Annotated in this window: 34 protein-coding genes; 15 read left to right on the top strand and 19 right to left on the bottom strand. The window is 63.3% G+C overall.

The annotated features are described in order from the left end of the window. Nucleotides 1-165: 165 nt before the first annotated feature. Nucleotides 166-1,893: a hypothetical protein gene (locus tag IVA95_RS06105; RefSeq protein WP_247509697.1), complete on the bottom strand. Its 1,728-nt coding sequence runs from the start codon at nt 1,891-1,893 to the stop codon at nt 166-168. A gap of 371 nt (nt 1,894-2,264) precedes the next feature. On the opposite strand from IVA95_RS06105, the gene IVA95_RS06100 reads away from it, so the two are divergent. After that, the gene (locus IVA95_RS06100) at nt 2,265-3,104 is read left to right on the top strand and encodes a caspase family protein (protein WP_247509696.1); all 840 of its coding nucleotides are present in this window, start codon (nt 2,265-2,267) and stop codon (nt 3,102-3,104) included. 376 nt (nt 3,105-3,480) lie between these two features. Here IVA95_RS06100 and IVA95_RS06095 read toward each other — a convergent pair whose 3' ends face one another. From IVA95_RS06095 to IVA95_RS06085, 3 genes are all read right to left on the bottom strand, one after another. Continuing rightward, a complete protein-coding gene (locus tag IVA95_RS06095) occupies nt 3,481-4,383 on the bottom strand; it encodes an efflux RND transporter periplasmic adaptor subunit (protein WP_213252664.1) in 903 nt (300 codons plus the stop codon). Nucleotides 4,384-4,454: 71 nt separating this feature from the next. Further along, nucleotides 4,455-5,327 (bottom strand): alpha/beta fold hydrolase, encoded by an 873-nt coding sequence (locus tag IVA95_RS06090; RefSeq protein ID WP_247509695.1) that lies wholly within the window; start codon nt 5,325-5,327, stop codon nt 4,455-4,457. 207 nt (nt 5,328-5,534) lie between these two features. Beyond that, entirely contained in the window at nt 5,535-6,425 is an 891-nt protein-coding gene (locus IVA95_RS06085) for a class I SAM-dependent methyltransferase (RefSeq protein WP_247509694.1), read from the bottom strand. A gap of 276 nt (nt 6,426-6,701) precedes the next feature. On the opposite strand from IVA95_RS06085, the gene IVA95_RS06080 reads away from it, so the two are divergent. The 3 genes from IVA95_RS06080 to IVA95_RS06070 all read left to right on the top strand — a co-directional run bounded on the left by IVA95_RS06080 (nt 6,702) and on the right by IVA95_RS06070 (nt 9,115). Beyond that, nucleotides 6,702-8,282, top strand: a complete 1,581-nt coding sequence (locus IVA95_RS06080) for a winged helix-turn-helix domain-containing protein (RefSeq protein WP_247509693.1) — start codon at nt 6,702-6,704, stop codon at nt 8,280-8,282. A 123-nt stretch (nt 8,283-8,405) separates the two neighbouring features. Continuing rightward, nucleotides 8,406-8,633: a tautomerase family protein gene (locus IVA95_RS06075; RefSeq protein ID WP_247509692.1), complete on the top strand. Its 228-nt coding sequence runs from the start codon at nt 8,406-8,408 to the stop codon at nt 8,631-8,633. Nucleotides 8,634-8,848: 215 nt separating this feature from the next. After that, the gene (locus tag IVA95_RS06070) at nt 8,849-9,115 is read left to right on the top strand and encodes a keratin (RefSeq protein WP_247509691.1); all 267 of its coding nucleotides are present in this window, start codon (nt 8,849-8,851) and stop codon (nt 9,113-9,115) included. A gap of 338 nt (nt 9,116-9,453) precedes the next feature. Here the strand turns inward: IVA95_RS06070 and IVA95_RS06065 are convergent, their stop codons facing one another. Together IVA95_RS06065 and IVA95_RS06060 are read right to left on the bottom strand one after the other, a co-directional pair. Next, nucleotides 9,454-11,901 carry an adenylate/guanylate cyclase domain-containing protein gene (locus IVA95_RS06065; protein WP_247509690.1) on the bottom strand — a complete coding sequence of 816 codons (2,448 nt, stop codon included), beginning with the start codon at nt 11,899-11,901 and terminating at the stop codon, nt 9,454-9,456. A 242-nt stretch (nt 11,902-12,143) separates the two neighbouring features. Continuing rightward, a complete protein-coding gene (locus tag IVA95_RS06060) occupies nt 12,144-14,207 on the bottom strand; it encodes an AsmA family protein (RefSeq protein ID WP_247509689.1) in 2,064 nt (687 codons plus the stop codon). Nucleotides 14,208-14,423: 216 nt separating this feature from the next. Between IVA95_RS06060 and IVA95_RS06055 the strand changes: the two genes are divergently transcribed. After that, nucleotides 14,424-15,098, top strand: a complete 675-nt coding sequence (locus IVA95_RS06055; protein ID WP_247509688.1) for a Crp/Fnr family transcriptional regulator — start codon at nt 14,424-14,426, stop codon at nt 15,096-15,098. A 293-nt stretch (nt 15,099-15,391) separates the two neighbouring features. Here IVA95_RS06055 and IVA95_RS06050 read toward each other — a convergent pair whose 3' ends face one another. The 5 genes from IVA95_RS06050 to IVA95_RS06030 all read right to left on the bottom strand — a co-directional run bounded on the left by IVA95_RS06050 (nt 15,392) and on the right by IVA95_RS06030 (nt 22,253). After that, entirely contained in the window at nt 15,392-15,679 is a 288-nt protein-coding gene (locus tag IVA95_RS06050; protein WP_247509687.1) for a hypothetical protein, read from the bottom strand. A gap of 63 nt (nt 15,680-15,742) precedes the next feature. Continuing rightward, nucleotides 15,743-18,892, bottom strand: coding sequence for an efflux RND transporter permease subunit (locus IVA95_RS06045; RefSeq protein WP_247509686.1), 3,150 nt, complete (start codon nt 18,890-18,892; stop codon nt 15,743-15,745). Then, complete coding sequence (locus IVA95_RS06040; protein WP_247509685.1) at nt 18,892-19,815, bottom strand: efflux RND transporter periplasmic adaptor subunit; 924 nt, start codon at nt 19,813-19,815, stop codon at nt 18,892-18,894. Before IVA95_RS06040 ends, IVA95_RS06045 begins: the two co-directional genes overlap by 1 nt. 145 nt (nt 19,816-19,960) lie before the next feature. Further along, nucleotides 19,961-20,635, bottom strand: coding sequence for an OmpA family protein (locus IVA95_RS06035; RefSeq protein ID WP_247509684.1), 675 nt, complete (start codon nt 20,633-20,635; stop codon nt 19,961-19,963). Nucleotides 20,636-20,783: 148 nt separating this feature from the next. Continuing rightward, on the bottom strand, nt 20,784-22,253 hold the full coding sequence (locus IVA95_RS06030) for a caspase family protein (protein WP_247509683.1): 1,470 nt from the start codon (nt 22,251-22,253) through the stop codon (nt 20,784-20,786). A 515-nt stretch (nt 22,254-22,768) separates the two neighbouring features. Here IVA95_RS06030 and IVA95_RS06025 point away from each other — a divergent pair. From IVA95_RS06025 to IVA95_RS06015, 3 genes are read left to right on the top strand one after another with little or no spacing between them, the layout of a single operon-like run. Further along, complete coding sequence (locus IVA95_RS06025; protein WP_247509682.1) at nt 22,769-23,575, top strand: N-acyl homoserine lactonase family protein; 807 nt, start codon at nt 22,769-22,771, stop codon at nt 23,573-23,575. A gap of 12 nt (nt 23,576-23,587) precedes the next feature. Further along, the gene (locus IVA95_RS06020; protein ID WP_247509681.1) at nt 23,588-24,469 is read left to right on the top strand and encodes an NAD(P)-dependent oxidoreductase; all 882 of its coding nucleotides are present in this window, start codon (nt 23,588-23,590) and stop codon (nt 24,467-24,469) included. Between the two features lie 12 nt (nt 24,470-24,481). Then, nucleotides 24,482-24,826 carry a RidA family protein gene (locus IVA95_RS06015; RefSeq protein ID WP_247509680.1) on the top strand — a complete coding sequence of 115 codons (345 nt, stop codon included), beginning with the start codon at nt 24,482-24,484 and terminating at the stop codon, nt 24,824-24,826. A 24-nt stretch (nt 24,827-24,850) separates the two neighbouring features. On the opposite strand, the gene IVA95_RS06010 is transcribed toward IVA95_RS06015, so the two are convergent. Beyond that, nucleotides 24,851-25,366: a MarR family transcriptional regulator gene (locus IVA95_RS06010; protein WP_213252646.1), complete on the bottom strand. Its 516-nt coding sequence runs from the start codon at nt 25,364-25,366 to the stop codon at nt 24,851-24,853. A 136-nt stretch (nt 25,367-25,502) separates the two neighbouring features. Between IVA95_RS06010 and IVA95_RS06005 the strand changes: the two genes are divergently transcribed. The 5 genes from IVA95_RS06005 to fahA all read left to right on the top strand — a co-directional run bounded on the left by IVA95_RS06005 (nt 25,503) and on the right by fahA (nt 31,174). Further along, on the top strand, nt 25,503-27,116 hold the full coding sequence (locus IVA95_RS06005) for an FAD-dependent oxidoreductase (RefSeq protein WP_247509679.1): 1,614 nt from the start codon (nt 25,503-25,505) through the stop codon (nt 27,114-27,116). Nucleotides 27,117-27,125: 9 nt separating this feature from the next. Further along, nucleotides 27,126-27,356, top strand: coding sequence for a DUF2783 domain-containing protein (locus IVA95_RS06000; protein WP_247509678.1), 231 nt, complete (start codon nt 27,126-27,128; stop codon nt 27,354-27,356). A gap of 33 nt (nt 27,357-27,389) precedes the next feature. Next, on the top strand, nt 27,390-28,346 hold the full coding sequence (locus tag IVA95_RS05995) for an MBL fold metallo-hydrolase (protein ID WP_247509677.1): 957 nt from the start codon (nt 27,390-27,392) through the stop codon (nt 28,344-28,346). A 2-nt stretch (nt 28,347-28,348) separates the two neighbouring features. Continuing rightward, nucleotides 28,349-29,695, top strand: a complete 1,347-nt coding sequence (hmgA, locus tag IVA95_RS05990) for a homogentisate 1,2-dioxygenase (RefSeq protein ID WP_247509675.1) — start codon at nt 28,349-28,351, stop codon at nt 29,693-29,695. A gap of 207 nt (nt 29,696-29,902) precedes the next feature. After that, nucleotides 29,903-31,174: a fumarylacetoacetase gene (fahA, locus tag IVA95_RS05985; RefSeq protein ID WP_247509674.1), complete on the top strand. Its 1,272-nt coding sequence runs from the start codon at nt 29,903-29,905 to the stop codon at nt 31,172-31,174. Nucleotides 31,175-31,299: 125 nt separating this feature from the next. Here the strand turns inward: fahA and IVA95_RS05980 are convergent, their stop codons facing one another. Together IVA95_RS05980 and IVA95_RS05975 are read right to left on the bottom strand one after the other, a co-directional pair. Then, nucleotides 31,300-31,611 carry a DUF1272 domain-containing protein gene (locus IVA95_RS05980; protein WP_213252635.1) on the bottom strand — a complete coding sequence of 104 codons (312 nt, stop codon included), beginning with the start codon at nt 31,609-31,611 and terminating at the stop codon, nt 31,300-31,302. A gap of 213 nt (nt 31,612-31,824) precedes the next feature. Next, nucleotides 31,825-32,292 carry an Lrp/AsnC family transcriptional regulator gene (locus tag IVA95_RS05975; RefSeq protein WP_247509672.1) on the bottom strand — a complete coding sequence of 156 codons (468 nt, stop codon included), beginning with the start codon at nt 32,290-32,292 and terminating at the stop codon, nt 31,825-31,827. Between the two features lie 122 nt (nt 32,293-32,414). On the opposite strand from IVA95_RS05975, the gene hppD reads away from it, so the two are divergent. After that, nucleotides 32,415-33,533 carry a 4-hydroxyphenylpyruvate dioxygenase gene (hppD, locus tag IVA95_RS05970; protein ID WP_247509670.1) on the top strand — a complete coding sequence of 373 codons (1,119 nt, stop codon included), beginning with the start codon at nt 32,415-32,417 and terminating at the stop codon, nt 33,531-33,533. A 268-nt stretch (nt 33,534-33,801) separates the two neighbouring features. Here the strand turns inward: hppD and IVA95_RS05965 are convergent, their stop codons facing one another. The 4 genes from IVA95_RS05965 to IVA95_RS05950 form a co-directional block, all read right to left on the bottom strand. Beyond that, nucleotides 33,802-34,914 (bottom strand): CaiB/BaiF CoA-transferase family protein, encoded by a 1,113-nt coding sequence (locus IVA95_RS05965; RefSeq protein ID WP_247509669.1) that lies wholly within the window; start codon nt 34,912-34,914, stop codon nt 33,802-33,804. Nucleotides 34,915-35,071: 157 nt separating this feature from the next. Beyond that, complete coding sequence (locus tag IVA95_RS05960; RefSeq protein WP_247509668.1) at nt 35,072-35,872, bottom strand: xanthine dehydrogenase family protein subunit M; 801 nt, start codon at nt 35,870-35,872, stop codon at nt 35,072-35,074. A gap of 13 nt (nt 35,873-35,885) precedes the next feature. Further along, nucleotides 35,886-38,231 (bottom strand): xanthine dehydrogenase family protein molybdopterin-binding subunit, encoded by a 2,346-nt coding sequence (locus IVA95_RS05955; protein WP_247509667.1) that lies wholly within the window; start codon nt 38,229-38,231, stop codon nt 35,886-35,888. An 80-nt stretch (nt 38,232-38,311) separates the two neighbouring features. Further along, nucleotides 38,312-38,797, bottom strand: coding sequence for a (2Fe-2S)-binding protein (locus IVA95_RS05950; RefSeq protein ID WP_161850695.1), 486 nt, complete (start codon nt 38,795-38,797; stop codon nt 38,312-38,314). A 514-nt stretch (nt 38,798-39,311) separates the two neighbouring features. Between IVA95_RS05950 and IVA95_RS05945 the strand changes: the two genes are divergently transcribed. Further along, complete coding sequence (locus IVA95_RS05945) at nt 39,312-41,282, top strand: HAMP domain-containing methyl-accepting chemotaxis protein (RefSeq protein WP_247509699.1); 1,971 nt, start codon at nt 39,312-39,314, stop codon at nt 41,280-41,282. Between the two features lie 181 nt (nt 41,283-41,463). On the opposite strand, the gene IVA95_RS05940 is transcribed toward IVA95_RS05945, so the two are convergent. Further along, on the bottom strand, nt 41,464-41,814 hold the full coding sequence (locus IVA95_RS05940) for a DUF3175 domain-containing protein (RefSeq protein ID WP_247509698.1): 351 nt from the start codon (nt 41,812-41,814) through the stop codon (nt 41,464-41,466). Nucleotides 41,815-42,272 lie beyond the last annotated feature (458 nt).

Raw genomic sequence — 42,272 nt, 5'->3', positions numbered from 1 at the left:
CCTCAGTGCCGATCCCGTACAGAAGCAAGTGCCCGGCAGGTGGACAGCGCAAAAAGGGATTGACTAACTAAGGCCCGTTACAGAAGCCCGGATGGAGCGAAGCGCAATCCGGGAAACTGCATCCGCTTGCGAGACTGTCCCGGATTTCGCTTCGCTCCATCCGGGCTACGTTGTTTGCATCGCCCTCCGCGCCAACGCCAAGCCCATCAACACGAATGCCGACGTCACTTCCGGCCCGCCGACGAGAATCCGCGTCGGCGTCTTCATCTTGTTCCACTCGTACGCCCGGTACGGCCCGTGCCTGCCGCCTTCGCCGAGACTTGCGACGAGGACGTGCAGCGCCGGCGCGAATGTCGAAACGTCTGCGCCGAGATGCGCCAGCGCCATCAGCGCCAGCGCGGCGTCGAACGGGTTCATCTCGCGCGCGATCAATTCACCCTCGACATAGGCCAGCACCCTCTCGCGGATCAACGCGAACGTGCCGTCCGGATCGATCGCCTGCCGCGCGGCCTCCGGCAATGCCATGAACACAGCATGGCAGCGGCCGAAATAGGCGGAGTAGAGCTCCGGCAGGTAATAGATGTGCGAGCGCGGACTTTTGAACGCGCCGCTTTCCGCCAGCCGCCGCTGGAAGCCGATGATGCGATGCACCGTCTCCAGACGCTGCGGTGTCTCCAGAATCTTCCAGCGCGAAAGATTACGGAAACTGACTTCGAGAATATCGAGGTTGAGCGTTGGGTCGAGATCGTTGCCGTAGGGGCGGTCGCCATTGAGATTGTCGATCCAGGTGACGACGCCGCCCTCGTAGTCGATATTGTCGTTGAGCGGCACAGTGACGCGGGGCTCGTTGGCGCCCTCGCGCACCTGGTAGCCGCGATAGAAGTCGAGCAGCGGCTGGTCGAGGATCGGATCGGTGCAGCCGGCTTGTGTGGCGGCCGAGAACGAGCACGCCGTGGTGTCGCAGTCCGGCACGTAGATGCCGAAACCCAAATCCTGCTTGATCTGCGAGAAGAATTTTGAAAAGCGCGGATGCGGCAACGGCGCCAAGGCCGTGATCACGTTCACGGTGGTGCCGTCATGCGAGGGCACTTCCTCGGCTGAGGTCTTCAGGCAAAAATCCACCATCTCGGCAATCGCCCGCCGCGACGCTGCGGCCTCATCGGCGGAAGCCAGCCCGGTCTCGACGTAGCTGAGCAGCGCCTCGGTGAAGAAGGCGTCGTAATAGGCCGAGCGGTGGCGGATCTGCATCGGCTCCCACATCGGCTCGGCAATCCCGGTCCAGGGTGGGTTGATCAGCGCACGCGCCGGCGAATGCGCGATGAAGATGCGCGCCAGGCTGAACAGAAGCGTCGAGTTCTTGTAGCCGCGCGAGTTCAGCCCGGTCAGCGCCATCAGCATTTCGCGCCCGCCCATGTCGGCATCGCCGATCAGGTTGAAGGCGGCATAGGTAGGGACGAAGCCGTTTTTGGCGAACGAGCGTAAGAGATGCGCGCCGCAGCGGCGGATCACCCGGTCGATCTCGCTTCGATCGGGCGGGCGGCCCGGTGCCGCCACCGGCCCGGGGGCGGGGTGGCGGACATTAATATCGACCATCAGCTCGGCGATCGGGGCGCCGACCGCGGCCCAGTCCGGCTCGGCATCGTCGCGCGCCCTTCGCAGCGCCTCCTGCAAGGCGCCTAGCCGCTTCTGGTCGCGCAAGGCCGGGTGCCCGGTCCGCCGCAGCAGCGGCCGCAGCGCCGGGTTGCCCAGCGCGGTGCGGTAGAACTTGCCGAGATGGGGGTCGCCGCCGCGGTATTTCAGCAGCACGGGGTCGCAGACATCGTAGAGCGACGGGCCGTCTTTCCGCGCGGTCAGCGCCCGAAATGCGGCGCCGGCGATGGTAGAAAAGCCCATGCAGTTTCTTTCCGCCGGAACGGTGAAGGGAGGGCCGCGTTGAGCATGGCAAATAGCTCAAACGGCCACCGCCGGCCGGATCGGGCCTGCAAGCCCTTGAAAACTATACAAATCAGCAAAAATTACAAATGTGATGCAGATCACTTAACTGGCGTTAACGCCCCGCCATAGTCGCCGGCAATTGGTTCCATGCGTGGATTCAGGTTGTTCAGGAGGGCCCGACAGGCTAAAAGACCGTTGTTGCGGTGCCGCAAATTGCGCGCAATTAGACGGCACACACCCGGCAACCCCATCAAACCTGAACGGTCCTCACGCGACTAACTGGCGCGATCTTGCTCGGCGCTTTGGACAAACTTGGGAATGGAAACGCGATGAACCTTGGTCAGCTCTGCATTTCCCGCCGCACCGTTACCATTGCGGTGGCGTTTGTCGGCCTGGTGTCGCTGGCGATCGGCGCCCATGCCGCGCTGAACAAGCGTTCGCTCGACGCCGCCAAGGCGATCGGCACCGAGCAGACCGGCTCGATCGGCACGTCAGCCAACCGCGTCGCGCTGGTGATCGGCAACGGCCATTATCCGGATGCGGCAGCGCCATTGTCCCAGCCGATCAACGACGCCCGCGGCCTCACCGCCGCGCTGCGCGCCAAGGGTTTTGACGTCGACGTGGTCGAAGACGCCACCAAGGACGACATGGCCCGCGCCGTCGCCCGCCTGAAAGACAAGATCAAGCCGGATACGGTCGCGATGCTGTTCTTCGGCGGCTACGGCGTCCAGGTCGGCCGCGAGAGCTTTATGATTCCGGTCGACGCCGCGATCTGGAGGGAAGCCGACGTCCGCCGCGACGGCGTCTCGATCGAGCAGGTTTTGGACGCGATGACCGAGAAGGGCGCCAAGGCCAAGCTCGTCGTCGTCGACGCCTCCCGCCGCAATCCCTATGAGCGCCGCTTCCGCTCCTATTCGCATGGGCTGGCCCCGATCTCCACGCCGGAGAACGCGCTGATCCTGACCTCCGCCACGCCGGGCAAGGTCGCCGACGACGGCAAGGGCCAGTACAGCGTGCTGGTCACCGAGCTGCTCAACAATCTGGACTCGCAGTCCGGCGCCGCAACCGCCTTCAACAAGACCCGCATCTCCATCTCCCGCGCCTCCGACGGCGAGCAGGTGCCGCAGGTGTCGTCGTCCTTGCTGGAAGACGTCCGCCTCGGCGGGTAGGGCGAATTCTCCATCCCCGTCGCCCCTGCGAAACGCAGGAAAGCGCCGCCGCACCGGCGCTGCTCCCCCTCTCCCGCTTGCGGGGGAGGGCCGGGGTGGGGGTGTCTCCGCATCGGTGCTGGTAACTACTTTGCGGTGATCACGTGACTCGCAGCGCGCATCCATCGCCGCTTGCTCGCTGCGCCTGCGGGAGAGGCATAGGCCGCCTTCGCTGGCCGTCCTAAGCTACGCCAAAGCGTAGATGCGATCCCGGGTGAGGGGGACTCTCCGCGCACTCACATCGGTCTGAATTCGCGGAGGCACCCCCACCCCAACCCTCCCCCGCAAGCGGGAGAGGGAGTGCACCGCCGTCGCGGCGCCATCAAAATTGATCCGCCTACTTCGCGTCCGCGCTCGCCGTCACCGCCCGCACCGGATCGCCCTCGCGCAGCAGCGCGCCGGCCCGCGCCACCACGATGTCGCCTTCCTGCAGGCCGGAGGTGATCTCGACCTGGCCGGCCGACATCAGCCCGGTTTCCACCCGCCGCGTTTCGACGCGGGCGCGCCGCACCACCTGCACCACGGTGCCGGCGGAGCCATAGAGGATCGCGGTCAGCGGCACCGCGACGCCGCAGCTCTGCCCGGTCCTGATCTGCGCGCGGCCACTTGAATTGACGAGCAGCCGCCGGTTGGTGGTCACGCCGACGAACACCTGCGCGAGCTGGCTGTTCGGCTCCACCGTGGTCGACAGCCGCCGCACCCGCCCGTCGACCTCGCCGGCTCCGATCACCTTGATCCGCGCGGTCTGGTTCACCTGGAGTTTGGCGATATCGCGCGTCGGCACCATGCCGACTAGATCGAACTCGCCGCGCGCGATGATCGAAAACAGCGCTTCGCCCTTGGCCGACGCCATCGCGCCGACGGATGCCGTCGTGGCCGAGATCACGCCCGCCACCGGCGCCTGCACCGTAATCTGCCCGCCTTCCGGCAAAGTCAGCCGCGCCAGAACCTGCCCCGCGGTGACGCTGTCGCCCGCATCCACCATCACCTCGGCCACCTTCAGCCCCATCCGCTCGGGCCGCACCTGCGTCTCCTCGCGCGCAATGATGGTGCCCGAGACTTCGACGATGTTAGCGAAACAGGATTTCGCGGCCTTGAGCACGGTGACCGCGGCGCCTTTGGGCGCGGCAGGGTCAGGGTCGTCGGCGGCGAGGGTGGGCAAGGTGGAAAGGCAGATCAAGCCTGCGGCAATCAGGGAGGCCAGCGTCAGTGAAAGGCCGCGCGCGCGGAAGATGGTCATCTGCATTTCGTTCCCGGTTTCGGCCTTAACCGATACCAGAAGGCCGGCGGGAGAGCCAAGCGCCAAGAATGTCACCCCTCCGCCCGGCTGGCGGCCTCCGCCGGCGCCGTTTCGAGCGCCAGCGGAACGCCGGCCAGTTCGTCCGCGCGGGCGATATGCCTCGCGATCGCGGGATTGACTGATGACGCGTGCGTCAGCGGGAGCATATGGCCGGCGGCCGGCAAATGCCGGATCTCGGCGCAGTCCATGATCGCGCCGAGCCGCTGCACGATGCGTTGGGTGAGGTAGGGCGACAGCCCTCCCGAAAACAGCAGCGTCGGGACGCGAAGCGAGGCCGCCGCGGTGGCGACATTCGCTTCGGCGAACGCCGCCGTGAAATCGAACGCAAGCTTGTCGGCGTGCTCGATCATGCGCAGGCGCGCGCTGGCCGGCAGCGGATCCTGCGGACCGGAGCCGTTCCAGAATTCGATGAACATGTCGATCGCTTCCAGCGCCGATCCATTCCAGAGATCCTCGGAAACGTCACGGGCGACCTGCGCGAAACGCGCGTGCAGCCGCCGGTCCGCGTCGCTCTCGCACAGCAGTGTCGGCAGCACCGGCTCGATCAGCGTCAGGCTGCGCAGGCGATGCGCGAACGGGGAGCAGGTCGCGATCTTGAACGCAATCGCGCCGCCGTAGGAATGACCGACGAGATGGATGGGGCCGTCCGCGTCGTGGAGTTGACCGCTCAGGCATCGAACTTCCTCCGCAAGCGTCAGCGGCAGATCCGCCGCGCAGCAGCTATTGGTGCCATAGCCCGCGATGTCAGGGGCGAAGAACGGATGCTCGCGCCCGAGTTCATCGGCGAGCGTCTTCCATTGGCGGCCTGACCCTAGCGAGCAGTGCAGCGCCACGACGCAAGCCTTTTCGCGATATGCGCGCGAGATTTCAATCACATTGGTCATCGAAATAATCCTGATTTTTATGTGGGGGCGCCACCAGCGGAGCCACGCCAATGGCTCCGCTGAGATATTGTTGGAGGAGCATGATCCGAAAAAGTGGACACCGGTTTTCCCTCGCGACAAACGAGGAACGCGTTTGCGCGAAGATCATGCTCAAATCAAAGAGTCAGAGCGGGATGACGGTTCGAAGAAGCGTCATCACGCTCGGCTTCACTGCTTGGTGATGACGACTTCGAGATACTCGCTGGGCACTACCATCGTGCCGTCGCCGGAGCGGTTCATGCGAACGATCAGGGCATGCAGGTCGTTATGCAGCTCTTCCTGTTTCGCCGGCTCGAGGGCTGCGAACGCTTTCAGCACCGGGCCGTAATACGTCTTGAACACGTCGAGGAAGTGCGCCGGCGAGCGATAGCGAAACTTGAACAGGCGCGATTCCGCTCTGATCGAGCGTGCCTCGGCGTCGAACATTTCGGTCAGTCGCGCGCGCGTTCCCCACAGTGCCGGCGATTTGGCCCCAGCGGGCGGCGGCAGATATTTGCCGAGCGTCCTGAAGACCTGTCCGATAAAACCGTCCGGCGTCCAGTTCGCCAGGCCGATCCGGCCCTTGGGCTTGCAGACCCGCATCAGCTCGGCGGCCGCGCGGTCCTGGTTCGGCGTGAACATGACGCCGAAGGTGGAGAGCACCGTGTCAAAACTATTATCATCGAACGGCAGGTTTTCCGCGTCGGCTTCCCTGAATTCGATTGGCATGCCTTCCGCCGCCGCGCGCGCCTGGCCGCGTTCCAGCAACGCCGGCACGTAGTCGGTCGAGGTGACGTCGCACCACCGCCGTGCCGCGGCGAGGCTCGCCATACCATTGCCGGCGGCGACGTCGAGCACCTTTGAGCCGGCCTTGAGATCAAGCGCCTCGCAGAGCTCTTCGCCGACGATTTGCAGCGTCGCGCCGACAATGGCGTAATTGCCTGATGACCATGCGGCCTGTTGACGCGCCTTGAGGGCTGCGAGATCGGGGGCGGGTGGGGCGGAATTGGCTTGGGCAGATTCGGCTTGGGCAGAATCGGCTTGAGTCTGGGTCGCTGCAGTCGCTGTCTGTCCGGCCATCGGGGTTCCTTTTGGGATCATGCGGCCACGGAAGGGGGCCGCGATGAACCGAACATGGCCCTGTCAGGACCTAAAGACTGTGATGCGGGACTGATTTTGCCTTGAGGCCACCCTGATTTTTCAGTGAGATTTCTAAATCTGTGAGATTTCACACACTTTCCCGCCGGAAAATTCGGTCTACCTCAGACCGCATGCGGGACGAAGTGACGGGACGAAGTGACCGGAAATTACCTGCCGGTCTGAGGTGACTTATGATGATTTAACCGGGATGAAGCCGTGCAATTTCATTTTTCCAACCATGTGCTTGACGTCGACCTTCGCGAGCTGACCCGCGGCGGCGAGAGCGTGCCGGTCGAACCGCAGGTGTTCGACCTCTTGGTTCACCTGATCGAAAATCGCGACCACGTCGTCACCAAGGACGATCTGATCGAGAAGGTGTGGGACGGGCGCATCGTCTCCGAATCCACGCTGACGAGCCGGATTAACGCCGCGCGCAGGGCGGTCGGCGACAGCGGCAAGGATCAAATCATGATCCGCACGCTCGCTCGAAAAGGTTTTCGCTTCGTCGGCGACGTGCAGCCGAAAGCCGCGAACGGCCGCGAAGCGCGTGCCGGTGCGCCCCAGCCGCTCGATCTCACCGGCGAACCGCTGCACTCGCGGCTCCCGGCGCTCGATCGTACCGCAATTGCAGTGCTGCCGTTTGCCAATCTCTCTGGCGAGCCGGGGCAGGAATATTTTTCCGAAGGCATCAGCGAGGACATCATCACCGCGCTGTCGAAGCTGCGCTGGTTCTATGTGATCGCGCGGAATTCCTCGTTCAGCTACCGGGGAAAATCCGTCCATCACCAACAGATCGGCGAGGAGCTCGGCGTCGGCTATGTCGTCGAAGGCAGCGTGCGCAAGGACGGCGACCATGTGCGCATCACGGCCCAGCTCGTCGACGTGGCGAGCGGCAGTCACCTCTGGGCGGAGCGCTACGACCGCAATCTCGCCGACGTATTCGCCGTGCAGGACGAAATCACGCAGGCCGTCGTCGCGGCGATCGAGCCGCAACTCTACGCTGCCGAGGATTTCCGGGCCCGGCGCAAGACGCCTGACAACATGGATGCATGGGATCTGGTGATGCGGGCGCTATCGCATTACTGGCGCGTGACGCGACAGGACAATCTAGTCGCGCAGGCGCTCTTGGAAAAGGCGATCAGTGTCGATCCCGGTTACGGCCAGGCGCTCAGCCTGCTGGCTGCCTGCCATACGTTCGGCGCCCATATGGGCTGGCAGGAAATGTCCAGGGCCGTACCAACAGCGGAGCGCGCGGCGCTGGCGGCGATCCGGGCCGATAGCGAGGACGCGTGGGCGCATTATGCGCTGGCCAGCGTCTATCTGTTCAACCGGCGCTTCGATGACTGCATCGCCGAATTCGAGCTGGCGCTGCGGCTCAATCCGAATTTTTCGCCCGCGCGCGGCATCTATGGTGTTGCGCTGTCCTATCGCGGGCGCTGGGAGGAGGGCGACCGCGCCGCGCGCGAGGCGCTGAAACTCTCACCCCGCGATCCCTTTGCCGCGATCTATTGCGGCGTCGCCGCCTATTGCCAGTATGTCGGTAAAAATTACGCGGAGGCGATCCACCTGTCCCGTGAAGCGCTGCGGCAGCGCGCCGACTTCGTCGGCGCCCACCGCGTGCTGACGGCCTCCCTCGGCATGGCCGGCGGCACTGATGCCGCCAAAGCCGCCCTGGAGGGCCTCCGCCGCGCCCAGCCCAACATCTCGCTCGCCTGGCTGGCCAGCGGACTGCCGTTCGAGCACGAGGCGGACAAGGCGCATTACCTGGAAGGGTTTCAGCGCGCCGGTCTGCAATAGCTTCGCGGCGATATCTCAAGAGAGTCTGGACGGTAAATCACAGCCGTCTGGAAGTCTTGTCCGACTGTCACAGGCATGTTGACGCTGCCTCGCTGCCGCGAGGCAAGCATCAAGGAGAATTGCATGCCATTGATAGAGGTTCACGTCATCGAGAACGTGTTCAATTCCGAGCAGAAGAGCCAGATGATCAGAAAGCTCACGGACGCCATGGTGTCGATCGAAGGCGAGAACATGCGCGGCGTTACCTGGGTCAAGATTTCCGAAGTCGCGAGCGGCGATTGGGGCGTCGGCGGTCAGCCGCTGACCACCGAAGCCGTCAAGGATCTCGCGGCCGGACGAAAGGTGGTCTGACGAGCTTCGTCTGGCATCGCCGGCGGACTGGCCTTGCCGGCGGTGCGGCTCATCGTTTCCTCATTTTGGATCCTTGATCCAGCCGGGTCCGGTGCTCGTCGCGCCTTTAGGCGTACGCGCCGAAGCCTGCTGACACCATGCTGGCAGCAGGCCTTCGATAAGAAGGATGCCCGGCAAGCTCACCGGGTTCCGGCTACTGTTTGAAAGAAATAGCCATGACTATGCTGACCACCATTCCGACCTCCGCCACCAGGCCATTTGCCTGGCGCACTGCGGTTTGGCTGGCGCGCCTGCGCCGTCTCGTCAATCGTTTCCTCGCAGCGGTCATTGCGCGCCACGAACGGCACGCCATGCGAGAGGCCCTGCGCAAGCTCGACGATCGCCATCTCGAGGATCTCGGCATGTACCGCACGCAGATCGACAGCAATCTCGAAGAATTGGCGCAGACCCGCGCGCGAATGCAGCAGCCTGGTTGGCACTGACAGGCGGGTGCGTCGTTGTCGCTTGCCGCTGCTGCAGCAACGAGGTGCGTGCGGAGCCGAGCAAGTTTCTCAGAGGCGTGTGGTCCGGGCACCCGTGGCTGGTGTCAAGCTGCTGGAGATTTGTCGAGCCCAACCGGGCCTCGATGAGTCGCCAATCCGTCCTCGGGCGCAGCGGCGCTGCGGGAAGTTTTGGTGCGTCTAACTCGTCATGCCCCGCGAAGGCGGGGCATCCAGTACGCCGCGGCTTCTCGGTTCAAGCACAGGCGCCTCTGGAATACTGGATCGCCCGGTCAAGCCGGGCGACGACAGCGGAGAAGGTTGCCCACCCTACAAATCGCTTACGACATCTTCTTCCGTCGCGCCGCGGCTGCATCGACGACATTATCCACCGACTCGCGCCAGGCGGTGATCTCCGCGGCCAGGATCGGGTGGTTGAAGCCCTTCAAATTCAAATCGTCGATCGGCCGGCCTTCGACCCATGGCTCGACCATGCCGTAGACGCGCCTGGACACCACGATCTGGTTGGCCTTGGCTTCGTCGCAGAGGCGCGAAGCAAGGTTGGTGACGCTGCCGATCGCAGCGTATTCCAGGCGCTGCTCAAAACCGATCTGGCCGAGCGTGGCGTAGCCGAGCGCGATGCCGATGCCGAAGCCGAGATTGTGGCCGCGGTTGCGCCACTTCTCGGTCAGGGCGCCGATGGTGTCGCGCATCTCGATAGCCATGCGAACGGCGCGCGCGGTATGGTCCTCGAACTGGATCGGCGCGTTGAACAGGATCATCACGCCGTCGCCGGCATAGCGGTCGAGCGTGCCCTCATATTTGAAGATCAGTTCGCCGAGGGCTGCGTGATATTCGCGCAGCACGTTCATCGCCTCTTCCGGCTCGGTGGTCTCGGTGAACGCGGTGAAGCCGCGCAAATCGCAGAACACCACCGTCACTTCGCGGCGATGGCTGTCGAGCAGGCCCTCATGACCGTCGGAGGAGGCGATCAGTTGCGCCACCTGCGGCGCCAGGAAACGCTCCAGTCGCCGGATGCGCTCGATCTCGCCGAGCTGCGTCTCCACCCGCTCCTCCAGCGAGCGATTCCAGTCGCGGAGCTGGTCCGTCTGCTCCTGGAGCTTGCTCGCCTGCTCGCGCACGATGTCGTTGGCGGCGAGCAGCTCGCGGCTCTTGTGGTCTACTTCGGAAAACAGCCGCGCATTGCGCATCGCCAGCACCGCCTGGTGCGCAAAGGTCTTCATCAGGCCGATCAGATTGGCGGAGAATTCACCCTCGTTCCGCCGCAGCACCACCAGCGATCCCAAAATGCCGGTCTGGTCGACCAAGGGCACCACCAGCACCGAGTGGAAGCCGGCCTCAACAGCGACATCGCGCAGGGCGTGTTCGGGCATCGCGCTGAGCTTTGGGATCGCGATCGGTTCGCCGCTGGTCGCGGCCTCGCCGAGCGGCGAATGGTCGGCGTCGATGGCGCGATGGCGCCCCTCGGCCGCCTTGTCGATGCCGATCGCTTCGGTCAGCGAGAACTGGTGATTGCCGGCGTCGTAGCCGTAGATCAAGACCGCGTCGGCGTGCGTAATCTCGAGCGCGCGCGCGGCGACCGTCGGCAGCACCGCGTTGAGGTCGAGCGAAGAGGCGACCGCGCGGCCGACCTCCTCGAGCACCTTGAGCTCGTTGATCGATTGCGCCAGATCCCGCGTCCGCTCGTTGACCTTGGCTTCGAGGTTCGAATAGGTCTCGGCGAGCTGCCCGGCCATGCCGTTGAACTGGTGGGCGAGCTCCTCCAGTTCGTCCGACGTCTTCACCTCGATGCGGTGGCCGAAATCGCCGGCGCCGAGCCGCCGCGCGCCGGCCTGCAGCGCCGTGATCGGCACCAGCAGGCGCCGCGCCATGATGGTGCCGGCGATGATCGCGACAATGAGGCCGAGCGCGATCAAAAGCGCGATCCGCACCAGTTGATCGCGGATCGGCGTCAGCGCCTGCGCCGTCGGCTGTTCGAAGAACACGCGCCAGCCGAGTTTCGGCACCAGGCTCGAGGTCGTCAGCACGGCATCACCATTGGCATCGGTGCCCGACGCCGGCGCGACGCCGCCGGGCTTGCTGACGGCTAAGACCTGCGGCAGCGCCGACAGATTCTTGCCGACTTCGGGCCCGTTGGAGGAAGTCGCCAGCACGTCGCCTTTGGAATCGGTGACATAGGCATACGCCACCTTGCCGACCTGGGCGTCGATCAAAAACTCCGAGAGAAAATCGAGGTCGACTTCGGCCACCGTGATGCTGCCGTCGGCATGCGACAACGCGATCGACATGAACGGCTGCTGGTCGCGCAGATAGGCCGGCGCAAAGCTGGTGCCACGCGAGACGGTTTCGGTAAAGCGGACGTCGCGGGAGAAATCGGCATTGCTGCCGAGCGTAACGGTCTGTCGCGTCAGGCGGAGCTGTTCGCGGCCATTGCTGTTCAGCAGCGAGAGCTGGCTGACCTGCGGCACCTGCCGCAGCAATTGGGTGTAGTCGGCGCGACGCAGATCCAGCGTGTTGGAGGAGGCGCGCGTCACCCAGGAGATCTGCCGCTCCAGCTCGGAGACCGATTGCGCGATCCGCTTGGCGGTTGCCTCCGCCTTATCAGACATGCCGTCGTGGAGCGAGCTCTTGATGCCACGATAGGTGATCCAGATTTCCATCGCGCCGTTGACGGCCAGCACGAACACGACGAGCCCGACCAGCGCGACGACGTATTTGGCGAACAGCCCCTCGCGCAGAAACCTGACTCTGTCGTTGCCCTCGCTCATCCGGACCCTCGCGCGCCACGCCTTGAAAAACGCATGCGCATCCGTTCGTCGCTTGCTGCGGGGCCGGCCGCAATTGACGCCCCGGAGCCTGTTTAGCACGGATTCAGAGGGCCGGCGGGCCGTCGGCCAGCATGGTTAGCCCCGATTTTAGGCAGGAAACGGCGGGATTCGTCGTCGCGACCGGGCGTGCCCAACCTCGCCCCGCTCTTCGCGGGGAGAGGTCGGCGCGAAGCGCCGCCGCCTCACCGATTGAACAACTGCCGCAACACCTCGTTCATCGGCTGGCTATCCTGCTGCGCGGTTGTATCGCTCGGCGCCGCAGGAGGGGCCGGCTCGGCCGGTGCGGCTTGCGTCGGCGTCTCGGCGGGCGAGGTCGGCGTCAGGCTCCGTTGACCGCCCGGACGCGCGCCGCCTTGGGGCTGATTCTGGCCCAATCCACCCAAGCCCTGAATGAGATTGCCGATGGTCTCACCAAGCTGGCCGCCGAGCGGATCATTCGGCCGGCCGCCCGTCTGGCCGGTGCCGGGCGCGACACCTTGTCCATCGGCCGCACCCTGTTGTCCGCCGCCGAGCAGGTTGCCGATCGCAGCCCCCAGCCCGGCGCCGTTCGCGCCGAACAGGCCCTTGCCCATTTCCTTCAGCTTGGCATAGGCGGCGTCAGGATTATCGAGGATGCCCTGCATCTCCGGATAAATCCGTGGGCTCCCCCACGGGCCCTCGATCATCACGGGAATGCCCAGCCCGACCGGATCGCCGACGCGGCCCTGACCTTCGGTGGTCATCACGAGTTTCGGCTCGACACGGAAGCCGATCTGTTTGGTGCCGAGATCGATGGTGCCGACGCCGGTCATCTTCACCAGCGGGCCGACGAGGTTGAGGTCCGTGGTCTGCGCCTGCCCCTTGTCGATCTTGAACGATGCCGAAAGCTGGCTGAGGTCGGTCGCCTTCTCATCGCTCTCCTGCCATCCCGACAGTGTGCTCGCCGTCAGCGAGCGGATCATTTGCGCGACGTTGAGCCCCTTGATGGCGCCGTCCTGGAACACGACGAAGGCGGTGCCCGCCATGTTCGACATGATCGCGCGCTGGCTGGTGCCGGAGGAGCGCACGCTGATCTTCGCCTGCATCTTGCCGTCGAGCCTGTCGAAATCGGCAAGGCCATGCAGCAGCGGCAGCGCGCGCACGCCGGTGAGATCGGCGCGCATCGCATAAGTGGGATTGGCAGTGGAGACGTCGACGGTCAGGTCGCCATTGGCATTGCCGTCATAGGCGCCGAGGTTGGAAACCTGCGCCTTCAAGACGCCGCTTGTGAGCGTGGCGTCGATCGCGGCGGGGGTGAAGCGCGCGTCGCCGATCTTGAGTTCGGCCGCGGAAATGCGCGCCTGCAGGTCGACATAATTGAGGCCGTTGACGTCGATCGTCGCGTTGCTCCAGGGCTGCGCCGGGGAAGAATCGGTGCTGCGCGACATCGCGACCGTGAGCTTCTGGAAATCGAGGTCGAGCTTCACGAGCGGCTTGCTCGACAGATCGACCGAGGCCCAGCCGTTGAAAGCGCCGTCGCCGAGCGCGCCGGTAACGCCGTTGATCATCACGACCGAGCCGTTGAGCCGGGCTTCGGCCTTAGCTATGAGCTGCGCGTGCAACAGGCCGGGCGCGTCGATCTTGATCTCGGCCGGAATATTCTGCCGCTCGACCGGGGCTGCGGGCAGCGCCGCCTTGGCCTCGACTTTCAGGGGATGGCCGCCGCTGCGCGCACTGCCGGTCAGCGTGACCTTGCGGTCAGCGTCAATGGTGATGTCGGCGTTGACGGTCTCGATCCTGTTCTCGACCCGGTCGCGCAAATTGGAGAAAACGATGGTGCCGCCGGTGACGCTGATATGCTCGATCGAAAAGGCGTCCGCCGTCTTGCCGCCAGCGGGCTTCGAGGGAGGATTGGCTTCCCTCACGCGCTCGCGCTTCAGCGGCAGGTTCACAACCGGGCGGATGATAACGAGGTCGGTGATCTGCGGCCGGCCGGCCCACAGGCTCGCCAGCGTCACGTCCGCCTCGATGCTCGAGGCGGTGAAACGATGGTTGATGTCGCGATCCCTGGGATCCTGAAGCGTGACGTCGTTCAGCCGAACGTTGAGCTGTGGCCACAGGCCGATCTTGACGCCGCCATTGATGGCGAGCTTGTAGCCGGTCTCGCGCTCGATCCGCTCCTGGATCTCAGCCTTCAGGAAGCCCGAGGGGATGCCGATCACCAGCAGCAGCGCGATGACGACGATCACGGCGGCAATGGCGGCGCCGGCAATTTTCAGTGCTCTCATATCGACATTCCAAACCGCGCAAACGGCTCTTATTTCGGGGGCTCGACACGCCGTCGCAACCGGTCGGGCGAGCTTATCCCGGAAAGGGATAGCGCCCAAAGCAGCCAAAAATATTCCGGGGTACTGCAAAGTTATGTGACTTATGACACACTTGCCGGCAGGGGAATCCTGCTAACGGCGTTCGTGGGCGGTGGAGCCGATCTGGAAGGCAATACAATGACCAAACAGGCCGAATTTGCGGTCATTTTGAAAATGAACCCGATGTTTGCGGATTTGGGCGCCGACGAATTGCAGCGGATCTCCGGCCTTTGCCACACCCAGCAGCTCGGCATCGGCGAAATGTTGTTCCAGAAAGGCGATCCCGGCGACGCCCTGTACGGCGTCCGCCGCGGCCAGATCCGGATTGAAACCGGCGCCTCCGACGGCAGCCGCCTGACGCTGAACTTCATGGGCCCCGGCGATCTCTTTGGCGAGGTCGCCGTGCTCGACGGCCAGAGCCGCACCGCAGACGCTACCGCCGGCGAGCCGTCGGAACTGTTCGTGCTGCGGCGCGAGGATTTCCTCGCCTTCCTGGAGCGCGAGCCCAAGGTTGCGATCAAGATCATCATGCTCTTGTGCCAGCGCATCCGCTGGCAGAGCGAACGGATGGAAGAATCCGTGCTGCAGCCGCTGCCGGTCCGGCTGGCGCGGAGGCTCTGTGCGCTCTCGGACGACTTCGGTTCCGAAGTTCACATCTCGCAGGAGCAGCTCGGCGTGTTCGTCGGCGCCGCCCGCGAAAGCGTCAACCGGCAACTGCAGCTCTGGCGTAAGGACGGCATCTTGGACCTGCAGCGCGGGCGCATCCTGCTGCAGAACATGACCAAGCTGACGGCGGTGGCGCGGAACGAGTAGGAAGCTTCCGCGAGCGCTATACGCGCGCTTCGCGACCATGCCAGATTCTCGTGACTAGTATGTCGGGCGCCCCCGGGAGTGCGACGTGGCTACAATGTAGCCCGACGCGCCGAAGCGGATCACGATCTGACGAATTTCGGGATCTTCCGTCGGCATCCCCAGCGCTGGAAAATCCTGCAATTTCTCGATTGCCGCCCAGATCAGCGCCTATGCACGTTTTGCTGCGTCAGGGCTCGCATCATCGAGAAAGGCACGAAGTCGTTCGATATCCTGTACGGCATCGTGCGAAAGGATCATCCGACCTTGTGCGGTTGCGGACGGGGCAGCTCATCCTCGGAGCCCCAGCTCGCCACCCAAGCTTTGACTTCATTGAGCGGCACGGCGAGATGCGTCTGTCGAAAATCGTCATAGCGACGGCGATCCTCGCCGATATCGGGGCCGGAGAGATCTATCACCGAATCGAGCAGAGCAACGGCTTCGGCAAGCACGGCGGCCACGTCCTGGCCGTGCTCCTTCGCCATTTCGCGAAGACGCGCGTCGGTATCGGCGTCGATCTCGAGTGTACGGCTGACCAGGTTCATAAGCGGAATTTAACACCTAAAGGTCGACTGTCGAGTCCTCGAACAACGGGAAATCTGCCTCTCCTACTCCGCCGCGGGCGACATCGCCGGCGGGCCCTTTGCGGGCGGCTCTTTGTGATGGTCCGGTCCGTGGCCGGCATCCTCCGTCTCGGCGCTGGAGACGATCAGCTTCTTGCCGAGGCGCCAGCACAGCGCGCCGAAATCGTCCATCACCATGAACATCGCGGGCACGAACACCAGCGACAGGATAGTGGAGAAGATCAGGCCGCCGATCACGGCGAGTGCCATAGGCGAGCGGAATTCACCGCCGGCGCCGAACGCCAGCGCTGACGGCATCATGCCCGCCGCCATCGCAATCGTCGTCATCACGATCGGGCGCGCGCGCTTCATGCCGGCGTCAATCATGGCGTCTTCGCGCTTCTTGCCCTCCCGGATCGCCGTAGTCGCGAATTCGACCAGCATGATGGCGTTCTTGGTGACGATGCCCATCAGCATCAGGATGCCGATCCACACCGGCGTGGTGAGCTGCTTGCCGGTCAGCAGCAATGCCGCGATCGCGCCACCGATCGAGAGCGGCAGCGAGAACAGGATGGTGATCGGTTGCAGGAAGGTGCCGAACAACAGCACCAGCACCGCGTAGACCATCATCAGGCCGGCAGTGATGGCGGTGGCAAAGCCTTCCGACAATTCGTTGAGGCTTTCGGCGTCGCCCGACGGACTTACCTTGACGCCCTTCGGCAGGCTCTTCATGACCGGAAGATCGTAGATCAACTTGGTGGCGTCGCCGAGCGCCGCAGTGCCGACGAGGTCGGCTGCGACGGTCGCCTGTCGTTCGCGGTCATAGCGGTTGATGCTGGTCGGGCCCTGATCGAGCTGGATGTCGGCGACGACAGACAGCGGCACGCCGCCGCGTTCGCCGCGCTGGCCGAGCGGCACCCGCAACTGCTGCAGCATCTGCAGGTCGCTGCGCGCACTGTCCTCGAGCTGGACCCGGATCGGCACCTGACGGTCGCCGGCGTCGAATTTTGCCAGTGCCGGACCGACATCGCCAATAGTGGCGACACGAATCGTCTGCGATAGGCTCTCCGTCGAGACGCCAAGACGTGCCGCCAGTTCGGCGCGAGGCCGGATGCGAAGCTCGGGGCGATCGAGCGCGGTTTCTGAGATCACGTTGGCGATGATCGGGATCCGCTTCATCTGCGTCGCCAGCTCGCTGGCGACGTTGTTGACAATGTTGCTGTCGGTGCCGGTCACAACAAGAGAAATCGCGCGCAGGCCGTTTTCGTCGAGGAACCAGAAACGGATATCGGGAACGTTTTCCAGCTCCTGGCCGATCTCGAGTTCGAGCTGCCGCTGCGTAATCTTGCGATCGGCCTTCGGCGTGTAGTTGATGATCAGCGCGGCGCGCCGGACTTCCTGCGTCCCCGGCGGCACCCGGCCGCCATCGACGAAGATGCTCTTCACCTCGGGACGCTTGCGCAGACGGGCGACGATTTCTTCCGTCACCTTCTCGGTATATGCAAGCTGCGAACCCGGCGGCAGCTCCATCGCCAGCAGCGAGCGCGCGGTGTCCTGCGCGGGCAGGAAGCCCTGCGGCAACAGCGTGATGCTCCAGATCGAAGCGGCGAAGACGCCGAAGCCGATCAAAACCGTGATGAAGTAGTGCCGCACCGACCAAGTCACGAGTTTGGTGTAGGTCTGCAGGATGCGCCCGGGCGGCGGATCCTCATGCGGGTGGTCCTTGAGGAAGTAGGCGGCGAGCACCGGCGTGACGAAGCGCGCGGCGAGCAGCGAGAAGAACACCTGCACCGACACGGTGATGCCGAACTGCTTGAAGAACTGCCCGGCGATACCGGACATGAAGCTGGCGGGCGCAAAGATCGCGATGATGGTCAGCGAGATCGCGATCACGGCGAGGCCGATTTCGTCGGCGGCCTCCAGCGCAGCACGATAGGGCGACTTGCCCATCCGCATATGGCGCACGATGTTCTCGATCTCGACGATGGCATCGTCGACCAGAATACCCGTCGACAGCGTGATGGCGAGGAAGGAGACCAGATTCAGCGAGAAGCCGAGCAGGTCCATCGCCCAAAACGCCGGGAAGATCGACAGCGGCAGCGAGATCGCGGCGATGATGGTGGCTCTGATATCGCGCAGGAACAGCAGCACGACGATGACAGCGAGGATCGCGCCCTCAAACAAGGTCGAGATTGCCGCATCGTAATTGCCCTTGGTGAAGTTGACCGAGGTGTCGATCAATTTAAGGTCGACGTCGGGATGGGCGACCTTCAGCGCATCGATGCGCTTCTGCACGGCCTCAGCCACCACCACGTCGCTGGCGCCCTTGGAGCGCTTGATGCCGAGCGCCACCACCGGTTCGCCGTTGAAGCGGGCAAAGGTCCGGCGATCGGCAATGGTGTCGGTGACGGTGCCGAGGTCGTCGAGCCGGACTTCGCCGCCGCCGAACAGCGGGATCATCGTGCCGGCGAGATCGTTCAGCGTCTTGGCGCCCGCCAGCGTGCGGATCGCCTGGTCGTTCTTGCCGATTTCGGCGCGGCCGCCGGCGAGGTCGACATTGCTGCCGCGAAGGATCTGGCTGACATTGACCGCGGTGAGCCCCGCCGCCTGCAGCCTATCGGGATCGAGTGAAACGAGGATTTCGCGCTCGACACCGCCGATGCGCTCGACCTGCGCAACGCCGCGCACGCCCTGCAGCGCGCGCTTGACGACATCGTCGACGAAGTAGGAAAGCTGCTCCGGCGTCTTGCCCGGCGAGATCGCGGCATAGGTGACGATCGGCAGGCCGATCACGTCGACGCGCTGGATCAGCGGCTCGTTGACGTTCTGCGGCAGGTTGGAGCGTACACGGGTGACGGCATCCTTGACGTCGTTGAGCGCGCGATCGGTGTTGGTCTCGAGCGCGAACTGGATCGTCGTCACCGACAGGCCGTCGGTAATCGAGGACGAAATATGCCGCACGCCCTCGACGCCGGAGACGCCGTCCTCGATGGTCTTGGTGACCTGCGATTCCAGCTCGGCGGGAGCGGCGCCGAATTGCGCGACCGCGACCGAGATCACTGGGATGTCGGCGCTCGGCAACCGCGTCACCGCGAGCTTGGTGAAGCTGACCCAGCCCAGCACCAGGAGAATGATTGAAAAGACGATCGAAGGAAGCGGGTTCCGGATCGACCAAGCCGAGATGTTCAAAGCCATTAGCGTGCCCGCGTGCGCTCGAGTTCGTCGGCGAACATGGTCTTGACCTGGTCGCCGTCATGTAGCGAGGTGCCAGCGTCGGCCACGACGATTTCGCCCACGTCGAGGCCTTCAAGAATTTCAGTGGAGGTTTCGGAGGTCAGGCCGACGCGTACTTTTCGTGTTTCGATGGTATTGCCCTTGACCACCTGCAGGGTTAGGCGGTCGATGGCGGTGCGCGGGACGGCGACGCCGCAGGAGCGCTTGGCGTCGATATTGGCGCGGGCAAACATGCCGACTTTCAGCGACGGATTGTTGTTCAGCGAGATCCGGACCTTGCCGAGCTGGGTGTTGCGGTCGATCTGTGGCGAGATCTGGCGGACCTTGCCGACGACGTCGGGCGCATCGTCACGACTGATGCGTACCGTCGCACCTGGATTGAGCTTGAGCAGGTGAACGCTCGGCACTTCGGCTTCGAGCTCGATTTCATTGTTCACGGAGATACGGAACATCGGGCCCGCCTGCGGCGAAGCCGGCGCGCCGACCGCCGTCCTGACTTCGGTGACGAGGCCGGCAGCCGGAGCGCGCAGCGAGATCGGCCCTTGTCGGCCCCCCGGCGCACCCGGCAATTGCGGCGGCGCGGTAAGGCGCGCCAGCTCCTGATTTTCGGTAACCGTATCGCCTTCCTTGACGAACAGATCGGTGACTCTGGAGCCTTCCTGATCGACGCCGATCTGGGCCTCGCGGCGCGGCACGATGAAGCCGGTGACGCGCACCATATCGGAAAAGCAGGCATTGGTGGATTTGGTCACGATCACCAGCGCCTGGCCCGGCGTTTCCTTTTCTTCCGCGCGCGGACGGTGCTCGAACCAGTAATAGCCCACGGCGAGAGCAGCAACGAAGCCCACTCCGAGCGCAGGTTTGAGGTATTCGGAGAATTTCATCGCCGGATCAATCCAGACTGGAAGTCAAATCAAAAAGGGAGCATCTGGCCGGCCGAAGACAAGCCATGGCGCCCAAAACGAATACGTCCCGCACTTGTGCTGCGGGACGTATTGTAGCCGGAAACTATTGGTCGGCGCCACGCCCTTACTTGGATGCGTTCGCCGTGGCCTTGTTTTCCATGTTGACGACCTGAACGCGGCGGTTCACTTCCGCCATCGGCTGGCTCGGATCCTTGAGCTTGCTCTTGCCGTATCCGACGGTGACGAGATCGGTGCCGTTGATGCCGTATTTGTCGACGAGATAGCGCTTGATCGCGTCGGCGCGGCGCTCGGACAGATCCTGGTTGTAGGCTTCGCCGCCGGCCGCGTCGGTGTGGCCCGCGACCACGAACGTCGAGCCCTTCAGATCATTGTTAGTGAGCGCGCGGCCGAGCGCCTGAACCGACGGCAGCGACTTCGCGCTGATGTCGGCCGAGTTGTAGTCGAAATTGATCTCCAGATCGATCTTCGGCTTGTCCTTGACGATGGCCGCGATTTCTTCGCGCTCGGCGGTCGAGAGTGAGCGCGTGGAGCGGCCGCGGATCTTCTGGACGAACTTGCTTTCGGCAGCGGCCGCGGTTGGATCGACGGTCTGTTGCGGGCCGACCGAAAGGCCGCGGGTGAGCGGCTTCTTCTCCGGCGCCAGAGCGCGGACGATCTGATCTTCGGTAACGTTCCTCTCCTGCGCGAGGGCAGTTCCCGCACTTAAGCCGATTGCTGCGCCGAGCGCCGCAACCGAGACGATTGCGGTAAGGATTTTCGTTGCTGAGAAATTTGCCATTGCCAGTCCCCTCCTGCGGGCTTCCCCACGCGTTTCCAAGGTCATCCAAATGAGCTGCCGGACCTTGGTTTGCGGCCGGCTGCTTTTCTTTAGTCTGGGCGCCCGCCGCAGGGTTCGAGGCGCCGCCAGCCTTCTACCTAAAAAATCGTTACTGCACCCCGTAATCGGCGAATTCCTTGACGATATTGGGGTCCATCGCCTTCGCATTGTTAATGTCGAGATCGCCTTCCGAAATCGAGCCGTTGCGCTTCTTGGCAAGACCGCGGCCGTACAGCGACGACGTCAATCTCGGGTTGATCTTGAGGGCGGCATCGAAATCAGCAATTGCATTCTTGTTCTGGCCGCTTTTCAGGTTGACGAGGCCGCGGCTATCGAGCGCGTCGACGAAATTCGGCCGCAGCCGCAACGCCTCGTTGCAATCCTTCAGTGCTGCCTGCAGGTCCCCGATCACCGTGCGTGCCCAGCAGCGGTTATTGTAAGCTTCCACATCCTTCGGATTGAGCCGCAGCGAATTGTTGAAGTCCTTGATGGCGAGCTCGTAGGCGCCCTTGCTCGCATAGACCTGTCCGCGCCGGTACAGCGCGGCGGCGTCATCCGGATTGTCGTTGAGCCTGGTGGTCAGGTTCTTGATGGTCGGGTCGTCGGCCAGTGCAACCGCAGTCGGGCTGGGGCTCTCTGACGGCTTGGCCGGCGGCGGAGGCGGAGGAATCGCGGCTTCAACCGGCTTTGGCGGCGCCGGTGGCGGAGCAGGCGCGGCCACCTGGGGCGCGGCAGGGGCGGGAGCAGGGGGAGGAGCGGGTGCAGGCGCGGGAGTAGTGGGCGCTGCGGCCACCGGAGCTGGCGGCGGGCTCGCCGGCCGCGGACCGCCACTGGGAATAAAGGAGAAATCCTCCGCCAGCGACGACGAGATCCACGGCACCTGCTCCTGGCGCGAGGCGCGGGTGACGCCGACGCGGGTGCGGTTCAGCGTTTCCTCCGCCATCAAATCGGGGGTGCGGATTTCCTTCAGCAGCTCTTTCACAAACAGGCTGCGGTCGCTGCCATTGTCGGAAACAACCGACGAAAGCGCGGCCGAATACATCACCAGCGTGCCGTTCGGCGCGATCACCGGTGCGAGGCCGGCGGAAAAGCTGCGGAACCGGCGCTCGAACGGATTGCGTCTGGAGGCGTCGATCAGCGCGATCTTGACGCCGGCGCCGCGGCTGTTGATCTCCCCCAGCACGGTTTCAAGGCTGAAACCGTCGCGGCGAACGTCGGCCTCGGTCCAGATCTGCGCATCGACGGGGATCATGTAGCTCTGGCGGCTCGACTGCACGCCAAAGCCGGAGAAGAACAACAGCGCGACCGACCCCGGCTTGATCTTGCCGTACAGCCGCTCGAAGGCGCGGCGCATCTGCTCGCCGGTCAGGTTCTCGCCGATATCGACATTGAAACCGTCGCGCTTGAGCTCTTCGGCGATATCACGCGCATCATTGATCGGCTCCTTCAGGGGCGCCTCGGCGTCCGGATATTTCGCGTTGCCGATCACCAGCGCATAACGTTCGCCGGCTGCGAGCGACGGGGCGACTGACGCCACCGCAAAAATCAGGGAAAGAAGCAATACAAGGCGGGTTTTCATATTGACGGCGATCCAGCCAAAATGGCGCCGATACCAGCTTGCGCCGTGGCGACCATACTCTACGCTATCGGCATTATCAAACCGCACGCTCAGCCCGTCAACCGCTTGCGATCTCGTCACTAATTGCGACAATTGACCGCGACCGCGCCGCGTGGACGAAGGGAATAAATAACGTCGATGGGCGGCAACACCTTAGGCGTGACTTGGGCCGTGCATCGGTTCCCAATCTGCTCAACCATCCTTTCGTCCGTACCCGGCGCGTCCTAATGCGACAGTCATCCCCCGCCAAGGCGGGTTCTGTACGCCACGGCCTATCGACTCCATCGCTGCTGGGCTGGAGCGGGTCACCTGCGAGTGACAGCCACCATGGAAATGTGATTCCTCTCACATAGTGCTCTGCAATGCCACGCGGTTGCCATTCGCGCGCCGCGTTTGACCTTTGCAGATGACAATGGCTTGCTGCCGGCATCGGCCAAGTTCGGCAGAACGTTCAGCACAAAAGAAAAGCGACACCGATGGGAAACGCCTACGAAATTTACGCCCTGCGCTATGCGACGATGTCGCCGCGCACTCCCCATTTGAATTTTCTGATCCCCGATCCGCACGAGACCACGGCGCAGGATCTGGATTACTTCGTCTGGCTGATCCGAGGCGGCGGCCGCGATATCCTGGTCGATACCGGCTTCAACGCCGAGGAAGCCAAGGCGCGTTCGCGCAAGCTCACGCTCAATCCGGTCGACGCGCTGGCGGATTTCGGCGTTGCCGCCGATACGATCCGCGACGTGATCGTCACCCATTTGCATTATGACCATGCCGGCAATCTCGATCGCTTCCCGAACGCGCGGTTTCATCTGCAGGACCGCGAGATGAGCTATGCGACCGGGCGCTGCATGTGCAATGGCATGCTGCGGCACCCGTTTTCGGTCGAGCACGTCACCACCATGGTGCGCCACGTCTATCGCGAGCGCGTCACTTTTCATTCCGGCGACGGCGATGTCGCGCCCGGCGTGACCGTGCATCGCGTCGGTGGCCATTCCGATGGCCTGCAGGTGGTGCGCGTGGAAACCGCGCGCGGACCGGTGGTGCTGGCGTCCGACGCTGCGCATTACTACGCCAATCTGCACAAGCGCAGCCCGTTTCCGATCGTCTACAATGTCGGCGACATGGCGCAGGGCTGGGAGATTGTCGAGCGGCTGGCCGGCCATCCCGACCGTTTCATTCCCGGCCACGATCCGATCGTGAGCGAGATTTACCCGCGCGCCAGCGACAAAGTCGATGCGTTCGCGCTGCACCTGGCGCCATCACGCTCGTTCGCAAAATAGCGGATGGTCGTGATGTCAGCGTACAACACGATCGGCTTCATCGGTCTCGGCGTGATGGGCGAGCCGATCTGCCGCAATCTCGTGAAGAAGAGCGGCAGGCGCGTGCTTGCGTTCGATCTGTCGCCGGAGCCGCTGGCGCGGTTGCAGGCCGAGGGTGCGGAGGCCGCGACCTCCGTCGCCGATGTCGTCAGGCAAAGCGACTTGCTGTTCCTCTGCCTGCCCAGTGCCAAGCATGTGCGCGCGGTGTTCGAGGGCGACGGTATCCTGAACAACATCCGCAGCGGTCAAGTCGTCGTCGATCTCGGTACATCGTCAGTCGGCCAGACCCGTGAGTTTGCCAAGCTGCTGCAGGCCAAGGCTGCGTCCTGGACGGACGCGCCGATCGCACGCACGCGCCAGGCGGCGCAGGACGGCACGCTCAGCGTGATGGTGGGCGCAACGCCAGCGCTTTATACCGGGATCGAGCCGCTGATCCGCTGCTTCGCCACTGACGTCACCCATTGCGGCGACGTCGGCGCGGGGCAGGTGACGAAAATTCTCAACAACATGGTGCTGTTCGAGACTGTCAACGCACTGGCCGAAGCGGTCGCTGTCGCGGAGCATAACGGTGTCGACCCAAAGCTGTTGCTCGATACGCTTTCCAAGGGCTCGGCCGACAGTTTTGCGCTACGCAATCACGGCATGAAGGCGATCGTGCCGGGCAATTTTCCGGAGCGCGCGTTCTCGACCGAATATGCGCTGAAGGATTTGTCGTATGCGCTGGAGCTGGCGGCCGATGCGGGATTGAAAATCCGCGGCGCCGAGCTGGTCGGCACGATTCTACAGGAAGCGATCGATGCTGGCTCGGGGAATAGTTATTTTCCTGTCATCGCGAAACATATTGGCGGCCGCTAAACGGAGACAATCATGATTCAACGTTTTCCCGGGCTTACGCCCACCCGTAGCCGTGCCGTCGCTCATGACGATCTGGTTTTCACGGTGGCAGTCGCGCCGGACCCCGTCAGCCCCTCGATGTATGAGCAGAGCGTGAAGGCGCTCGCCCGAATCGACGAAAGCCTTGCACTGTGCGGGACGGACAAGAGCAAGATTCTCTCGGCCATCGTCTACATCACCGACATCAAGCGCAAGGGCGAGATGAACCGTGCCTGGGATGAATGGGTTGACATCAACAATCCGCCAATGCGCGCCTGCCTTGGTGTCGAACTCGAGCCACCGCATATCGTGGAGATCGTGGTGACAGCCGTGAAGTGAACCTCGGCGCAACGCTCAATCCCGTCAGTAAGCTTCCTTCGCGTCCGCCTCCTCGCTGGTCTGCACCAAGTCGAGGCTGTCTTCGATCTTCCCCAGCAGCCGCGCGAAATCCTTGCGCTCCTGCGCGGACAGGCAGGAGAGAATCTCCTGTTCCCTGCGCAACAGGCGCGGGATCAGCTCCTCGTAGAGCGCTTCGCCCTTGCGCGTCAGTTGCAGGCGGAATTCCCGGCGGTCGTCCGCGTTCTCGACGCGCTCGATAATCTCGCGCTTCATCAGCGAGGTGACGGCACGGCTGATGGTGGATTTGTGGGTACGGGTGCAGTGGGCGATGTATTGCGCGCTGCAGGCGTCGTGGCGGAAGCCGAGGGTTGCTAGCACACGCCATTCCGGAATATCGAGCCCGTAACGGGCCGCGTATTCGGCCGAGAGCGCGGAACTGACCTCCGCCGCCAGCCGGTTGAGCCGGAACGGCACGAACTTGAAGAGGTCCAGTCGTGCGGCCCTTTTCGGCGCGCTCTCTTCCCGCGGACCGGCCGCCATTTCGCCTGACATCGCTTTTGGCAAGAATCGCCTCGATTTGAGTTGACGCCGGACCCGGCCGGGAGTTTAAGATAGTTGCAGGTGAGACTAATTTAGCAGGGTCGCAGGCCCTTGGCTAGTAACAGGGTTGAGCCGCATGGCGCTGACTAAAACCCAGTTCGGCTATCGTCGCCACCCCGACCAGGATCGGGCGGGCGCGAACATTGCGGAACACGCTGTTGTCGTGGTCGGCGCAGGTCCGATCGGGCTATCGCTGGCGATCGATCTGGCGCAGCGGGGGCAAGCGGTCGTGCTGCTCGACGATGCCGACCGGATCGGCGAGGGCTCGCGGGCGATCTGCTTCTCGAAACGCTCGCTGGAATTCTGGGACCGGCTCGGCATCGGCCAGCGCATGGTCGACAAGGGCGTGGTGTGGAGCGTCGGCAGGATCTTTCACGGCGATTCCCAGCTTTACCAGTTCAACCTGCTGCCGGAGGAGGGCCATAAGCGGCCGGCCTTCATCAACCTGCAGCAATTCTACGCCGAGGCCTATCTGGTTGATCGCGTCGAGGAACTCCCCGAGATCGACCTGCGCTGGCGCAACAAGGTGACGGGACTAGAGCCGCACAACGACCACGTGGCTTTGACGATTGAGACACCGGACGGTCCTTATCGGCTGAACGCGCAATACGTCATCGCCTGCGACGGCGCCCGGTCCTCGGTGCGAAAGATGGTGGGTGCCGAGTTTGCGGGCCAGGTGTTCGAGGATCAGTTTTTGATCGCCGACGTCAAGATGACTGCGGCGTTCCCGACCGAACGCTGGTTCTGGTTCGATCCGCCATTCCACGCCGGACGCTCCGCGCTGCTGCACAAACAGCCCGATGACATCTGGCGGATCGACCTGCAGCTCAGCCGGGATGCCGATCCGGCCGTGGAAAAGTTGCCGGAGAACGTGCGGCCGCGCATCGCGCGCATGCTGGGCCACGACAAGTTCGATTTCGAATGGATCTCGCTGTACAAATTCCAGTGCCGGCGAATGAACAAGTTTATCCATGGCCGGGTGATCTTTGCCGGGGATGCCGCGCATCAGGTGTCGCCGTTCGGTGCGCGCGGTGCCAATTCCGGGCTCGAGGATGCCGAGAATCTAGCGTGGAAACTCGATCGCGTGCTGCGGGGAACCTCGCCCGAGGCGCTGCTCGAGAGCTACCATATCGAGCGCAGTGCCGCGGCCGATGAGAATATCCGCGAATCCACTCGCTCGACCGACTTCATGGCGCCCAACTCCCATCAGGAGGCGCGGCTGCGCAAGGCGGTGCTGTCGCTCGCCAGGGAAACCGAGTTCGGCAAGCGCATGGTGAATGCGGGTCGTCTCTCGACACCCTCGATCTATGAAACGCCGCTCTCGACCGCTGATGGCGATTCCTGGCGCGGCGGCCCGCGTCCCGGCGCCTCGATGCCGGATGCGCCAGTAGCAGGTGCTGGCGGCGAACCGATGTATCTCACCGATGCTTTCATCGGGGCGGGAACGAGGTTCACGCTGCTGGAGTTTAGCAATGGTGTCGCGCCGGAGTTGCCTGAAGAAATAGCCACGATCCGGATTGGCGGCAAAGGCGGTCTGGCCGATTCTGCAGGTCTTGCTGCTAGGCGCTACGACGCCGAGCCTGGCACGGCCTATCTGCTGCGTCCCGATGGCTACGTCGCGGCGCGCTTTCGGCATCCGACCCGGGCGGCACTCGACGCCGCGCTCGCGCGTGCCGCCGGCCACAACTGAGGTTTCGTCATGCCGCTGTCGACCAGTTCGAACTTTGCCAAGCCTGATGACGCGTTCCGTGCCATCGTCGAGGCGCATCGTGGGCTTAACGACGAGCAAAGCGCCGATCTCGATGCGGCTCTGGTTCTCATCCTCGCCAATCACATCGGCGACCTCGATGTGCTGAAGGAGGCGATTGCGCTCGCCGCCCGGCGCATGCTCGATGCGAGCCAGCAGCAACAGCAGCAACAGCAGCAATAATTCGCGTCTTAAACGAAGTCAGGAATCGAATCGATGGCCAAAGGTTTTGCGTCCACTACGGATCTCACGGAGAAGAAGATCACCTTCTCCGAAATCGGCACCGATCTTTACGCGTTCACCGCCGAAGGCGATCCGAACTCCGCGATCATCATTGGCGACGACGGCTGCCTGGTGTTCGACGCCCAGGCGACGCCGGCGATGGCCAATAAAGTGATCGAGCGCGTTCGCACCGTCACCGACAAGCCGATCAAATATGTCGTGCTGTCGCATTATCACGCGGTGCGCGTGCTCGGCGCTTCCGCCTACAAGGCGCAGGGCATCGTGGCCTCGGCCGAAACCTACCGGCTGATCGAGGAGCGCGGCCAGCAGGATTGGGATTCCGAATATGGCCGTTTCCCGCGCCTGTTCCAGGATGCGGGGAGCATTCCCGGCCTGACCTGGCCGACGCTGACGTTTGAAGGCGAGATGTCAATCTATCTCGGCAAGCGCGAGGTGCGGCTGATGCAACTCGGCGCCGGGCATACGTCGGGCGACATCGTGGCCTGGGTGCCGGATGCCGAGGTGATGTTCTCGGGCGATCTCATCGAATATCACTCGGCCTGCTATTGCGGCGATGCGCACTTGCGCGAATGGCCGATGACGCTGAATGAAATCCGCGCCTTCAACCCGAAGGCGATTGCGCCGGGCCGCGGCGACGCACTGAAGGGACTTTCGACCGGACGCGATGCGATCGCGATGACGCGCGATTTTGTCACCACGCTGTATGGCGCCGCGGAAAGCTCGGTCGCCAAAGGTCGCACGCTGAAAGAGACCTTTGCCGCGACGCGCGAGGTGATGGACCCGAAGTTTTCCAGTTTTGCGATCTACGAGCACTGTTTGCCGTTCAACGTCTCGCGCGCATTCGACGAGGCGTCCGGGATCGACGATCCCGTGATCTGGACCGACAAGCGCGACCAGGAAATGTGGGCCGCCCTGCAAGGAGGAGGATGACCATGAATATCAACACCTCGCCTGATCAGATCGTTCGCAGCAGCGCACAACTGACGCCGGGCTACATGTCCGGTTTCGGCAACAGTTTTGAGACCGAGGCCTTGCCCGGCGCGCTGCCGATGGGCCGCAATTCGCCGCAGCGCTGCGCCTATGGGCTCTATGCCGAGCAATTGTCTGGCTCGCCCTTCACCGCGCCGCGCGGCAGCAATGAGCGCTCCTGGCTCTACCGCATCCGCCCGTCGGTGAAGCATTCCGGCCGCTTTGAAAAGGTCGATGCCGGGCTGTGGCGCACCGCGCCCTGCCATGAATACGAACTGCCGATCGCACAACTGCGCTGGGATCCGGCGCCGATCCCGAAGGAAGACAAGACTTTCCTGCAGGGCGTGCAGACCATGACGACCGCTGGCGATGCCAACACCCAGGCCGGCATGGCCGCGCACGTCTATCTCATCACGAAGTCAATGGTCGATCAGCATTTCTACAATGCCGACGGCGAGATGATGTTCGTGGCGCAGCAGGGCAATCTGCGCCTCGTCACCGAGTTCGGCCGAATCGATATCGAGCCGGGCGAGATCGCAGTGATTCCACGCGGCGTGAAATTCCGGGTGGAGATTCCGAATGGACCTGCGCGCGGCTATCTCTGCGAGAATTACGGCGGCGCGTTCACGCTGCCGGAACGCGGGCCGATCGGCGCCAACTGCCTCGCCAATTCGCGCGATTTCCTGACGCCGGTGGCGGCGTACGAGGACAAGGACACGCCGACCGAACTCTACGTGAAATGGGGCGGCTCGCTGTTCAAGACCACGCTGCCGCATTCGCCGATCGACGTGGTGGCGTGGCACGGCAATTACGCACCCTACAAATACGATCTGCGCACCTTCTCGCCGGTCGGCGCCATCAGCTTCGACCATCCCGATCCCTCGATCTTCACGGTGCTGACCTCGCCGTCGGAAACCGCGGGTACTGCGAACATCGATTTCGTGATTTTCCCGGAGCGCTGGGCGGTCGCTGAAAACACCTTCCGCCCGCCCTGGTATCACATGAACATCATGTCGGAGTTCATGGGCCTGATCTACGGCATCTACGACGCCAAGCCACAGGGCTTCGTTCCCGGCGGCATCTCGCTGCACAACATGATGCTGCCGCACGGCCCCGACCGCGAAGCCTTCGATCACGCCAGCAACAGCGAGCTGCAGCCGGTTAAGCTGACCGGCACCATGGCCTTCATGTTCGAGACGCGTTTCCCGCAGCGGGTAACCCAGCACGCGGCGACGTCGGCGACGCTGCAGGACGATTACGCCGATTGCTGGAAAGGACTTGAGAAGCGGTTCGATCCGAACAAGCCGTAGTCTCTTACCCTCCCCTGGAGGGGGAGGGTCGCTACGCACGTAGCGAAGCGGAGTGCGTAGCGGGGCGGGGTGACGGTCTTTCCGCACTGAACAGTGCCCGAGTTGAGAAATCACCCCACCCCGACACATATTTCGCTGCGCTCATATGAGCCGACCCTCCCCCTCCAGGGGAGGGTGACAAGCACCGTCGCGCCTCACGAGAAAACCATGCCCCATCCCAACGACCCCAAGCTCCGCTCCTTCATCGACGTCGCGCCTGATTCGCATTTCCCGATTCAGAATCTCCCCTACGGCGTGTTCTCCGCCAAGGCCGGGCTCGCCCCCCGTGTCGGCGTCGCGATTGGCGACTACGTGCTCGATCTCTGGCAACTCGCGCAGGACTGCCGCTTCGATGTCGTCGAGCCGGCGGTGTTCGCCGCGCCGCAGCTCAACCCGTTCATGGCGCTGGGGCCAAAGGTCTGGTCGAGCACGCGGGCGCGGATCAGTGAGCTGTTGCGGGCTGATCATCCTGAGCTCCGCGACAACGAAGCCTTGCGCCAGCGCGCGCTGGTGCCGATGGCGGACGTGAAGCTGCACATGCCGTTCGCGGTCTCCGGTTACACCGATTTTTATTCGTCCAAGGAGCACGCCACCAATGTCGGCGTGATGTTCCGCGGCAAGGACAACGCCCTACAGCCGAACTGGCTGCACATGCCGATCGGTTACAACGGCCGCGCTTCCACCGTCGTCGTCAGCGGCACGCCGGTCCGCCGGCCGCGCGGACAGTTGAAGCCGCCGAGCGCTGATGTGCCGAGTTTCGGGCCGTGCAAGCGGCTCGACTTCGAATTGGAGATGGGTGTGGTGGTCGGCCAGCCGTCGGTGATGGGCGAAATGCTCACCGAGAAGCAGGCAGAGGAGATGATCTTCGGCTTCGTCATTCTGAACGACTGGAGCGCGCGCGACATCCAGCAGTGGGAATATGTGCCGCTCGGGCCATTCCAGGCCAAGGTGTTTGCGACATCAATCAGCCCGTGGGTGGTGACGCGCGAGGCGCTGGAGCCGTTCCGTCTTCATGGCCCTGTGCAGGAGCCGAAGCCGCTGCCGTACTTGCAGCAGACGCAGCCGAACAATTACGACATGACGCTGGAGGCGGACTTGCGCGCCGCGCCGATGAACGCGCCGAAAAATATCAGCCGCACCAATTTCAAATACATGTACTGGTCGTCGGCGCAGCAGCTCGTGCACCATGCGTCGTCTGGCTGCGCCATGAATGTCGGCGATCTCTTGGGGTCCGGCACCATCTCCGGTCCGGAAAAGGATCAGCGCGGCAGCCTCTTGGAGATAAGCTGGAACGGCACCGAGCCGGTCGAGTTGGCCGAGGGCGTGAAGCGATCGTTCCTCGAAGATGGCGACTCGCTGGTGATGCGCGGCTGGTGCCAGGGCGACGGCTACCGCGTCGGCTTTGGCGAGGTCGAGGGGACGATTTTGGCGGCGGGGTAGGCCGTCCTTTGTGGAATGACGTCCTCTCCTCGTCATGCGAGGAGCGAAGCGACGCGAAGCAATCCATCTCTCCTCATCTGCGGCGGGATGGATTGCTTCGCTCCGCTCGCAATGACGCGGATGGTTCAGCGCTCCTCAGGCCGGATATCCTTCAGCCTCGCCGAATGCGCCGCGATGTCTTCCAGCGGGTACTTCAAATGCACCCGCTTGTCCGACGGCGGATGCTTGGTCACGCAGACGCCCGGCCGGCGCTCGGTCGCAGGCCGGATCGGCCGCCGCTCAAAACCGCCGCCGCAGTTCGGGCAAACATTGTGCAGCTTGGTCTCCACGCAATCCGCGCAGAACGTACATTCATACGAGCAGATTCGCGCGTCGATCGCATTCGGCGGCAGGTCCTTGTCGCAATATTCGCAGTTCGGCCGGAGTTGCAGTGCCATGGTCGTCTCGTGAGGTGATGCCGGACGGATCATCGCAAATCGGCCGGAAAACGCGAATGACGAATTTCCCTCGAATTGCGCCATGCGGCAAAATGATGGGGCTTCATCCTTCGAGACGCATCGCTTTGCGATGCTCCTCAGAATGAGGTCTACTCTCCCCTCATGGTGAGGAGCGTGGCGAAGCCGCGCGTCTCGAACCATGTGGCCCGGATGCTAACCTCGCAACGGCAGCTTCGCGCTCTCCTTCAGCCGGTCCAGCACGACCGACGAGCGCACATGCGCGACGCTCTGGTGCGGCATCAGCACGCTATTGACGAGGTCGGAGAGGTCCTTGAGGTCGCGCAGCACGACTTTCAGCACGTAGTCGGCATCGCCAGTGAGCGAATAGGCCTCCTGGATGTCGTCGACGCGGTTGACCAGGTCCCGGAATTTCTTGGCGTTGTCGGGCGAATGCGTCGCCAGCGTAATCTGAACGAAGGCGATCAGGTTGAAGCCGAGCGCCTCGCCGGCGAGGTCGGCGTGATAGCCGGCGATCACCTTTTCTTCCTCCAGCCGCATCCGCCGCCGCGAGCATTGCGAGGCGGACAGGCCGACGAGGTCGGCAAGCTGCTGGTTGGTCAGCCGGCCATCGTCCTGGAGCGCGGCCAGTATTTTGAGATCGAAGGCATCTGTCGAAATCATGCGCAGACCACCGGTTCTATGCACAGTCCGTGCGTCACAATAGCCCGATGCGGGACCGTTTGCATGCACTTTGCGTCGGTTTCGCCCGATATTGATCCAGATCAATTTACGGGAGATTCGCCATGGGTCCGTTTCCGCATGACGCGCCGGCCGCCACCATCAGCGCCGACAATCCGATGGGCACCGACGGTTTTGAGTTCGTCGAATACGCCCATCCGAAGCCCGAAGAGCTGCACGCGCTGTTCAAGCTGATGGGCTACGCGCCGGTCGCCCGCCACAGGACGAAAAAGATCACGGTCTATCGCCAGGGCGACATCAACTACCTCGTCAACGAGGAGCCTGATACCCATGGCCACGGCTTCGTCGCCGCGCACGGGCCGTGCGCGCCGTCGATGGCGTTTCGCGTGGTCGATGCGAAGCAGGCCTACGAGCGGGCGCTCTCGCTCGGCGCGGAGCCGGCGGACATATCTTCGGCGCAGAAGACGCTCGACGTTCCCGCCATCAAGGGCATCGGCGGCAGCCTGCTCTATTTCGTCGATCGCTACGGCGCAAAGGGCTCGGCTTACGATATCGAGTTCGAATGGCTGGGTGCGCGCGATCCGCGTCCCGACGGTGCCGGGCTCTACTACATCGATCACCTCACTCACAATGTCCAACGCGGCCGCATGGACGTCTGGACCGGCTTCTACGAAAAGCTGTTCAACTTCCGCCAGATTCGCTTCTTCGACATCGAGGGCCGGGCGTCCGGCCTGTTCTCGCGTGCGCTGACCAGCCCGGACGGCAAGATCCGGATCCCGATCAACGAGGATGCAGGTGATTCCGGACAGATCGAGGAATATCTCAACATCTATCGCGGCGAGGGCATCCAGCACATCGCCTGCGGCGCACGGGATATCTACCGCACTGTCGAGACGCTGCGCGAGGCAGGATTGCCGTTCATGCCGTCGCCGCCGGATACCTATTTCGAGAAGATCGACGCGCGCCTGCCGCAGCACGGCGAGGACGTCGCCCGCCTGCAGCGCGACGGCATTCTCATTGACGGCGAGGGCGTCGTCGACGGTGGCCACACCAAAGTGCTGTTGCAGATCTTTTCCGCAAACGCGATAGGGCCGATCTTCTTCGAGTTCATCCAGCGCAAGGGCGACGACGGGTTCGGCGAGGGCAACTTCAAGGCGCTGTTCGAATCGATCGAGGAGGATCAGATTCGACGGGGTGTGTTGAAGGTGGACAACGCGGCGTAGCCCGTCATTGCGAGCAAAAGCGAAGCAATCCATCGTGCCGCAAGCGGAGGAATGGATTGCTTCGTCGCTGCGCTCCTCGCAATGACGATGCAACCACCCACCGCCTTCTGAATCCTCGTGTCCCGGACGCACTGCAGCGTGCTCCCGGCGATGCGAAGCATCGTCCGGTACGCTGCTGCGCAGAGCCGGGACCCATCTCGCCGTAGGCCCCGGCTCTGCAGCGCATCGCGTTGCGCTGCACTGCGTCCGGGGCACGAGACCTGCGAGGTTATCGACCCGCCTTCCACGTATCAGCCAATTCAGCGAGCTCCGCCTTCTCCGCATCCCGGATCGCCGACGGCGTCCGCGAGAAGCGTGGCGCGGGCGCCGGCTGGGTCACGCCGTGGCGCTCGACGAAAATCTTTCGCGCCGCCATGTGCGGATGTTTCGGCGCTTCCGCCATGGTCAGGATCGGCGCGAAGCAGATGTCGGTGCCTTCCATGATTTTGCACCAGTCTTCGCGCGTCTTGCTCTTGAAGACCTTGGTCAGCTTTTGCTTCAGCGCCGGCCAGGCCTTGCGGTCCATCTGCGCGTCGAAATCGGCCTCGGTGAGGCCAGCATGCTGGCGCAGCAGCGCATAGAACTGCGGTTCGATCGAGCCGATCGAAATGAAGTTGCCGCAGGCGCATTCGTAGACGCCGTAGAAATGCGCGCCGCCATCGAGGAAGTTCTGCTCGCGGCCTTCGACCCAGCGGCCGATCGCGGTCATGTCGAAGAACATCGACATCAGCGACGCCGCGCCGTCGCACATCGCGGCGTCGACCACCTGGCCCTTGCCGGATTTTGACGCTTCCAGAAGCGCCGCCAGCACGCCAACCACGAGATAGAGCGCGCCGCCGCCGAAATCGCCGACAAGATTGAGCGGCGGCACCGGCTTTTCCTTGGTGCCGATCGCCGCGAGCGCGCCGGTAACCGAGATGTAGTTGATGTCATGGCCGGCAGCGTGCGCCAGCGGGCCCTCTTGGCCCCAGCCGGTCATGCGGCCGAACACCAGGCGCGGATTGCGCGCCATCACGACATCAGGTCCGAGCCCCAGCCGCTCCATCACGCCGGGACGAAAACCCTCTATCAGCGCGTCGGCATTCGCGAGCAGATCGAGCACCTGCGCGACCGCGGCCTTGTCCTTGAGGTCGAGCTCGACCACTTTCCGGCCGCGCCCCGCCACCGACTTCAAATTCTTCTTCGCGCCGACGCGATCGAGCGTCACGACTTCGGCGCCCATGTCGGCCAGCATCATGCAGGCGAACGGGCCCGGGCCGATGCCGGCGAATTCGACGATGCGGAAGCCTGTGAGCGGACCGGAGGTGCGGGTGGCGGATTGGGTGGCTGGTTTGTCGAGCACTTGTTTTCTCTCCCAATGGAACGTCTTAATTAGTTGATTAGCTAAATTGTCCCGCCGAAGCGAGGGCGTGGCAAGCCTCTTTTGCCGAGAATTGGACCAAAAATGCGAAAGCGGCGCGCATCGCTGCGCGCCGCTCGCATGTTGTGTTCAGGCGCTATCAGCCCGCGGCGTCCACGGCACGTTGTGCCATCACCTTCACCAGGTTCGCGCGATAATCAGACGTGCCGTGAATATCGCTGATCATGCCATCATCTGAAACCTTGACGTTGTCGAGCGCGCCCGCCGACCAGTTCGCTTGCAGCGCCGTCTCGATCGCCGGCACCCGCATGACGCCGTTCTGCGACGCGCCTGTGGCAGCTACCCTGACGTCACCCGCCTTGGTCCTGGTCACGAACACGCCGGTCAGCGCGAAACGCGACGCTGGGTGCCGCATCTTGGCGTAGCCCGCTTTTGCCGGGATCGGGAATGACACGGCGGTGATGATCTCGCCGTCCTCGAGCGCCGTCGTGAACAGGCCCTTGAAGAAGTCGTCCGCCACGATCGAACGCTTGTTGGTCTTCACCGTCGCGCCAAGCGAAACCAGGGCTGCGGGAAAATCCGCCGCCGGGTCGTTGTTGGCGATCGAGCCGCCGATGGTGCCGCGATAGCGCACGGCGGGGTCGCCGAGTATGGAGGTGAGGTAGGCGATCGCCGGGATCGACTTTTTCACGTCGGCGCTTTGCATGATGTCGAAATAGGTCGTGGCCGCCTTGATCGTCAGCGTGTCGCCCGAGGCTTCGATGCCGACCAGCTCCTTGATCTTGCCGAGATCGATCACGTCGGATGGCGAGGCCAGCCGCTGCTTCATGACAGGGATCAGCGTGTGGCCGCCGGCCAGATATTTCGAATCTGAACCCTTGGCAAAGATCGCAGCGGCTTCATCGACCGAGGAGGGGCGGTGGTAGGTTGTCTGGTACATGACTGTGCTCCTCTTACGCGTTGCCGTGGATGGCGTGCCAGACGCGGTCGGGCGTCGCCGGCATTTCGAGTTTGTTGTTGCCGATCGCATCCGTGATGGCGTTGATGACGGCGGCGGATGCGCCGATCGCGCCGGCCTCGCCGCAGCCCTTAACGCCGAGCGGATTGCCCGGACAGAGCGTCGTGGTGTGCGAGAGCTTGAACGAGGGCAGGTCGTCCGCGCGCGGCATGGCGTAATCCATGAACGTGGCCGTTAGAAGCTGGCCCGATGAATCGTACACCGTGTTTTCCAGCAACGCCTGACCGATACCCTGGGCAAGGCCACCATGGACCTGGCCTTCGACGATCATCGGGTTGATCAGCCGCCCGAAATCATCCGCCGCCACGAAGTTGACGAAGGTGCTCTTGCCGGTAGCGGCATCGACTTCCATTTCGCAGATATAGGCGCCGGCCGGGAAGGTGAAGTTGGTCGGGTCGTAGAACGCGCCTTCCTTCAAGCCTGGCTCCATGCCATCAGGCAAATTGTGCGCGGTGTAGGCGGCGAGCGCGACCATCGGCAGCGCCAACGACTTGTCGGTGCCGGCGACCTTGAACTCGCCGTTCTCGATGACGATGTCGTTTTCCGATGCCTCGAGTTGATGGGCCGCGATCTTCTTGGCCTTGGCTTCGACCTTTTCCATCGCCTTCAGGATCGCGGTGAGGCCGACGGCCGCCGAGCGCGAACCATAGGTGCCCATGCCGAACTGCACCTTGTCGGTATCGCCATGGACGATCTGCACCTGGCTGATCGGAATGCCCAGGCGTTCGGCGATGAGCTGGCAGAAGGTGGTCTCATGACCCTGGCCGTGGCTGTGCGAGCCCGTCAGGACTTCGATGGTGCCGACCGGATTGACCCGCACCTCCGCCGATTCCCACAGGCCGACGCCGGCACCCAAGCTGCCGACCGCCTTTGAGGGCGCGATGCCGCAGGCCTCGATGTAGCAGGAGATGCCAATGCCGCGCAGCTTGCCCTCGGACTTCGCTTTCACCTTGCGGGCAGGGAAGCCGGCGTAGTCGATCGCCTTCATCGCGGCATCGAGCGAAGCGTGGAAGTCGCCGATGTCGTAGGCCATGATGACAGGAGTCTGGTGCGGGAATTGCGTGATAAAGTTCTTCTTACGCAATTCCGTCGGATCAACGTTCAACTGCCGTGCCGCCGTCTCCATCAGCCGTTCCACCACAAAGCTTGCTTCGGGCCGGCCCGCGCCGCGATAGGCGTCGACCGGAACGGTGTTGGTGTAGACGCTGATCACTTCGGCGAAGATGTTGGGAATGTTGTACTGGCCCGACAGCAGCGTCGCATAGAGATAGGTCGGCACCGAGGATGAGAACAGCGACATATAGGCGCCGAGGTTTGCGTAGGTCTTGACGCGCACGCCGGTAACCTTGTTGTCCTTGTCGAACGCCATCTCAGCCTTGGTGAGGTGATCGCGACCATGCGCGTCGGTCAGGAAGGCCTCAGTACGGTCGCCGGTCCACTTCACCGGACGACCGACCTTCTTGGACGCCCACAGCGCCACCATCTCCTCAGGATAAATGAAGATTTTTGAGCCGAAGCCGCCGCCGACGTCGGGCGCTACTACCCGCAGTTTGTGCTCCTGCGCGATATTGTAGAACGCCGACAGCACGAGGCGAGCGACATGCGGATTCTGCGATGTCGTGTAGAGCGTAAAATGCTCCTCGGGCTCGTTATATTCCGCGATCGCCGCGCGCGGCTCCATCGCGTTCGGCACCAGGCGGTTGTTGGTGATGTCGAGCGAGACGACGTTGGCTGCTGATTTGAACGCGGCATCGGTTGCGCCTTCATCGCCGATGGTCCAGTCGTAGATCACGTTGCCGGGGGCTTCCGGGTGCAGTTGCGGCGCACCCGGCGCGATCGCGGCGCGGATGTCCGGAACGGCGGGTAGTTCCTCATAGTTGACGATCACGGCTTCAGCCGCGTCGCGGGCCTGGTTCTTGGTCTCGGCGATCACCACCGCGACCGCCTGGCCGACGAAGCGTACGGTCTCCGGCGCCATCGCCGGCCATGCGCCCATCTTCATGCCGGTGCCATCCTTGGAGGTAATCGCCCAGCCGCAGATCAGATTGCCGATCTTGTCGTCGACGATCTGCTGGCCGGTCAGCACACCGACCACGCCCGGCATCTTCATCGCCTCTGACGTGTCGATGCTCTTGATCTTCGCATGTGCATGCGGGCTGCGGATGAAGTGTGCGTGGGTCATCCCCGCCAGCTTGATATCGTCGACGTAACGGCCCTTGCCTGTGATGAAACGGCGATCTTCCTTGCGCACGACGCTTGCGCCAATGCCTTCAACGCCCATTGTGTCCTCCCGACCGGAATTGTTGTTTCCGCTGCTTCTTTTCGAAACGCGGCCCTGAATTCAAATTGCCGTCCGCTGCGCTACTCCGCCGCCTGCGCGACCTTCATGCGTCCGGCTGCATCGAGCACCGCCTTGACGATGTTGTGGTAGCCGGTGCAGCGGCAGATGTTGCCTTCCAGCTCCTGCCGGACGGTTTCCTCATCGAGCTGGCCGCTATGGCGGTGCACAATATCGATCGCCGACATGATCATGCCCGGGGTGCAGTAACCGCACTGCAGGCCGTGATTGTCGCGGAATGCCGCCTGCATCGGGTGAAGCTCGTCGCCCTTGGCGATGCCCTCGATCGTGGTGACGCTGGAGCCGGCGGCTTGGCCGGCCAGCACGGTGCAGGATTTCACCGCCCGGCCGTCGATATGGACGACGCAGGCGCCGCACTGGCTGGTGTCGCAGCCGACATGCGTGCCGGTCAGGTTCAAATGGTCGCGAAGGAGATGGACGAGAAGGGTCCGGTCTTCGACCTCGGCCGAGACGGCCTTGCCGTTTACCGTCAGCTTGACTGTAGACACGCGTGGTACCTCCCGATGTTTTATAATTATTCCAATTAGAAACAGCGGCGAAGGAACTTGCAACTAGGATTTTGGTCGGCCCTGTCATTGTGATGACATTCGCGTAGCGTGCGCGCGCAGAAGAAGACTCTCGACGCGAGTTTTTCTACCCTCCCCTGGAGGGGGAGGGTCGTCATGCATCGTAAGATGCGTGGCGGGGTGGGGTGACGGTCTCACCTCACGTTCAGTGCTCGAGTGGAGAGATCACCCCACCCCGTCTCACATTTCGCTGCGCCCCATGTGAGCGGACCCTCCCCCTCTAGGGGAGGATAAGAGAGCGGTCACCCCAGCACCCCTTGCAAGTTTTGCCCGGATTTACCCGCCCTTATCCATTCTGCCTTAACTTTGCGCACCGGATCGGGGGCAGGGCCTCCGATGCCTGTCTTTCAGAACGAAAACGGGGTGTGACGTGCGATTTTTGAAGCGTGGCGGCTCGTCTTTCAAGCTCCCGACCCTGCGGTTCCGCGCCAAGATCATGCTCGGCTTTGCCGTCGTGCTGGCGATTTCGGCCGCCAGCATGGGGTTCGCCTATCTCGGGTTCGAGCGGGTCTCGGCCGGCGTGGAGTCCTACCGGCGCAGCGTGCTGGAGGCGAACCTGTCGCGAGACATCGATCGCGAGCTGATTTCCTACCGGTCGCTCGCCCGCTATTTCGTGGCGACCGGAAAGGAAGAGGATGGCAAGGCGGCTCTGGCAGCCGAAGCCAACCTGAAGGAAGCGATCATCGCCTCGATGAAGAGCACCACCAATCCGACACGGCTCGAGCAGGTCGCAAAACTGGAACGGGAATTCCGCGCCTTCACCAAGATCTTTGCCGACATCCTCAAGGTCAAGGACGAGAGCGCGCGGATCGCGCAGAACCAACTGATGCGCAGCGGCCAGTCGCTCTATTACAAACTCGACGATCTCCCCAGTGACGCCGAGGAATCCGAGCTTCAGGCGGTCACCTTCAGCGCAAAAAAAGTGGCCGATGAGTTTCAGGCCGTGGTGGGGCTAGCCAACACGTTCGTTATCAACTCGGACAAAACGGTCGCATCCAGCGCACTCGCGCGGTTGAAATTTCTCGGCAACTCGTTGAAGGCGATCCCCGTGAACAACGACAAGATTCGCCAAGGGGTCCAGGAGATTTCGAGTCTTCTGGAAGAATACCAGAAGTCGCTCGCCAAGCTGGTCGACAATTCCAAGGAGATCGACGAGCTGACGCTGGAAATGACGGAATCGGCCGCCGCGATCAACAAGGGCTCGGCGGCGATGAAGTCGGATCTCTTGGCCGATCAGAAGCGGTTAGAGGCTGAATCGGATGCGACCATCGGCGAGACCGAACGGCTGATCCTGATCCTGGCCGCCGGTGGCTTTCTGCTCGGCTGTGTCTGGGCCTTTTTCCTCGGCAAAGGTATTTCCCGGCCGATGATTGCGATGTGCAATGCCATGCGCGAACTCGCCGCCGGCAATTTCGAAGTCGTGCTGCCCGGCCTCGGCCGCAAGGACGAACTGGGCGAAATGGCAAGCGCGGTCGAGGAGTTCAAGGTGCAGGCGATCGCCCGCGCCGAGCGCGACGCCGCGACCCAGGAAGCGCAGAACAAGGCGGCGAGTGCCGCGCGCCGCGCCGAACTTATTCGCTTCGCCGACGAATTCGAAACCGCGGTCGGCGCTATCGTCTCCAACGTGTCGTCCTCGGCCGTGCAGCTCGAATCCGCCGCCGGCAAACTCACACGGACAGCGGAGACCACCCAGAGCCTCTCGAACCAGGTCGCCGGCGCCTCGGAAGAAGCCTCCAGCAACATGCAATCGGTGGCGTCCGCGACCGAGGAACTGTCGGCTTCCGTCGACGAGATCGGGCGGCGCGTCAAGGAATCCAGCCAGATTGCAGAGGCCGCCGTTCGTCAGGCCGAACAGACCGACGGGCGGATCGGCAAGCTGTCGCGTGCCGCGCAGGAGATCGGCGACGTGGTCAAGCTGATCACGGCGATTGCCGAGCAGACCAACCTTTTGGCACTGAACGCCACCATCGAGGCCGCCCGCGCGGGCGATGCCGGCCGCGGCTTTGCAGTGGTTGCATCCGAAGTCAAATCGCTCGCCAGCCAGACTGCGAAAGCGACCGACGAGATTTCCAGTCACATCTCGGGCATGCAGGGCGCGACGCAGGAATCGGTCGCCGCGATCAAGGAGATCGGCGGCACCATCGGCAGGATCTCGGATATCGCCGCAACGATCGCCAGCGCCGTCGAGCAGCAGAGCGCGGCAACGCAGGAAATTGCGCGCAGCGTTCAGAACGTCGCGCAAGGAACCCAGGAGGCCGCAGCCAACGTCATGCACGTCAATCGCGGCGCGACCGAAACCGGCTCGGCCTCCGGGGAGGTGCTGAATTCGGCCCGCACGCTATCCAGCGAAAGCACGCGCCTGCGCGAAGAGCTCGACCGCTTCATGGCGAATATCCGGGCGGCGTGAGGTGCCTGTAGTCGGTGACCGTGTCGGCAAAGCGTCACCCAACCAACTGCTGTCCTCGCCCGGCTCGACCGGGCGATCCAGTATTCCAGAGACGGTAATTATCAATCGAGAGGCCGCGGCGTACTGGGTACCCCGCTTTCGCGGGGTATGACGATCGGAAGGTCGTGACGAGAAGCTCTCCTCACTCCCTTCCGAACTGATGCCTCAGCTCCACCTTCGCGCGCTCCAGCCGCGTGCGCTGCGTTTTCGGCAAGGTCTTGCCGGCGCGGTTGATGTAGAAGGTCAGCATCGACAACGCCGAGCGATAGGCGCCGCTCTTGCGGCGCGTACTGTGCTCGGCGGAGCGCTTCAGCGATGCCGCGATCTTCTTCGCGCTGGTCTGCTTGAAGACGCCGCGCTTCAGATCGAGCGCGTCGCTTTCTTGTGTCACGCGTTGCGACCATCGCTTCGGCGATGATTTCTTCCCCTTTGTCGTGCGACTGCCCTTCCGGGCTGCGGTCTTCCGTGGTGTGGTTTTCCGGCGTTCGGCCATGTTTCGACTCCATTGCTGTTTTGCCGAAAACGGTCGCCCGATTGTTCGGTTCCCTGCGCCCTCTGAAGAAGTGGGCGGGAAGTTGATGGCAAAACTCGGACGCGATGCGTCGCGAGAACATGAACGCGTGCCTGCGTAGGATGGGTAGAGCGAAGCGAAACCCATCATCACGTATACCGGCATTGGTGGGTATCGCTTCCGCTCCACCCATCGTACGGGACTGTCATCGCCCGGCTCGACCGAATGATCCAGTTTCCCAGAGACAGCAGTGATTGAACCGATGAGCCGCAGCGTACTGGATCCCCCGCCTTCGCGGAGGATGACGGTGGTGTGTCGCGTCGCTACAACCGCGTCATTGCTGTCGATGTTCACTAATTCGCTGATTGGATCGCGGTGGTCTTGGTAGCGGCGAAGGCCTTGGGAGTTTGCCCTGCCAAGGCCTGATGGGGTCTGTGGTT

The sequence above is a fragment of the Bradyrhizobium sp. 157 genome (assembly GCF_023073815.1).
Lineage (GTDB): Bacteria > Pseudomonadota > Alphaproteobacteria > Rhizobiales > Xanthobacteraceae > Bradyrhizobium.
This window is presented reverse-complemented; position numbering and strand designations above follow the sequence as displayed.

Excerpts from the sequence above, each read along its gene's own strand:
- IVA95_RS06085 (WP_247509694.1), bottom strand. The coding sequence starts at position 6,425 with ATGGCCGGACAGACAGCGACTGCAGCGACCCAGACTCAAGCCGATTCT.
- IVA95_RS06070 (WP_247509691.1), top strand. The coding sequence starts at position 8,849 with ATGACTATGCTGACCACCATTCCGACCTCCGCCACCAGGCCATTTGCC.
- hppD (WP_247509670.1), top strand. The coding sequence starts at position 32,415 with ATGGGTCCGTTTCCGCATGACGCGCCGGCCGCCACCATCAGCGCCGAC.
- hmgA (WP_247509675.1), top strand. The coding sequence starts at position 28,349 with ATGAATATCAACACCTCGCCTGATCAGATCGTTCGCAGCAGCGCACAA.
- IVA95_RS06010 (WP_213252646.1), bottom strand. The coding sequence starts at position 25,366 with ATGGCGGCCGGTCCGCGGGAAGAGAGCGCGCCGAAAAGGGCCGCACGA.
- IVA95_RS05955 (WP_247509667.1), bottom strand. The coding sequence starts at position 38,231 with ATGGGCGTTGAAGGCATTGGCGCAAGCGTCGTGCGCAAGGAAGATCGC.
- IVA95_RS06035 (WP_247509684.1), bottom strand. The coding sequence starts at position 20,635 with ATGGCAAATTTCTCAGCAACGAAAATCCTTACCGCAATCGTCTCGGTT.
- IVA95_RS06045 (WP_247509686.1), bottom strand. The coding sequence starts at position 18,892 with ATGGCTTTGAACATCTCGGCTTGGTCGATCCGGAACCCGCTTCCTTCG.
- IVA95_RS06100 (WP_247509696.1), top strand. The coding sequence starts at position 2,265 with ATGAACCTTGGTCAGCTCTGCATTTCCCGCCGCACCGTTACCATTGCG.
- IVA95_RS06105 (WP_247509697.1), bottom strand. The coding sequence starts at position 1,893 with ATGGGCTTTTCTACCATCGCCGGCGCCGCATTTCGGGCGCTGACCGCG.
- IVA95_RS05975 (WP_247509672.1), bottom strand. The coding sequence starts at position 32,292 with ATGATTTCGACAGATGCCTTCGATCTCAAAATACTGGCCGCGCTCCAG.
- fahA (WP_247509674.1), top strand. The coding sequence starts at position 29,903 with ATGCCCCATCCCAACGACCCCAAGCTCCGCTCCTTCATCGACGTCGCG.
- IVA95_RS06020 (WP_247509681.1), top strand. The coding sequence starts at position 23,588 with ATGTCAGCGTACAACACGATCGGCTTCATCGGTCTCGGCGTGATGGGC.
- IVA95_RS06040 (WP_247509685.1), bottom strand. The coding sequence starts at position 19,815 with ATGAAATTCTCCGAATACCTCAAACCTGCGCTCGGAGTGGGCTTCGTT.
- IVA95_RS06075 (WP_247509692.1), top strand. The coding sequence starts at position 8,406 with ATGCCATTGATAGAGGTTCACGTCATCGAGAACGTGTTCAATTCCGAG.
- IVA95_RS06095 (WP_213252664.1), bottom strand. The coding sequence starts at position 4,383 with ATGACCATCTTCCGCGCGCGCGGCCTTTCACTGACGCTGGCCTCCCTG.
- IVA95_RS06030 (WP_247509683.1), bottom strand. The coding sequence starts at position 22,253 with ATGAAAACCCGCCTTGTATTGCTTCTTTCCCTGATTTTTGCGGTGGCG.
- IVA95_RS06050 (WP_247509687.1), bottom strand. The coding sequence starts at position 15,679 with ATGAACCTGGTCAGCCGTACACTCGAGATCGACGCCGATACCGACGCG.
- IVA95_RS05995 (WP_247509677.1), top strand. The coding sequence starts at position 27,390 with ATGGCCAAAGGTTTTGCGTCCACTACGGATCTCACGGAGAAGAAGATC.
- IVA95_RS06055 (WP_247509688.1), top strand. The coding sequence starts at position 14,424 with ATGACCAAACAGGCCGAATTTGCGGTCATTTTGAAAATGAACCCGATG.
- IVA95_RS05960 (WP_247509668.1), bottom strand. The coding sequence starts at position 35,872 with ATGTACCAGACAACCTACCACCGCCCCTCCTCGGTCGATGAAGCCGCT.
- IVA95_RS06025 (WP_247509682.1), top strand. The coding sequence starts at position 22,769 with ATGGGAAACGCCTACGAAATTTACGCCCTGCGCTATGCGACGATGTCG.
- IVA95_RS06005 (WP_247509679.1), top strand. The coding sequence starts at position 25,503 with ATGGCGCTGACTAAAACCCAGTTCGGCTATCGTCGCCACCCCGACCAG.
- IVA95_RS06000 (WP_247509678.1), top strand. The coding sequence starts at position 27,126 with ATGCCGCTGTCGACCAGTTCGAACTTTGCCAAGCCTGATGACGCGTTC.
- IVA95_RS05945 (WP_247509699.1), top strand. The coding sequence starts at position 39,312 with ATGCTCGGCTTTGCCGTCGTGCTGGCGATTTCGGCCGCCAGCATGGGG.
- IVA95_RS05980 (WP_213252635.1), bottom strand. The coding sequence starts at position 31,611 with ATGGCACTGCAACTCCGGCCGAACTGCGAATATTGCGACAAGGACCTG.
- IVA95_RS06090 (WP_247509695.1), bottom strand. The coding sequence starts at position 5,327 with ATGACCAATGTGATTGAAATCTCGCGCGCATATCGCGAAAAGGCTTGC.
- IVA95_RS05940 (WP_247509698.1), bottom strand. The coding sequence starts at position 41,814 with ATGGCCGAACGCCGGAAAACCACACCACGGAAGACCGCAGCCCGGAAG.
- IVA95_RS06015 (WP_247509680.1), top strand. The coding sequence starts at position 24,482 with ATGATTCAACGTTTTCCCGGGCTTACGCCCACCCGTAGCCGTGCCGTC.
- IVA95_RS06065 (WP_247509690.1), bottom strand. The coding sequence starts at position 11,901 with ATGAGCGAGGGCAACGACAGAGTCAGGTTTCTGCGCGAGGGGCTGTTC.
- IVA95_RS06060 (WP_247509689.1), bottom strand. The coding sequence starts at position 14,207 with ATGAGAGCACTGAAAATTGCCGGCGCCGCCATTGCCGCCGTGATCGTC.